We start from the raw sequence: 57,671 nt of genomic DNA on the forward strand, positions 1-57,671 counted from the left end.
TAATCACCTCGATGATCGCGCGGGTGTATTCACAACCGCTCACGCGGCTGATTAAATGGGCCGGCAAATTGCGAAGATGTTGACACCGTCGACGTGGAAAATGAATACTCGGATGAGCAAGCCTTGAACGAGCGACCCACGAGACCATGGCATTCATCACCCACATCGACAACCCGCTGCAGCCCGGACACCGCATGCCGCCACACCCAAGCTTCTTCCTCGGCGAAGGCATGACGCCGCCGCCCAGGGCATCCAATCAACCCCGATAGCGCATTCCGACATGATTCTACGCTTCTCCCTGCCGGCGCTGGCCGCCGCACTGCTTGCAACGGGCGCCAGCGCCGCCGAGCGCCTGACCATCACCGTCAGCCATTCCCTTGATATCGCCCGCCCGGCCGAGACCATCGCCATCCCCTGGACGCGCGTGAACGAGGCGCTGCCGCAGGCGTTGTCCCAGCAGCTGGTCATCAAGGACGGCGCTGGCCGCACCCTGCCCTACCAGGTGACCAACATTTCGCCCATGGCCAAGGATCCGGAGATGACCGGCGCCGCCTACGGCGAACTGCTGTTTCAGCACGACTTCGCGCCGGGCGAGAAGACCGCCACCTTTACCGTCGAGAAGGCCGGCGCCACCGTGCCGCCGTTCGCGCCCAAGACCTATGCGCGCTTCGTGCAGGAGCGCCTCGATGACTTCGGCTGGGAGAACGACAAGCTAGCCCACCGCACCTACGGCCCGGCCCTTGCCGTGCCGGCGCCGGCGGGCAGCAACAAGGAAGTGCTGGTCACGAGCGGCCTGGACATCTGGTTCAAGCGGGTGCCGTATCCGATCGTCGACCGCTGGTACAACATCGGCCACGACCACTACCACGTCGACCAGGGGGAAGGCATCGACATGTACAACGTCGGCCCGACCCGCGGCGCGGGCGGCACCGGCATCTGGGACGGCAAGGCACTCCACGTCGGCACCAACTACCGCCAGTGGAAGATCGTGGCCAACGGCCCGGTGCGCACCGTCTTTGAACTGAGCTACGATGCCTGGGACGCCGCCGGCACCAAGGTTTCGGAAGTCAAGCGCTTTACCGTGGATGCCGGCCGCTACTTCGACCGCATCGACAGCACCTTCACCTTCGCCGGCCCGTCCAAACTGACGGCGGCGGTAGGACTGAACAAGCGTCCGAGCGACAAGGGCCAGGAAGTGAAAGTCGATTTCAACGAGAACCGCACCGACGGCACGCTGGTGCAATGGATCACGCAGCGCAGCTTCGGCGACTTCGGCGTGGCCGTGATCGTGCCGCCCGCAGGCACCGTGGGCTTTGCCGCCGACGAGCGCAACGCCCTGGTGACGGCGCCCGTCGCCTCCGGCCAGCCACTGCGCTACCACGTGGGCGCGGCCTGGACCCGCGGCAGCCCGTTTGCCACGCAGCGCGACTGGCAGCGCCACGTCGCAGAGGAAGCGGCGCGCCTGCGCGCGCCGGTCAGCGTCAGCCTGTCCGCGGGGCGCTGAGCGATGGCGCCCCTGTCCCGACGCGGGTTCATCAAGACCGGCGCGCTGGCCGCCGCGCTGCCGCTGGCCGTGCGCGCCACGCCGGCGCGTGCGGCGGCCGCCGCGCCCCCTGCGGCCGACCTGGCCTGGCTCGAAGGCGCGCCGTCACTCATGACCGGCACCACCTTCGGCGTGCCATGGCCGCGCGGCGCGCTGCGCAAGGACCAGGCTTTCGCCCTGTCGGGCGCTGGCGGCGCACTGGCCTGCCAGAGTTGGCCGATCGCCTACTGGCCCGACGGTTCGCTCAAATGGACGGCGCACGCCCTGCCAGCCCAGGCAGCCATGCCCGAACGCCTGCAGCTGCGCCCCGGCGCCTCGCGGTCGGCAAGCGCCCATGCGCTGATGGTCAGCGAACGCGCCGATGCCATCGTGGTCGACACCGGGGTCATCGAATGCATCATCCCGCGCCAGGGCGGCGACATCATCCGCAGCATCCGGCGCGGCAAGCGCGAGACCGCCCGCGCGGGCAGGCTGGTCGCACTGAGTGACGACCGCCCTGACGGCAGCGACGGCACCACGCGCCAGACGGCCTTCGACAGCCAGCTCACGCGCGTCACGCTCGAGCAGCACGGTCCCGTCCGCAGCGTGGTCAAGGTCGAAGGCCATCACCGCGAAGCCGGTGGAACTGGCCGGTCCTGGCTGCCGTTCACGGTGCGCCTGTATTTCTACGCCGGCGCCGAATCGGTGCGCATCATGCACACCTTCGTCTTTGACGGCGACGAGCAAAAGGACTTCCTGCGTGGCCTCGGGCTGCGCTTCGACGTGCCGCTGGCCGACGTCCCGCATGAGCGCCACGTGCGCTTCGGCGGCGAATCCGGCGGCCTGTGGGCCGAAGGCGTCCGCAACCTCACCGGCCTGCGCCGCGACCCCGGCGAAGCGGTGCGCAAGGCGCAGCTGGCCGGGCTGGCCGTTCCGCCGATGACGGAGCGGGTCAGCAGGTCGCTGCACCTGATCCCAGCCTGGGGCGACTACAGCCTCTCGCAAATGTCCGCCGACAGCTTCCGCATCCGCAAGCGCACCAAGGCCGGCCATGGCTGGATCGACGCGGCTTGGGGCCGGCGCGCACCCGGCCTCGGCTACATCGGCGGCACCAGCGGTGGCGTTGCCTTCGGCCTGCGCGACTTCTGGCAGCGCCACCCGACCCAGCTCGACATCCGCAACGCCCACACGGACGCAGCCCAGGTTACGCTCTGGATGTGGTCACCCGACGCGCCGGCGATGGACCTGCGCTTCTACCACGACGGCATGGGCATGGACACCCATGCCGAAGAGCTGCAGGGCCTGGATATCACCTACGAGGACTATGAAGAAGGCTTCGGCACGCCGGTGGGCGTGGCGCGCAGCAGCGAACTGACGCTGTGGGCCCTGGATGCGACACCGGCGCGTGAGCGGCTGGTGCAGATGGCTGCCGCGGTGCAGACCCCGCCCCAGCTGGTGCCCGCGCCCGCCCATATCCTTGGTACACGCGTGTTCGGCAACCTGTGGTCGCTCCCCGACCGCTCCACGCCGGCGCGCGCACGCATCGAGGACCGGCTCGACGCCCACTTCGACTTCTACCGCAACGAAGTGGAACAGCGCCGCTGGTACGGCTTCTGGGACTACGGCGACGTGCGCCATACCTACGACGCCGACCGCCACGAGTGGCGCTACGATGTCGGCGGCTACGCGTGGGCCAACTCCGAACTCTCGCCCGACCTGTGGCTGTGGTATTCCTTCCTGCGCACCGGCCGCGCCGACATCTTCCGGATGGGCGAAGCCATGGTGCGCCACACCAGCGAGGTCGATACCTACCACCTGGGGCGCTTCGCGGGCCTGGGCACGCGCCACAACGTCCAGCACTGGGGATGCAGCGCCAAGCAGGTGCGCATCAGCACTGCGGTCTACCGGCGCATGTATTACTACTTCACGGCGGACGAACGCATCGGCGACGTCATGCGCGAGGTTCTCGACGCCGACCGCCGGCTCGACGCGGTCGACCCGGTGCGCAAAATAGCCGACCAGCCACCCAAGGGCCCGTATCCGGTGCGCGCGAGCTTCGGCACCGACTGGGCGTCGCTGGTGGCGAACTGGCTGACCGAATGGGAGCGCAGCGGCAGTACCCGCTACCGCGACCGGATCCTGACTGGCATGCGCGACATCGCGGCGATGCCGCACGGCTTCTTCAACGGCGACCGCATGGGCTACGAGCCCGACAGCGGGCGCCTGCACAACATGATCGGCACCGGCGCCAGCGCCTCGCACCTGAACGCCGTGTTCGGCGCCGTCGAGATCTTCGACGAACTGATCGCCCTGACCGGCGACCGCGACTTCGAGCGCGCCTGGCTCGACTACTGCGAGCTGTTCAACGCGCCCGCCGACGAGCAGCGCCGGCGCCTGGGCAAGCCGCACGGCGCCGGCAACGCCCTGTACCTGGGTCATTCGCGACTGACCGCCTACGCGGCCTGGAAGCGCAAGGACCCGGCGCTGGCGCGGCGTGCATGGAAGGAGTTCGCAGGTCCCGATGGGCGCACCCCGCCGTTTGTCCCGGCGCGCGTCGCCGGCGCTGCGGTGCTCAACCCGGTGACCGAGGTGCCGTCGGTGACCACCAACGACACGGCGCAGTGGGGACTGGCGGCGATCCAGAACCTCGCGCTCGTCGGCGACGCGCTGCCGCCTACCTGAGAGTCACAACATGACATCGAACCAATTAACCCTTGGCCGCGTGGCGGCTGCCGCACTGCTGGCGGCCCTTGCCACGCAGGCCCATGCAGCGGCGCCCTATCGTTTCTCCTTCGACCCATCCGCCGCGTCTGCGGGCTTTACCAGCGTGGCCCCTGGCACCGCCTACAGCGAGGCACGCGGCTACGGCTTCGAATCCCAGGAAAGTGGCGCCCGCGCCAGCCATTTTTCCGTCGGCCTCCCGGAAGGGAACTACGCCGTCACCGTCACGCTGGGCGACGACAAGGCGCCGTCCACCACCACGGTAAAGTCCGAACTGCGCCGCCTGATGCTCGAGAACGTCCCGGCCGCGGCCGGGCAGACCGTGACGCGCACCTTCACCGTCAACGTGCGTACGCCCCGGATCGCCGCAGTGCCGGGCGTCCCGGCGGGCGAGGTCAGACTCAAGGCGCCGCGCGAAGTAGAGCAGGAAGCGTGGAACTGGGACCAGCGCCTGACGCTCGAATTCAACGGCGATCCGGCCGCGGTGCGCCGCGTGGAGATCGTTCCGGCCGACGTGCCGACGCTCTTCCTGCTCGGCGACTCGACGGTGAGCGACCAGCCGGGTGAACCCTACAACAGCTGGGGCCAGATGCTGCCGCGCTTCTTCGGCCCCGGCGTGGCGGTGTCCAACCATGCCCAGTCCGGCGAAACCTACCGCGATTCGATCGCGCGCCGCCGCATCGACAAGATCCTGAGCATGATGAAGCCCGGCGACGCCCTGCTCATGCAGTTCGGGCACAACGACCAGAAGCAGATCAAGGATGGCCGCGGCGGACCGTTCACCACCTACAAGGCCGAGATCAAGACCCACGTGGAGGCGGTCCGCGCACGCGGCGGCCTGCCAGTGATCATTTCGCCGGTCGAGCGCCGCGCCTTCGACGAGGAAGGCCGGCTGAAGCCCTCGCTGCTCGACTACGCCGAGGCCGCACGCCAGTCCGCCCGCGAACTGGGCGTGCCCTTCATCGACCTGAACGTGATGAGCAGGACACTCTACGAAGCCCTTGGCCCCGAGGGCTCGAAGGCAGCTTTCGCCGCGCCCGCACCGGGCCGGCTGGACAACACCCATCACAACAGCTACGGCAGCTACCTGCTGGCCAAGACTGTCGCGCTGGGCATGCGCCAGGCAGGCATTCCGGTGTCCGCCCAGATCGTCCCCGACTTCCGCTTCGATCCGGCCCGGCCCGATCCTGTCGCCACCTTCGCGCTGCCAGCGAGCCCGCGCCGGACGCAGGAGCGCCCGCCTGGCGACGAAAGCAACAAGGAAGTGCGAACCGGAACCGCCCGGTGAAACGGCGCGCCGCCCTGTCCTTGCTGGCTGGCGGCCTGCTCGGCGGGTGCGCTGCGCTGACACGCCCGAACCGCGAGACCGAAGCGCAGGCCTACCTGTTCGCCTATTTCGTCGGCAACGGCGCGGACGGCCTGCACCTGGCGGCCAGCACCGACGGTTATCGATGGGACGCGCTGCGCGGCGGCTCGAGCTTCGTGGCTCCCGCGGTGGGCAAGGCGAAGTTGATGCGCGACCCGTGCATCACGCGCGGGCCGGACGGCCTCTATCACATGGTCTGGACAAGCGGCTGGAACGAGACCGGCATCGGTTACGCGTCGTCGCCCGACCTGGTCCAGTGGTCGGCGCAGCGCGAACTGCCCGTGATGGCGCACGAGCCGGATTCGCTCAATGCCTGGGCGCCCGAGATCGTCCATGACGCCCGGCGCGGTCATTACCTGATCCTGTGGTCGTCGACCATACCGGGCCGCTTCCCGCTCACGGACGGCGCCGGCGACGGCAAGTACAACCACCGCATCTACGCGACCACCACGACCGACTTCGTCCGCTTCACGCCGACGGCACTGTTCTACGACCCCGGCTTCTCGGTGATCGATGCGACCTTCGTGCGCGCACTGGGACGCGACTGGCTGCTGGTGAAGGACGAAACACGGCATCCGCCAAGGAAGCACCTGCGCGTGGCGGCGGCCGGCGGCCTGGACGGCCCTTTCGGGGCGCTCGGCGCGCCAATCACGCCGCCCGGGCTGTGGACCGAGGGACCGAGCGCGCTGCAGGCCGGCGACGAGGTGATCGTCTACTACGATGCCTATACGTCCGGCCACTACGGGGCGCTGCGCTCGCGCGACATGCTGCACTGGGAAGACGTCAGCCAGCGCACGCGCTTCCCGCAGCGCATGCGCCACGGGACTGCCTTCGCGGCCCCTGCCAGCCTGGTCGACCGGCTCAGGGCGCTGGCGCCCTGAACCTTCAGGATTACTGCCGGCCGCCCTGGAACATCAGGCCGCTGTCGTTCAGGCCGAACTTGTATTTGCGGTTCATCTCGATGATCTCGGCGCCGGCCAGCAGCGCCGGGCCGTAACCGTGCGCCGCCTTCACGCTGGTCGGGCGGTAGGCATAGAACGCCGGGTCGAAGGCCATGCCGGTACCGACGCAGATGCCTTCGATCTGGCCGTTCGGCAGCACCTTGCTGGCCACTGCGTTCCAGGCCAGGTTGGCCATCGGGCCGTACATCTCCGGCTCTACGTAGCCACGGTTGACAGCGCGCGCGATCGCGTAGGCGTAGATCGCGGTGGCCGAGGTCTCCTGGTAGGTATCGCTGCGGTCGATCAGCTGATGCCAGAAGCCTTCCTTGGCCTGGTAGGCGGCCAGGCCGCGGATATGCGCGCGCAGCTGTTCCAGCACCGCCTGGTAGCCCTTGTGGTCCTTCGGCAGCACTTCCAGCACCTCGACCATGGACATTACCGCCCAGCCGTTGGCGCGCGCCCAGTGGAATTCCGGATGGTCGCGCATGCCTTCGACGTAGCCGTGCATGTAGATGCCCAGCTTGGGGTTGAACATGCGCTTCGAGAACTGCTGCACCTGGCGCACCGCGTCGTCGTAGTGCTTGCGGTCACCCGTGGTCTTGCCGAGGTAGGCCATGGTCGGCACGCCCATGAACATATCGTCCAGCCACAGCGTGTTCTGGAGCGGGCGCATCTTCACTCCGCCCTTGCCGTCGGGGCCGCCGCGCGCCAGGGTACCGTCCTTCAGGCGGTATTCCTTCTTCGTGACAAAGTCGCCGCAGATGCCGATCATCTGGCCGTAGTCGACCTTCGAGCCGGCCAGCTTGGCCTTCATGAAGCTGTGGCATAGGGCGCCCGCGTCGTCCAGCGCATGCGGATTCAGGAAGCTCTTGATCGGCGCAGCCGAGCCTGCGGGATCGGCTTGCACCGCCGGCAGGTAGGCGCGGGTCAGCTGCGACAGCAGCTGGTGGCGCTTGCTGACGTAGCCGGCGTAGCGCTGGTCGCCAGTGGCCGAACCTGCGGCCAGCATGCCGAGGTAGGTGACGCCCCACTCGTAGCTGGTCAGGCGGAAGTCGCCCGGCTTGAGCACTGCTTCCGGGTCCGCGCGCGACAGGTCGGTGACCGCAGCGCCACTGGTCTTGTTGATGAGTTCTGCCGGCGTGGTGCGGTCCAGGTAAGTGAACACGCGGTCGAGCACGGCCTTCACCTCGGCTGCGTCCATGGCGCGGTACGGCGCCGGATACTTCACGTCCAGCGCATGCAGCATGGCGTCGGCGGCGGCCGGGCCCTTCTCCTGCGGTGGCGGGGCGTCCTGCGCCGAAGCGCTCATGGCCACTGGGAACAGGCCTGCGACCAGCAGGCCTGTCAGGGCACGGCGCGGCGTTGGGAATTTCATTAAAGTGTCTCCTTTATTTGAGCTGGTGGATTGCTAGATTGTCGATGGTGTGGCGGGACCAAGTGGTCCGGAAGCCGAAGTACCCGCGCGTGTATGGCTGCGGGTCGCGGTAGGTGAAGTAGTCCTTGCCGTCCACGCGCACGCGGGTGCAGCCGTTGTACACCGCGATCTCGACCTGGTAGTCGCGGTTCGGCGCGAGCAGGTGATCACGGTCGAGGTGTTCGCCGAGCAGCACGCGCTGCCCCGCACCGTAGCGCCGCAAGCGCGTCGACGTATTGCCGTTGCCGCCGATGCCAGCGTAGTACAGGTGCAGCCTGTCGTAGTCCTCGAACGTGCCGGAGCGGGTGAACAGGTCGGGGTTGGCCGGATCGTGGGCCATCCAGAAATGGTTCAGGTCCGACAGGCGGTCGTTGTTCCCGCCGTCGATCACGACCCGCCGCGTGTAGGTGATGACCAGGTTCCCGGACAGCGGCCGGTCCAGCCAGACAGTGCCCCCGGAATCGACGTCGATCAGCAGGCGCCCGTCGCGGTTGTCGACGACGTTGCCCGGCTTGCGCGCGTATTCCGCCACGTAGCCGGCCAGGGGACCATTGAAATCGTCCTCGTGCAGCAGCGCGCCGCGCTCGCCGAACGAGTCGCATGCGGCAGCTGGCAGCGCCAGCAGGCAGGCTGCGAAGGCGAGCGCCGGCTTCATTGCAGCGCCGCGCCCTTGTCGGAAAAGTAGGCGCCGAGCGGATTGCCGGGCAGCGCCTTGAGCCCCACGACCACGCGCGCGGCATTGAAGTCGGCGCCCGCAGCGTTCGTGTGGGTACGTGCATCCGAGAAGAAGGTATCGACCGTGGCCACACCGACAGTACGGTAGCCATCCGAGACCAGCATCGTCAAATCCATGAAGTGAGCGCCGCCGGCCTGTGCGACCTCCTTGCCCCATTGCGCGAAGTTGGCGAAGTCGCGCTGCTGCTGCCACGTGTCGCGGTGCGGGACCGACGAAGCGATGATCACGGTGGCGCCCTTCGCCCGCGCGTCGGCCACGTACTTCGCCAGGTACCAGCCGAAGCTGTGCACCTGCTCGCGCGTGCCGTCGGGACGCGTATCCTCGACCGTCTCCGGGCCGGTGCCGGGCGCCGACGCGCGGTTCTTCGACGCCGGGTCGCCGATCCGTCCGCCGTCGTTGTGGCCGAACTGGATCAGCACCGTATCGCCGCGCCGCAACTGGCCAAGCATCCGGTCCCAGCGTCCCTCGGTCAGGAAGGTCCGGCTGCTGCGTCCGCCGATGGCGGCGTTGACCAGATTAATCTTGCGCGTATCGAAGTAAGGTGCGATGCGCTCGCCCCAGCCGATGGCGCCGTTCTGGCCGCCGCTCTTCACGGTGGAGTCGCCCACCAGGAACAGTGTCGGCAGGCCAGGATCGCGCGGCGTCTCGTCGCGCACGGTGCGCGCATCGACCACGGGACGGGCGTCGTCGAGCTTCAAGAACGGCGCGGCGCGCTTCTGGTCCAGCGCCACCAGGCCGGCCAACGCCATGCGCGCATTCAGCTCGGCCCCGGCCCAGTTAGTGTGGATGCGTTCTTCGGGCGTCGTCATCGGGAACAGCTTCATCACCTGTTCACGACCCAGTTCGTCGTAGCGCTGCGCCACTGTTTCGTTCAGGTCGATGAAGCCGGCCTGCTCGCTGCGAGCCACCTGTTCGGCCCAGCCGGCGTAGTCGTCGCGGTTGCGGCGCACCTTGCCCGGGCCGGGGCCGGACTCATTCCATGCCTTGCGCGGCACCAGCGACGCGACGACCGGGGTGGCGCCCTTCGCACGGATGTCGGCAATGAACTTGCGGAGGTACCAGCCGTAGCTGCGCACCGTCTCGCGCTTCCCGGTCAGCAGGTTGTCGATCTCGCTGCTCTCGTCGCCCGTACCGCGGATCGTGCCGCGCGCACGCTTGTCGTCATTCAGCGGCGATGCGTCGTTGTGCCCGAACTGCATGATCACGATGTCGCCGCGCTTGACGAAGGCCAGCGTGCGCTCCCAATGGCCGCTGGTCAGGTAGGTGCGGCTCGACAGGCCGCCCACGGCGCGGTTCACGATATTGACCCGCGCCGGGTCGAACAATGCGGCGAAGGGATTGCCCCATCCCCACTGCCCTTCCGCGCCCTTGCCCTGCCCGTCGTCGCGGCCGTTGCGCACGGTGGAGTCGCCGATCAGGATGATCGAAGGCAGCGCGGGGTTGGCCGGCCCGGGCAGCACCACCTGGGCGCGCGCCGGATCGGTATTGACGGCCGGCGCCGGTGCCGGCTCCTGCGCGGCTGCCGCGCCGCATACTAGCGACAGGAACGCGCAAGCCCGCACAAGGGCGTTCAGGATGGTCATGGTCGGTCTCCGGTGATTCTTGTTCTGCCTCAATTCTATGCGGCGGCGCTGGGAACGACGAGCGCCCGCTCCAAAGAATCAGAAAAATGATTAGTTCCCGGCAACACATACGACGACAATGGTCAAACAATCATTCCTTCCGGAGACACGACCATGCGATTCCGTTTCACTGCCTTCCTGTGCCTGTGCGCGGCCCTGAGCCTGAGCCTGGACGCTTCGGCCCAGATCGGGCGCCGCTTTCCTTCCGAACGCAAGGTCGTCGAGGATCCCGTGACCGGGACCATGCTCACCTTCCTGACCAGCAAGCCGCATGGCGACTCCAAGATCTATCCGACCCACCCGCAGTGGACCGCCGACGGCAACTGGGTGGTGTTCCGTTCGCGCCTGGCCGGCAGCGAGGCGCTGGCGGTGAACGAGCAGACCGGCGACATCGTGCAGGTCACCGAAGGCGGCTACATCGGCATGCTGAACCTCGCGCGCAAGTCGATGAAGCTGTTCTACATGCGCCGCACGGACGCCGGCCTGCAGATCGTCGAGGCCGACCTGGGCCGTGTGCTGGCCGACAGCGCAAAGGGAACGATGCAGGCCGCTGCCAGCTACCAGCGCGTCGCCGCCACCCTGCCCGCCGAGCTGCAGGCCGGCGGCGACCTCGCGCTCGACGCCGGCGAGGAATGGGTCTATTTCGCGGTCGGCAAGGAGGAAGCAGCCCGGCACATGGCGCCGGGCGCGAAGATCGAACCGGCTTTCGGCCCGCGCCGCATGGGCGCAGGTCCGAACGGCATCGCTCGCCTGAACGTGCGCACCGGCGAGGTGCGGCACGTGGTGTCGGTGCCGTTCCAGGTCGGCCACATCCAGGCCAACCTGTGGAATCCGGGCGAAATCGTGTTCTGCTGGGAGACCGGCGGCAAGGCGCCGCAGCGCACCTGGACCGTCCGCGCCGACGGCAGCGGCCTGCGCCCGCTCTACCCGGAAGCGCCCTACGAATGGGTGACGCACGAAGCGGTCATTTCGAAGGACGAAGTGGCGATGGCCATCATGGGCCACCGCGCGATTCCCGGCGCCGCGGCGGCGGTCGATGGTCCCGCCACCGGCGTCGGCGGCGCCAATCCGGGCCAGGACGACGGCTGGGGCCAGACCGGTACCCGCGAGAAGCCGAGCGGCCTGGCGATCGTCAACCTGCGCACGCGCCAGATGCAGATCGTCGGACAGACCGATTCCGGCAGCGGCTTCTGGCACGTGCACGGCTCCAGCGACGGGCGCTTCGCGGTGGGCGACGATTTCAGCCGCAACCTGTACCTGATCGACCGCCGCAACCGCGAAATGATGCTGCTCACGACCGGCCACAAGACCACCGCTGCCGACCACCCGCACCCGACCTTCAACGCCGACGGCACCAGGATCCAGATCCAGTCGGCCATGCTGTCGGAGGACGGCCGCACGCTCAACATCGTCATCGTGCCGGTACCGGACGCCTGGCTCAAGCGCCCCGCCCGGCCGTAACCCGCTACCATCGGAGGATGTCCATGATCGACAGGAGACGATTGATGAAGGCGGTGGGCGCCAGCCTGCTCGCCGCAGCGGCGCCGTCGCTGTCCGCGGCCACGGCCCACGTCATCCCTCTCTGGCCCGAAGGGGTGCCCGGCGCACGGCCGGACCTGGGGCCGGAGCGCACGGACGACGACGGACGCACGACCAACATCACCGAACCTTCGCTCACCGTGTATCCGGCCGCGACCGACCGCGCCAACGGGACCGCCGTCATCGTTTGCCCCGGCGGTGGCTACACGCGCCTGGCGACGCGGCGCGAAGGCGAGCAGTACGCGCAATGGCTCGGCACCCTGGGCATTACCAGCTTCGTCCTGAAGTACCGGCAGAGCGAATTCGGCCACCCTGCGCCGCTGCGCGACGTGCTGCGCGCAGTGCGGCTGGTGCGATCGCAGGCGGCACGCTACGGCGTGCGGCCAGACCGGATCGGCGTGATGGGCAGCTCGGCTGGCGGACACCTTGCGGCGAGTGCCGGCATATTGTTCGGCCATCCGCTCGGGCGCACCGGTGTGGAGCTCGACACGGTGAGCGCGCGCCCGGACTTCGTGGTGCTGATGTACCCGGTGATCGCGATGGAAGGACCGGCGGTCCACGCCGGCTCGCGCAAGTCCCTGCTGGGCGCGTCGCCCGATGCGGCCGCGGTGCAGCTCATGTCGCTCGAGCGCCAGGTGACGAAGGCGATGCCGCCCACGCTGCTGATCCATACGCAGGCCGACCAGGCGGTGCCGGTCGAGAACAGCATCCTGTTCTACCAGGCGCTCACGCGCGCAGGCGTGCCTGCGGAGATGTACCTGTTCGAGCATGGCGCGCACGGCATGGGCATGCGCGACGGCCTGGGTACCGCGTCGAACTGGCCGCGCCGCGCCGAAGAATGGCTGCGCGGGCGCGGCCTGCTCGACCGGGCCAAATAGCCCGGCAACCGATCAGGCCAGGTGGAAAACCTGGGTGAGCGGCCATTCCTTCGGACGGTTGCCCGGTTCGACTTCCATCAGGTCGGCCATAAAGTCCCACCAGCGCCGCATCACTGGATGCTCCGGCAGCGGGCCGAGGTCATGCCCGGGATGCAGCTTCATCACGGCGAACAGGTCGAGCGTCGCCTCGTCCAGGAAGATTGAGTAATCGTGGATGCCCGCGCCGCGCAGCAGCGCGGCCAGTTCGGGCCAGATCTCGTCGTGCCGGCTCCGGTACTCGTCCTCGTTGCCAGGCTTGAGTTTCATGCGGAATGCGCGCGTGGCATGGATGGTCATGTCTTGTCCTGCTCCTCGTAGATTTTCGGGGGCGCAGCATCCCACCGCGCCCCGCTATGTGTAGTCGTAGCTTAACTTCGTAGTTTAACTTAGCGCGTGAACGCCGCGGCATTGCCGGCGTCGACATTCAGGACGTTGCCGGTGCTCTTGCCGGCCTTGTCGCTGGCGAAGAAGTACACGGCTTCGGCGATGTCCTCCGGCAGGACGCTCAGCTTGAGCATGCTGCGCTTGCGGTAGAACTCCTCGATGTCGTCGATGCCGATCTTGTTCGACGCGGCGCGCTCTTCCTTCCACTTGCCGTCCCAGATACGCGAGCCGCGGATGACCGCGTCCGGATTGACGACGTTGACGCGGATGCCGTGCTCGGCCCCTTCCAGGGCGATGCAGCGTGCCAGGTGGATCTCGGCGGCCTTGGCGGTGCAGTAGGCCGAGGCGCCGGCCGATGCCACGAGGCCGTTCTTGCTGCCCACGAAGACCATGCTGCCGCCCAGGCGCTGCTGCTTCATCATCTGGAAGGCGCTGCGGCTGGCCAGGAAGTAGCCGGTCACCAGGATGTCCTGGTTGCGCTTCCAGATCTCGAGCGTGGTGTCTTCCAGCGGCGCGGCCGAGGCGATGCCGGCGTTCGAGACCAGCAGGTCGATGCCGCCGAAGCGCAGCGCGGTATCGGCCAATACCTGCGCGACTTCTTCTTCGCTGGTGATGTTGCCGCGCACCGTGGCCAGGTTGTCCTTGCCGGCCACCTTGGCCAGTTCCTGCGCGGCGCCCTGCAGCGCCTCGGGGTCGATATCGGTCAGCATCACGCAGGCGCCTTCCTGCAGCAGCTGGCGGGCGACCGCCTGGCCGATGCCGCCGGCGCCGCCGGTGACCAGGGCGATGCGGCCCGCCAGGCCTTTCGGCTTGGGCATGCGCTGCAGCTTGGCTTCCTCGAGCAGCCAGTATTCGATGTCGAAGGCTTCCTGTTCCGGCAGGCCGACGTAGCTGTCGACGCCGTTCGCGCCGCGCATCACGTTGATCGCGTTGACGTAGAACTCGCCGGCGATGCGCGCCGTGGCCTTGTCCTTGGCGAACGACAGCATGCCGACGCCCGGGATCAGGTAGATGATCGGGTTGGCGTCGCGCACCTTCGGGCTGGTGGCGCGCTTGCAGCGATCGTAGTATGCGGTGTAGTCGGCCCGGTAGTCGGCCAGCGCCGGGTCCAGGCCGGCGACCAGGCGATCGAAGTCCGGCGCGGCCGGGTCGAAGTCGAGCACCAGCGGACGGATCTTGGTGCGCAGGAAGTGGTCAGGGCACGAGGTCCCGAGGGCCGCCAGCGGTTTCAGGTCGGCACTGCAGACGAATTCCAGCACGGCGCCGCTGTCGTCGAAGTGGCCGAGCTTGTACTCGTCCTGGCTGATCTTGCCGCGCAGGAGCGGCATCAGGCGCGATACCAGCGCCGCGCGCTCGGCGGCCGGCAGCGGGTCGGCGGCCCGGCCGCCGAACACCGGCTGCCGGATGTTCTGCGCCAGCCAGTCTTCGGCGCGCTTGATGATCGCCAGCGTGGTCTCGTAGCAGGATTTGGCGGTATCGCCCCAGCTGAACAGGCCGTGCCCCTCGAGGATGATGCCCTTGAGCTGCGGATTCTCGCGCGACACCGCTTCGAGCTTCAGGCCCAGGTCGTAGCCCGGGCGCTGCCACGGCAGCCAGCCCAGCTCGCCCTTGAAGATCCTGGCGGTCAGCGCCTTGCTGTTCTTGCAGGCGGCGATCGCGATCACCGAGTCCGGGTGCATGTGGTCGACGTGCTTGCGGTCGATGTACGCATGCAGCGGGGTATCGATGCTGGCCGCGCGCGGGTTCAGGTTGGCGGTGCAGTGCGGCAGGTAGCCAACCATCTCGTCCTCGAGCTCGAGGCCGCGGTAGCGTCCCTTCAGGGCATGCAGCTTGTCCATGTAGAGGGTCGAGAAGCCGTCCAGCTTGATGCTGCCCAGGTCGCCGCCCGAGCCCTTGACCCACAGCACCTCGACCTGCTCGCCGGAGAGCGGGTCGAGCATGTCGATCTTGGCCGACGTATTGCCGCCGCCGAAATTGGTAATCCGCAGGTCGGAACCCAGCAGGTTGGAACGGTACAGCAGCAGTTCCGGTTCGCTCAGGGTGGCCGCGGCCTGGTCATCCCAGCGCGAGATGATCGGTTCCCGTTGCTTTGTTTCGCTCATTGCGCCCATCAAATCCTCCAAGTTGATTGTTTTGTCATCGCCGATCAAAGCTCGCATTTTCAAGAAGCGGCGTCTTCTTTCCTACACCTCCAGCTTTAACCTCAGGAAATCAAGGCCGGGCATGGGCCGGGCTCTCCACCATCTCGAATTCCACCCCGCCGCGCGCCGAGCGCAGGTTCACGAGTTTGACCGGCTCGAGCGCGTTGTCTGCGCGGCCATCGCTCGTCACCGCCAGCGCAACCGTGTTCTCGCCGTGCGGATTCAGGATGCCCGGCGGGATCACGAAGGTGCGCTGCGGGCCGATATGGGCGATGAACTGGCCCATGTTCCAGCCGTTCACGAAGATCAGCACGCGGTTCTCGCGCTCCGAACGTGGCCTGGAGGTGTCGCCAAAGGCCAGTCCTAGCTGGATGTCGTGCCCGCGCGGCAGGTCGAGCCTGAAGCGTGTGCGCAGCCAGTAGGTGCCCGGCGCAGGAGGCGCGTCGGTGATCCGCGCTGCCTGCCAGCCGCGGTCCAGGGCCGAAGGCAGGTGCCATCCTTCGCGCTCGCCATACAACCCGCCGTTGTTCATCGGACCGCGCACCCGGTCAAGCAGCTCCTCGCCGCCCCGGCGGCCCTGGATGCGCCACGCGATCGGGACGGCGAAGCGCTGGCCGCCGCGCCCGGTGAGCGAGGCCGAGATCAGGCCGCGCGCCTCGCGGTGGAAGTCGTCGGCCATCAGGTTCCAGTTGTGCGAGTTGTTGCGCACCATGACCGCGATGACGTGCTCGCCGGGACGCAGGTCGCCCAGCGCAAACTTGACGCTGTCGGTGGTCTCGGGGAAGGAACGCCCGACGTCGAGCTCGTGCTGGCCGACGAAACGGCCGTCGATCCAGACCTGGATCATGCCCGCGCCGCCGGCGCCGTAGAACAGTTCGAGCTGGTTGGCCTTCGCATCGCTTGCGGTGAAACGTCCGCGGTACCACACGTCGCCATGATGGAAGCCGTAGTCGCTCATCGACAGCGTCGGCTGGCCCCGTTCCGGCATGCTCCAGGTCTGGGCGGCGGACGGGCGGCGGTCGGCCTGCGTCCATCCGCTGTCGTCGAAGCCTGGCGCGGCTTCAAGGCTGTCCATCCGCCGCTTCCATGCCAGCTTCCCGAAGTCGGGCAGGCGCACCGCATCCGGGCCCTTGACCGTGCCGGCGTGCACGCTGCCGTCCGGCTGGCGCGTCAGGGCCAGCTCCTGGCCGTTGAAACTGGCCGCATCGAAGGCCGGTCCCCAGATCTCGATGTCGCTGTCCTCGCCCGCATCACCGCGCAGGGCCAGCTTGCCGCCGGCCAGCGTCGCCGAACGCACCAGCGCGGGGGTGAGCTGCAGCGCCTTGCCGGCCCCCGTCTCCTGGGCCCAGAAGCGCAGGCTGGTTGTTTCGTCGGCCAGCAGGAGCAGCATCGGCGCGCGGCCGCCGCCGGTGATGCGCACCCGGGCCAGGCCGTCATGCATGTAGTTCAGGACCAGGTCGCCCCTGGCCGCGTCCCAGCGCGACGTCACCTGCCCTGCCAGCACTTCGACGGTGGGGGCGCCGGCGTAGCGCAGGACGGTCTCGCCTTCCATCAGGTCGGGCCCGTGCAGCAGGACGATGTCGCGCTCACCGTTGCGGAAATGGGTCTGCAGTTGCGAGGTCGAATACACGAGGTGCTGGCGTTCCATAGCGTAGGCGGCCAGCAGCATGCGGGCGTCCTGGCCGCGCAGGCGCGACGCGATGGTGTAGGTGCCGTCGCGGGTGGCCAGGTGGACGCTGAAGCGCTCCTCGCCCTGCCCGTCCGCTGGATTGTGGGCCGCGAACAGCACGTGGGTTCCAAGGCGACGGTTGACGTTGTGGTAGACCTTCACCTTGCCTCCGGCCGGCGCCAGCTCAGGGCCCTTGTCCATCTCGGCCAGCACCTGCTCCGCCGCCTGCACGAACATGCCCTGCTGCTTGAGCGCGTAGGCCTTGGGCCGCAGGCCGCGGTCCTCGGAGATGGCGGCGCCGTAGTCGTACGAGGTGTACACCACGGGCCCGGCCAGCCAGCCCCACGACGTGCCGCCGAAGGTCATGTAGATGTTGTGGATCGTGATGCGGTTGATCAGGTTGGTGCCGTAGAACACCCGCTGGTAGCCCTTGCCCTGGCGCTCGGCGGTGCAGCCATAGGTGCCGTTCGAGCCCCAGTAGTCGAACCAGCCACCGCCCAGCTCCGCCGCAAAGCCCGGCGTGCCGGGCGAGGACAGCGCCCCGGCCCTCGGGCCGGCGCTGCCGTAGATGCCCCAGTCCGGCGCCTTGTTGGCGCCAGAAGGGTTGGCATGCACATCGCAGCTGCCGCCGGGGTAGCCGTCGAAGGCGTACAGGTCGGTCGGGCCGGGATTGGCCCAGGGCGCGCTCGAACCCTTCGGTGTCCAGTCAGGCAGGCGGCCGGCAGCATTGTGGAAGAACGGCACCCGGATGCCGTCGGCCCGCGCCTTGCGCGCCAGGTGCTCCATCTGGCGCTCGTGCTTGGGCTCGACCTTGCCCAGTTCGTTCTCGAGCTGGTAGGCGATCACGGTACCTCCGCCATCGGTAACCTGGTGCCGCGCGATGATCGCGTTCACCTGGGTCATCCATTCGTCGACGGCCGCCAGGTAGACCGGGTCGTCGGTACGGGCCTCGGCGCGGTTGCGCAGCATCCAGCCCGGATAGCCGCCGCCGCTCAACTCCGCGTTCACGTAGGGGCCGGTGCGCGCGATCACGTACATGCCCTCTTCCTCGGCGATCTGCAGCGCGCGCTCGACGTTGCGCACGCCCGAAAAGTCGTACACCCCGGGCGCCGGCGAATGGTAGCCCCAGTCGAAATAGAAAGCCACGCCGTTGAAGCCGAGCGCCTTCATCTTCTGGATCACGTCGCGCCACAGCGATGGATTGGGCAGGCGGAAGGGATGGATCTCGCCCGACCAGACCACGACGCGCTTGCCGTCGATCTTGAGCGAATACTGGTCCCAGCTGACGGCCTGTGGGCGTCCCTTCGGCCCGATCGCCGTGGCCAGCGCCTGTGCGTCATCGGCCATCGCGCCAAAACGCGACGCCATGGCGGCGGTACCGCCCAGGGGACGCTTCTCGCTCCAGCTGCGCATGCCGTCGCGGCTGTCCGCATACCAGGCGCGCTCGCCGCCAGCGTATAACCGCCAGCCGCCGCTGGCCAGGCGCACCAGCGCCGACGGGCGCAGGCCCGTGCCCAGGACGGCCAGTCCTGCTTCGGTGTCGATGCGCCACGGTCCCGCCAGCGATGCGGCGCGGGCCAGCACCAGCCGACCGCTGCGGCCGTCACGCGCTACCGCCGCGTAGCCTTCGCCGTCCGCCACAACGGCGCTGTCGAGGTAGCCGTCGTCCAGGCCGCGCATCGGTGCCGCGGCCGACCAGCGCGAAAAGCCTTCGTCGGGCGTGATCACGCGGGCGCCGCCTGCCGGCAGCGTCACGACCACTTTCGGGCTGCCGTCGCGGTCGCGCACCCACCGGGCCGAGCGCACGGGTCCCGGCCCCAGCTGCACCTCGCGCACGAACTCCCAGCGCCGCAGGTCGGTCGAGCGTGCCAGGCCGAAGCCGCCGCCGGGCGTGCCGCTGGCATAGACCAGATAGTAGCGGCCGTCGCTGTGGCGCATGAGCGAAGGATCGCCGAGCGTGCCCGTGGGCGGCGACCAGGTTTCGGACGCCAGCGAGGTGAAAGCAATGCCGTCGTGCGAAGCGAGCACGCTGAGCGCATTGGCGGCGCCCGCCGTCTGCGCCGGCATCAGGATGACCTGCGCCCCACGCGTAGGTGCTTGCGTATCGGCGGCGCCGGCCCGCAGGCCGGAACCTTGCGGAATGCCGAGTTCCTGGGCCGGGGCTGCGCCCGCCAGAAGCGCGGCCAGCATGGCGACCGCGGCGCCGGCTGCGCGCACGCAGCGAGTCCGGCGAAGCATGCACAGGCGTGTCGTTGCTCGGTTCATCGTGTTGTCTCCTTGGGGCGGCTGTTATTGGTGTGACGGCGCATCGGCTACCGGCTCGCCGAAGTCCGGCAAGCCGTCGGGACGCCAGCGGATCGCCTGGGCGCGCGTGTGGCGGTTCGGGTCGCGCAACGGTTCGCCGGCGATGTCACGGTAATTGCGGGCATGGTAGACCAGGATGTCGGTCTTGCCGTCCGGGCTGGTGGTGAACCGGGACCATATTGGCCGGTCGCGGCGCTGCTGCGCAGTACCGGCGCCGCCGACTTGGTCCACGACGCCGGGTCGAGCAGGTCGGCGCCGGCCGGCGCGCTGAGCAGACCGAGCGCATAGCTGGCGTCGGTCGCGCTGGCCGAATACGTCAGCAGCACTCGGCCATTCCTGACCAGCACCGCGGGCGCTTCGTTAACCTCGTGGCCGATCTTCTCCCACGGATGTTCCGGACGCGTCAGCAGCACGGCCGGCGCGCGGATCGTCAAAGGCCCGTCCATTCCGGCAAGGTAGATGTTGGTGGCCTTGCCGCCGCCGGGCGCACGCTGGGTCCAGGCCAGGTAGCGCTGGCCGCGGTGCACGAAGGTGGTCGGGTCGAGCGCGAAGCTCTCCCATCCGGTCCGGAGCTGCCCGCGCTCCACCCACTGCCCTTCCATCGGATCGTCGGCGGCGTTCTCCAGCACGTACAGGCGGATGTCCCACACCCTGTCGGCGCGCCCCGCACTGAAGTACAGGTACCATTTTCCGTCGATGCGGTGCAGTTCCGGCGCCCAGATGTGCGCGCCCATCGCGCCGCTGGCGTGCTTGCGCCACACTGTCTTTGCCTCTGCCGCGCCCAACGCATCGAGCGTGCGCGCGCGGCGCAGCTCGATGCGGTCGTACTCGGGCACGGTGGCGGTGAAGTAGTACCAGCCGTCCGCGTGCAGGGTGACGTGGGGATCGGCGCGCTGGCGCACCAGCGGATTGGCGAACCCGGTGTCGCCGGCCGTGGCCGGCGGGTGGGCGGACAACGCGGCCAGCAAGGCGCCGGCGGCGGCCATCAGTTTGCCAGGCTTCATGGAAACCTCACGTAAGAAAGCCAGTCACCGCGAGATGACTGGCAATGGAGACGCCAGAAAAATCAGAGCTTGACCGACATGCTGAGGAAGTAACGGCGTCCCGACCAGGCCAGCTCGTTGACGCGGAACCGGTCGCCGGCGTCCGTCCTCTGCGACTCGTCGGTCAGGTTCTTCCCTTCCAGCGAGAAGGTGACATTGTCGCTGTAGCGCCACTGGACCTTCGCGTCGAGGAAGCCGGTCTTCTCTTGGAATACCGGGTTACCCGAGACGTCGTTCGAGCCGGTGAAGAAGCGGTCGCGATAGCTGTAGGCCAGGCGTGCGTTGATTGGCCCCTGGTCATACCACAGCGACAGGTTATAGGCGTTGCGCGACATGCCCGGGTAAGGCAGCACCGTGCCGTCCAGGATGTTCAGGCGCTCGGTACCCTTCGCATAGCTGAAGTCCATGCGAGTGTAGTTGGCGTCGATGCCGAAGCCGCCCAGCCACCCTGGCAGGAAAGTCAGCGCCGTGCGTCCGGCCAGTTCGACGCCCTTGGTCGTTGCGCCCTTGCCGTTGATGGCCTGGGTCACGTCGAAGCGCTGGCCGTCGTGGAACAGGTCCACGCCCCTGACCAGCACCCGCTCCATCACGTAGCTCGAGATGTCCTTCTTGAACAGGGCCAGCGACAGCTGGCTGTCCCGGCTCGGGTAGTACTCGAAGCTCAGGTCAGTGTTCGTCGAACGGTATGGCTTCAGGTCCGGATTGCCGGCGGTGCAGTCGTCGGTGCCGTCGCCGCCGAACTGCGGGTTGCCGCTGTTCAGGGTGCAGGTCGCGTTCGGGGCCAGCAGGTCGATGCGCGGACGCGCCATCGCCTTGGCCCAGCCGACGCGGGCGAGCAGCTTGTTGTCGATGAACCAGAACGCGCCGTTGAAGCTCGGGAGCACGTCGTTGTAGGTGTTCTCGACGGTGGACACCGCATTGCTCACGACCACGTCGGTGAAGGTCGACGCCCCCGGAGCGGTTTCGTTGCGCACCTGGTAGCGGGCCATGCCCGAGGAGCGGTCGCGGGTGCGGCTGTAGCGCACCCCGATGTTGCCGTCCACCTCGTAGCCGAACAGCTGGGTCGCATAGTCCAGGCGCAGGTAGGTCGACGCGATCCGTTCGTCCACCGCGAAAACCGGGATCTGCTGGTAGATCTTGCCATCGCTGCCCGGCGCGGAGAACAGATAGGCATGGTTGAAGTTCGAGGTATCGAAGAACGGCACGGCGTTCGCATACACCGGCGACATCCAGCCCGAGGGCATGCCCGAGACCTTGTCGTAGCCGTCGAAGAAAGTGCCCGGCGAGCGTCCCATTACCGCACTCACCAGGCCGGCCATCTGGGCCGCGTTCAGGTAGCGCGTGGCGAAGCTCGAGTTGATGAAGCTCTGGGGGTCGTTGGGGCGCTGGGCTGAGCCGGTGTAGAGCGGATCGTAGACCGCGGTCTGATTCACGTTGGCGCCGCGCACGTTGATGTCGTCCGCGGTCGAGCTGAGGTTGGCGCCGGTGCTTGCCAGGTAGCCGCCGGCCGCGTACTGCGAGGACTCGGCCTTGCGCCCCTGGGCGCCGAACAGGACCTTGGTGAAGAACGGCGTCTTCAGCCGATACTTGAGGTCGAGCTTGACCTGGTCTTCGGCATTTTTGGTTTCGCTCGGACGGTACTGCAGCTGGGCCTGGACGTACGAGTTCGGGCTGTCCGGGCTGTAGCCGGCCGGGAAGTCGAAGTGCGGCAGGCCCTGTTGGTCCAGCGTGACCTTCAGGCCGGGCGCGTTCTGGGTCAGCACGATGCTGTTGCTGTCGCTGTCATGGTGCGACTTGGAGGTGCCGAACAGGCCCTCGACCTCGAGGCGGTCGCGCTTGAAGTTGAAGCCCGAGGACGCGTAGCGCGAATCGATGTCGAGCTGGAAGTCGCGCGCGGAGCTGCTGAAGGCGCCCTGGCCGCCCTGTCCGGCCGCGAACAGGCACTGGCCTACGGTGTACGAGGTGACGTGGTGGTTCTGCACCACCATGCCTGCCGGCGCGGCCGTCGGCGCGGTACAGCGCCCGGCGGTGGACGGCACCCCGGTCGCCGCGTTGTACACCGGCGCCGTGCCGGTGTTGGCCAGGCGCGCCGTGTTGGCGAATTCGGTGCCGAAGTTGCGGTCGTTCAGGCGCTGGCGCTGCGTGTTGGCCTGATAGGTGGCCCAGACATTGAATTCCTTGCTGAACGCGTACTGGGCGGTGAGCTCGCCCGACGAGCGCTTGTGGTCGCGGGTCCAGATGCCGTAGCGGGCAATGCCCGGCGAATAGTCGAACCACTGCCTGCGGCAGGCGGTCTGCTGGGCCGCGCTCAGGCCAGGCGTAGCGCATCCGGCCACGCTGCCGATCGCCGCCAGCGTCGGGTCGGTGCTGGTCACGGTCTTCTCGGGCGAGAGGTCCCAGTCCTGCAGGAAGCGCCACGAGGTATTGCGCGCGTAGTCGTTGCGGGTCAGGACCTCGTCGTAGACGATGTTGGCCATCAGGCCCAGCTTGCCGTCGAAGTACTTGTCGGCCATGTAGAGATTGGCGCGCGGCTGCACGCCGCCGCGCGAGGTCGCATGCTCGGCCGAGACGGTGGTGCCGATGGTCGGCTTCTTGAAGTCGAGCGGCTTGCGCGTCTTGATGAGCACGGTGCCGCCCACGCCGCCTTCAGTCATGTCGGCCGTGATGCCTTTAAAGACGTCGATCGAACCGATCAGTTCGGACGCCAGTTCGCGCAGTTCCGCGCCGCGGCCGGCGCCGCCATTGGTGCCCAGCACCGACATCCCGTTGATCTCGATGCGGTTCAGGTCCGGCTCCACGCCGCGGATCGATACCTGCGAGCCCTCGCCGAAGTCGCGCGACAGCTGCACGCCGGTCACGCGCGCCAGGGCCTCGCCGACGTTCTTGTCGGGGAACTGGCCGATGTCCTCGGCCACGATCGAGTCGGATACCGTGCTGGCACGCAGCTTGCGGTCGATCGCCGACGCCACCGATCGGCGGGTGCCGAAAACCTGGACAACAATAGGTGCGGCCTGCTCGCCGCTGGTAGTGGCCGACGGGCTGTCGGAAGCGGCGGCCGCGGGCGCCGCCGCACCTTGCGCGGATTGCTGGGCCAGCGCGCCATGGGCGGCCAGCAGGGCGATTACTGCTGCTACTGCGCGCGCGCAGCGGGTTGGATAAAGCACATGCGTGCGTGTCGTTGTTCGGTTCATCGTGTTATCTCCTCGGGGGGGCGGCTTTTGTGGTGTGGTGCTGCTCTGCCGTGAAAGCATTCTATGTGCGCGAACTTCCGTCGTTACACCGTGCATCGAAAAAATCACGGCGCTGATCGAATCTGACGCAACAGCGCACGCAGGCGATCAACTGGATGAGAATTTCGAGCGCCTGCCTGCGGTTTGCGCGCGATCCGTGCAAAGATCGCGCGTGCATGACAAAAGGACGCCACTTCGCCATGACCACAAGAGCTTCACGGTTGGTCGGCGGCCGGCGGCGCAGGTACACGGCCATGGGAGCTCAGACGATTCTGCTGTCCCGGCCGGTGCAATCCTTAGTGGCCTTTAATTATTTGCTGCGATAGTAATCGGCCAGTACGCCGAATGCCTGCTTGGGCACACCTGTTTCGGACAGGAGCCCCTTGCGGTTCCAGCCGTTCTGAAAGACAGGGTGTTCGCGCCGCGGCGACCGGAAGTCCTTCAGGATCCAGGGCGACATGCCTCGCACGGTTGGGATCTTGTCCGCCATGGCCAGCGTCTTGCGATAATACTCAGCCTGGTATTCCTCGGTGAATTTCTTGTTGCCATCATCCCGGTAGCCCGCCAGCGCGTCTGCGCCGAATTCAGAAAGTATCAACGGCCTATTGCCAGGCACTTGCCACCTGAGGCCAGGTAGCGCATTCAAGGTATCGTTGCCGTACCAGCCGGCGTAAGTATTGACCGCAAGGACATCGAGCTTATCAACCAGCGGATCCTGAATCGCCATCACCTCATTGCCATCGACGGTGCGGCGCTCTACCAGTAGCGCAGCACTGATCAGCCGCGTAGGGTCGAGTGCGCGGACATTATCAGCCATCGCGCTATGAAAGCGCGTCCGCGGTTCCGACACTGGCGTCTCGTTGCCCACGCTCCACAGGATGACGGATGCCCGATTGCGATCGCGGTAGACGGCTTCAGCCTGCATCACCAAGGCCTTGCGCAGCACCGCAGGATTTTCCCAGTCTACCGTCCAGTACACCGGTATCTCGCTCCATACCAGCAAGCCTATTTCGTCCGCCAGGCGTAGCGTAACCTCCGAGTGCGGGTAGTGCGACAGACGTACATAGTTTCCATGCAAGCCATATTTGATTTGATGGAGAAGTGCCCGCGACGCCGGCTCCGTCATATTGCGCGCAGGATTGGGGCCGAACTCTTCCTCGTGCAGCGAGATCCCGCGTAAAAAGATCGGCTTACCGTTCAGCAGGATCTGGTTGCCCTGGACGGCAATCGTGCGGAAGCCGATGCGGTCGCGCAACGCATCGCCCGCTGCGCTGAACTGGACGTCGTACAAGCTTGGCTTCTCTGGTGTCCAGCGCTCGAGTGCAGCCGGGACCTTGATGTCGAAAACGGCCCGGCCCGCCCCATCGGTAACCGCGGCAGCGGTTGCGAGCGCACCGATCTTTACGCTGACGCGTTGACGTGCCGCCTGTGGTCCCTGCAGACGTACTTCGCCGGAAATGCGACCGTTCTTCTGCAGGCTGAGCGTCGCGTCATCAATAAAGGTCGCCGGTGTAATGATCAGGCGCACCGGGCGCGTGATGCCGCCATACAGGTCCCAGTCGGTGATGAAGGTTGGAATCGACTGGGCGTCATGTGTCGAATCGACGCCGACCGTCAGGCGGTTGTCACCGGCCCGCAACGCATCGGTGACTTCCAGGACGAAGGGCGTGAACCCACCTTCGTGCTTACCGATTTCCTTGCCGTTGAGATATACGTAAGCTCGGTAGTTGACAGCTTCGAAGCGCAGGAAGGCGCGGCTGCCTTGCAATGGCCGTGACTTGAACTTGCGCTGGAACCACATCAAGCCATCGTAATAGCGCAAGGTCGCATCGGCGGCGTTCCAGGCGCCCGGTACGTTGATGAGCGGTCCACGGTCCAGGTCGAACTCGAAAAAATCGCTGCCGCTGCGGGCCTCCTGGGCCGCGACATCGATATCACGGTAACGCTGCATGCGTGATTTGGCGACCCAGCCGTTGATATCGGTAAGGCCTGTACGATAAAGATCCTTGGAATACGTCCACTGCCCCGAGAGATCCTGGCTGTCGCGATGCTGTGCCGCCGTGAGAAGAAACGCAGGGCGTAGGTCTTGCGCGCCTGCTGGCATACTGGCGACAACCCAGGCAATGAGTAGGAATAACGCGGTAATAAAATTCTTCATGGATGGGTGATGAGGTAAAGTAACAGATCAACGATCAGGGCAAAATCCCGGCAGTACGCATTGCGTCATCCAGGCTGTCGCCCACTAGCGCCAGGTTTTGGATGGCTGCCAGGCTCCATTGGGCTGAAGTGTTGGTGCTGATGCCAGGCTGCTCGCTCAGCGGTCGCAGCACCTCCACGCCATCGATTCGCCAGGTGGTTTCTTGCGCTTTGATGAACCGGCCGTTACTGAACAGTTCGCGCCATGCGCGCAGTGCCAGCGCGCGATCGCGCTCATGGTAGGCAGCGTATGCGGTCAGGCGCGAATGGGAATCAACTTGCGATTGTCCGCCTGGGTCCTTGCCCAGCAGTGCTACAAGCTCGCCGCTGGGTGCGTTGTAATACCGGCAGTATTCGAGCCAGGCTGCACGGTAGGCCGGAGCATCTACCAGCTTGAGCAGCTCGGAACTCATTTCGACGACGCCGAAAACACCGTTCAGTTGAGAGATCGCGATGTGATCTCCGGGGCCGCTGAACCTGCCCGTACGAGGGTCATAAGGTGCTGACGCGGCAAACCAGCGGCGCTTGAGTGCGCCGATGCTTTGCATGCCATTGACGATTTTGTCACGCCAGCGCGTATCACCAGTGCGCTCCCACTCGGTGAGCCATGCGGCGACCAGGGACCCCCACATGGTGCCAAACGAGGCGTTGATCAGGCCGGACGGCGCCGCCCGCGCAGGCGACGGCGGCAACTTGCGCGAAATGTCGACCTTGTCCAGATCGGCATCGGAATCAAGCAGTTCGCGCATCAGATCGCCCACCCGCTCGTCGGCAGTCAGATAATAGTAGATGCGCCGGTAGGCTGCGTTCGACACCCGGGGCTGTTTCGAGGAATCGGACCAATGCTGTACGCCATGGCGCGTGCCAAATCCCTTGAAGCGGCCCAGGTGGTACACATCCACTTCACCAGTGTGACGGGTCATGGCCTCGGCAAACTTGAAGATATCCGCTCTGCCAGTGCGCAGATAGCTGTACCACAGCCATAGATCAGTGGAGAGCTCCGAATTGTCCCATGCGTAGCCACCGATGTCGTAGCGCCACATGTGGCGGTCCTGATCGTAAGTGTGCATGACGTCGCCGTATGACCAGAAGCCATACCAGCGATGCTGCTCGACCTCACGCAAATATTGCTCGAGCTGGGAAACCAGCCGGTCCTCGATCAGCTTGCGCGCGGGTGTGGCGGCATTCGCAACATCCCAGTCGCCAAAAACACCGCACTGGTGGATGCGCTGCGGCGTGAGCACCAGTCGTGCTGGATTGGCGACCTGCTCGGCCATGTCCGAGAATGACTGGTGCGAAGGCGTTGCCCCGAGCACCCACAGCTGCAGCTCCGATGTACGTGCGACGCCGACCGGCGTATCCCAGCCGTCCTCGTAGTCCTCGTAAGTAATGTTCAGGCCCGCGACCTGTTCCTCATAGGTGTCCATTCCATCGGCTGCGCGGTAGGAGCGCATGTCCATCGCAGCTGCCGAAGGCGACCATAACCAGGCCGTGATGTCCGCCAAGCCGGTAGCCGCCCCGCGCACATCGAGCTGGGTCGGGGCACGTTGCCAAAAGTCCTTGAAGCCCAGCGCGACCCCGCCGGCCGCACCGCCGGCGTATGCCAGGCCCTTGGTCCTGGTTCCGGCGTTGCAATCGATCCAGGCACGACCCGCCTGGGTGCGTTTGCGGATCGTGAAGCCATCAGGCGTTAGTTGCGACAGGGAGAAATCGCTCCATTCCGGCACCCACTGCAATCCGTCCCGGACCGCTTTTGCCATACCCTCCAGTGCAGGAAGCGCCGTGCCCGCCACCTGTGCCTCACGATACGCTTGACCGGGATCCCGGCGCAAGCCGGTCACAGGCCTGACCGCTTCGCCCCAGACACCAACTGCTTCCCCTGCAAAGCGGACATGCCGATCATGCGTCTTGTCGCTCATCGGCACCTTGGCGGTCACGCCCAGGCCCCGGATGAAATCCTTTTCTGGGTCACCATCGTAAATGAACGAATGGACGATACGGACGCTGTCCGACCCTGAGTAGAAATACAGGCGAAGCGAAAATGGCAGCCAGTCCCGGCCATCACCGGCGTGCGTCCCATCGACCTTCAAAACCGCCCGTACCGGGCCGTTCTGCTCGACCGTGACACGCGTGATCTTGCTCGAGAACTGCTGCCGGGATACGCTGCCGCTTCCTTCCAGGTCCGGGCCGTCCTGGCGTAGCGCAACGAGCTTGAGGTCCTGCATCGAGATGCGGCCCAACCGCGTCGCTGTGGCGATCAGATATTCGCCGCTGGTCGGAATCTCCCACTTGAGCTCGCCGCTGGTGACGATAATCCGGTCCGTACCCTGGCGGACGGAGACGCCATCCGAGACGGATGACGCACCGACCTCCAGTTGGAGGGTGGAATTCACAGGGTGGCCCCCAGCTATCGCGTGCGCCGTCCATTTGAGCGATCCGTCCGGCCAGTAAGCGAGCGGCCAGGATTGCACCGCCAGATGTGAACGTCCATTCGCCAGCCTGAACTGGAGCGCTTTGCCAGTACCCCGCTTGACCATCCCGCGTGGCCATGGCACACCGAAGGTCGCACCTTCGAATCTTGCGGGCGCCGGGCCGTCCAGCCAGCGCAGGACGGTATCACCGACGCTGCCAGCCCTCTTACTGTGAGTTGCCGTGGCAGCAGTGGCAACGACGGGAAAAGCCGACAAGACTGAAACTGTCGTGACGGTCTCGAGAAAGCGTCGACGAGAATGTGAACCTGGTGTCATCCACTACTCCGTAGTTGGCACGCCGGTGCCATGCACGACGTACTGAAATATTAGAATTCGAACGACAGTATAGGTTTGCTTACCGGTCTGATGCGCTCATGTTTGTGATTGCCAACGATCGCCTTTTCCAGCGAACCGCCAACAGGCGATGCGCGGTGACCGACCTGGCGTTGCAGGCGCGGCGCGAACGCACTGGCGCCGACCGGGGCCGCCATAACTGCCCTGCGCCGCGCCCCCGAACTTAGCGGCCTTAGCGCTTTTGTTCGCGCTTACCCGCGGCCAGTGTCCGCATTACGATTTTCGGGACCGGCGGCGATTTCATGCCGTCACCCAGATAGAAGCTCGGATGCGGCGGCTGGTTGTACGCGGTGTTTTGCCAGGCAATGGCGACGCGGTACTGGGCGTCGTGCATGAGTGTCACCAAGCGGCGTGCGGTGGGATATGGCGTCGTGTAAATGCGCAAGGATTTTTCGTCGGGCGTGGCCCAAACGACTTCCTCGCGCCAGTCACCGAGCAGGTCAGCCGAGACCACGGGCACGTTTTTTGTTCCGCTGGTTTGGACCGCGCCGGTAGCCTCCAGCAAGTTGCGCGACGTGCCGGCCATCCAGTCCCATTTGGTGATCCGGTTCTGGTCGAACATCTCCCGCAGGTCGTCGCCGTCCCACCATACCAGGAAGCTCAATTCCTTCGGACGCTTGACGCCCTCAATGGGTTTGCCCTGAGCCGTATAGAGAACATCCTGATTGGTCGCCCAGGATTCCGAGCCCGAAAATCTCGGATCGATGTCGGCCGTAACCCCGCGTCCCGTGTCCTTCTCTGCCGGCGTACTCCACAATACCTTGCCCGTGCGCGCATCGAGCATGGCTGCGCCGATGCCGCCATTGTGGCCCACCTCTTCATGGGCGCCGAACTTTTCAAGGCCCGGATGGGTGGGATCGAGGTCACTTACGTGCATTGCGTCGCCGTGCCGCAGACCCGAACTCCACAGGCCCTTGCCGTTGTCGTCAATGACCATCGAGCCGTAAACGATTTCGTCCTTGCCATCTTCGTCAACGTCGGCGACGCTGAGCTGGTGATTGCCCTGTCCGCCAAAAGTTTCATCGCCTGGCACCGCGCTATCGAACACCCATCGTTTTGTCAGTTTTCCGTCACGCCAGTCCCAGGCCGCGAGTGTCGTGCGCGTATAGTACCCGCGTGCCATGATGATGCTGGGACGCTGTCCGTCGAGATAAGCGGTGCCCGCAAGGAACCGGTCGGATCGGTTGGCGTAGCCGTCGCCCCAAGTCTCTTTCAATTGCGCCGCCGTCGGCGCATCCGTGCGCGGATCCCGCCCTGGCCAGTATGGTTCGCTAGCCAGCGCCTTGCCAGAGAGGCCGTCAAAAATCGTCAGGAATTCAGGGCCTTTCATGATACGTCCCTGCAAAGGGGCGACCATGCTGCCGTCGGCCTTTACCACGCCGCCGGTCTTGTCGGTCGACGCTCCCTCGCCACCGGTTTCCCGCCAGTCGGCGTCGGGGTCGCCAAGGACCTTGCCGGTACCGTCAATAGTCCCATCGCTTGTCCGCACGGCCATTTCCGCGCGTCCGTCTCCGTCGTAATCGAAAACCTGGAACTGCGTGTAGTGCGATCCGGCGCGGATATTGCGCCCCAGATTGATCCGCCACAGGCGCTTGCTGTCCAGTGTATAGGCGTCGATGTAGACCTCGCCGGTGTAGCCGCTGAACGCATTGTCCTTGTTATTGGATGGGTTCCATTTCAGGATGATTTCGTAGCGACCATCGCCGTCCAGATCGGCGACGCTGGCTTCGTGGGCGGTATATGCGTAGGCCTCGCCGGACGGCGTGACACCGCCTGCGGGCTGCTGAATGGGTATGTTGAGATAGCCCTCCGTCCAGACTCCGACGTGTTTGCTGGTCTCGACGTTCTTTCCCTTAACGCGGGTTCGGATCACATAAGTCGACTGCGGTGTTCCGGCCTTGTCGACGAAATTCGTTCCTCCGCTTGAGCGGCGGATGTTTATCTTTTTGCCGTCTCGGTAGACGTCGAATTCCGTTTTTGGCGCATCCGTCGCAAGCAGGCGCCAGCTCACCAGATTGCCCCCGCCGTTGGCCGGCACGGCCACCGCGCCTCGGTCTAAACCTTCCATCCAACGCGGAGCCGCTTCTGCGCCAAATCCCGCGAATAGCCCGAGTGTCGCCGCGCTCACGAGTAACCCTTGGCGCAGTCTGAACCTGCACATTGCAATCACAATTCCAAGCCCTTCATTTTTTTCTCCTTTCATCAGAATTGCTCCGAGAAACCCTGTCCTTCAGGGCAGGGAGTGAAAGGAGCCGGGCGCGAAGCGCGCGCAGCCGTCCAAGTGAAAAAATGTTTTGAACTTTGGTGTTGGTCCACGGTCAAACTCCTTAAGTGCTTCAGTATGCGATTACGCGCTGGGGCATGATTTACTAGTACCGCTTTTTCCAATCCGCAGTCGCCTTAGGCGAGGTCGAGAGATATCCTGCGGATTGAATAAGAAGCTGGGCTCTTTCAGTCCGGCTTCCGTCTGGGACATCAGACGCCAGCAGTGGGAATCCCCTTTCGTTCACGAAGGGGAGGATGTCAAAGGATCTGAGGATTACCCACAAACTTTGCATAGCGTTCTCGATGGTATGCAGAAAAGCTGGACGAATCGAGGCGCCATACCCTGCGCGCGTTGAGGTCGACCCAATACCAGTGTGACCGGCGCGAGCACCAAAGCGGACTTTCACCAACCGCACAGGTCAGGTTTCCAACAGGTTCGAGCGCATGGCAATCCTAATCATATTGGGGACCGTTGAGCAGGAACGGACCGCCCTGATAGGTGGAGCCGATATCGTCCGCCGGCGGATAGTTCCCGTCCGGCGGGAACATGCCGGCAAACCGAGTCGAACTGTCGCGAGCCACGAAGCCCAGGTGCGCTGCCTTGCGGTTGTCCCACCACTTGCCCGGGTTGTCCGACACCCCGAACAGGATTGCGTGCCCGACGCGCTGGGCCATCAACGAGCAGCGCAGCGCCTCGACCAGGTCGTCGTAGCTGAGGTAGGTGACCAGCATGCGCGCGCTCTGCGGTTCGGGAAACGACGAGCCGATGCGCAGGCACACCGTCTCGATGCCGAAGCGGTCGTAGTAATAGCGCGACAACGATTCTCCGAAACATTTGGACACGCCGTACATCGTGTCCGGCCGTGTCGGATCGTCCGCATCGATCATGTCGGTGGTCTTGTAAAAGCCGATCGCGTGGTTCGAGCTGGCGAATACCACGCGCCTCACGCCCGCCTTGTGCACCGCCTCGTAAAGGTTGGCGGTACCCAGGATATTCGCCTGCAGGATTGCGTCGAAAGGCGCTTCCACGGAGATGCCGCCGAAATGCAGGACGGCGTCGACGCCCTCCATTAATGCCAGCACGCCAGCCTTGTCGGCCAGGTCGCACTGGACCACTTCCTCCCCCTCCGCCGCCGGGCCCAGGTCGGCCAGATCGGACAGGCGCACGACGTCGGCCCACGGTTTGATACGTTCGCGGAGTACCTTGCCCAAGCCGCCCGCGGCGCCGGTGAGCAGGATACGTTTGAATGGTTTTGTCAAAGTGTACTTTCGTTGCGTAAGTGTGTAGCGAGGGTCCCCGAGGCGCAGGATAGCCGCGCCCCGCGGAGTGATTCACTCATTGGGTTTTCGGGGTGAGCGCGAGTCCGGCCACATCCGAATCTGGGCCGATCTCCCTGTGGGCGGGCACCAGTGCCTTCATGATGCACCATGCGACCAGATAGGCGACGGCGCAGCCAGCGAACATCAGTGTGTAGCCTGTCTGAATCCTGCCAAGTACACCGAAATGATCGAACACCCATCCACCGACCTTGGAAACCAGCACGCCGCCGATGCCGCCGGCCATGCCGCCGATGCCAACCACTGAAGCAACCGACCTCTTGGGGAACATGTCGGACACCGTGGTGAACAAGTTGGCAGACCAAGCCTGGTGGGCGGACGCCCCGATGCCGATCAGCACCACCGGCACCCACACGCTGATATACCCCAAGGGCTGCGCCAGCAGTACAACCAACGGACACAGTGCGATGATCAGCATGGCCCGCATCCGGCCCTGATACGGCGAAGCGCCGCGCCTGATGAAATAGCTGGGGAACCATCCGCCGCCAATGCTGCCGATCATGGTCATGCTGTACAAAACTGCCAGCGGCACCATGATGTCGGTACCCGTCATGCCGTATTGGGCCGACAGGTACTTCGGCAACCAGAACAGGAAAAACCACCAGACACCGTCGGTCAGGAATTTGCCCGACACAAAGGCCCAGGTCTGGCGATAGTTGAACAACTTGAACCAGGGTATGCCAGGTCCCGCATCTGCGGCGACGTTGCTTGGCTCCGCACTGTCGCTATTGATATACGCAAGTTCGGCCGCGCCGAGGCGCTTCTGGCGTTCGGGCGTTTCGTAGGCGATGTGCCACAGCGCCATCCAGACGAATCCCACCGCGCCAATGGCGATGAAGGCCATTTCCCACCCCCACTGCACGGCAATCCAGGGTACGCACAGCGGGGCGAGGATGGCGCCCACATTGGCACCCGAGTTGAAGATACCCGTGGCGAACGCCCGTTCCTTCTTGGGGAAATATTCGGCGGTGGCCTTGATTGCGGCGGGGAAGTTACCCGCCTCCCCGATCGCCAGAATGGCTCGCGAAATCATGAACCCGGCAATCGAGACGGGGACTACCGCCATCCCCAGCGCGCCCATGATCGAGGCCAGGCTCACTCCCATCGGAATGGCAAACGCGTGCAGGATCGCGCCGAAGGACCAGACTGAAATCGCCAGCATGAAGGCGTTCCTGGTCCCCAACCGATCGACGACGCGGCCGGCAAGCAACATCGAAATCGCGTAGACGAACTGGAACACAGCGGTGATATTGGCGTAATCGCTGTTCGACCAGTTGAACAGCTTCGACAACGTCGGTGCGAGCAGGCTGAGGACTTGGCGGTCAAGATAGTTGATGGTAGTGGCGAAGAATAACAGCGCACATACAGTCCAACGGTAGCGGCCGATAGCTTGATTGTTCATTGTGTCTCTCTGACTGTAGTATTGAACATACGACGCGCAGCAAGGAGGCGCTGTTGGTGCGAAACCTACCTTGAAGTTCTCAGATATTGAATCAGCCCTTGTCCTGTTCTTCGAAGCTCTTCTTGGATGGGTCGTCTTTCGGGCCGGCGGGTTTGATCATCACCTTCCCCGCGGGAAGGCCGCTCACGCCGGTGGCGTTTTCCAGCGCTACCGGAGCGCCCAGCTTGAGCCGTACGTCCGAGAACTGCCAGTCCACGGCGTCGTAGATATGGCCGCCTTTGCTCGCCTCGATGTCGATGTTCTCGAGGCGGAAGCGCTCGAGCGGCGCCTCTTTGAAACCGTCTACCTCAAAGGCCGTGGTGGCGCCGGTAGCCTTGATGTTCCAGATCCGGACGTCATGGAAACGGGCCATCCCCTGCTCTTTCGGAACTGGTGTGGCGAGAACCTTCCAGATTGGCGGAATGTCGCTGATTCCGGCTGGGATCTTGGCATAGCTGTAGCTCGGGTTCCAGTTCATCGTGATTCGCATGACCACCGGGATGCCGGTCATCTTGAAATCGTGCAGCCGCAGGTTGTCGCCGAAGCCGCCGCGCGTATGCGCAGACTTGAACAGGATCCCGACCGGTACACTGCCCTGGACCGTTATGTTGTAGGCTTCAATGTTGCGGAAGCCGCCCGAAGTTTCACTGCCAAAGGTCAGGCCGGCGGCAGCGGCACGCACGATCGAATCCCGGATAATGACGTCCTCGGTCGGGCGGTTCACACGCAGCCCATCGGAATCGCGCCCCGACTTCAGGCACAGGGCATCGTCGTTAACGTCGATGTCTGCGTTCTGCACGAGGATCTGGCGCGACGAGTCGATGTCGATGCCGTCGGTCGATGGCCCCAGTCCGCCTTCGTTGTTACGAATGATGACCCCGTCCACCGTGACATTCTCGGAAAAACAGACATGCAGGGTCCAAAACCCGGAACGCCTTAGAAGCAGACCGCCGCCGACCTTTACTTGCGACGATTTGTAGACCTGGATCAGGCGCGGACGCTGTGCGTCGTAGTCGGATGCCCAACGCAGTCCGCGCGGCTCGTACGCCTTGCGCAACGTCCAATAACTATCCCAGAACACCTTGCCGTCACCGTCGATGGTGCCGCCGCCGACGATCGCTGCATTCTTTTGCTCGTAAATGTTGACCAGCGCTGCAGGCCAGTGCGTCTCGATGCCGGCGATGCGGGTCTTCATGACGGGATAGTGCGCGATATCCTGCGAACCGAGGATCGTCACACCCTTGTCGACTTTGAGGGTAACCCCGCTCTTGACGAAAAGCGAGCCGCTCAGAAAGGTCCCTTTGGGGAACACGACCGTGCCGCCAGTCCTTGCTGCGGCATCGATGGCGCGCTGGATGGCGGCCGTGTTGAGCGTCGTGCCGTCGCCCTTGGCGCCAAAGCGCGCCACGTTGAAAGTGCCCTTGCCTTGGCGCTGCGCCCCTCCATGAACAAAACAGAGTGAGAAACGCAGCTGCCAGTGTACGGATCATTAATCGTGTCATTTGAGTTTCTCTTCCATCAGACGCACGGGACCCAGCAACCCAGCGGGTTGCTGCTGAACTCCAGCTGCGGCCGCACATGGCAGTGCAGCCGCCGCGCTGATTGCTCGGACGCCGAGTTTCATCGGCACCCCGGATCAGACGATGCCGCTGCTGCTGGCGCCGGCCCGGGCCGGGCGCAGTTCCGCCTGTGCCATGCGGTAGCCGCTGGCGCGGTAGCAAGCGACCGGGTCCGCCGCGGCGCCGCTGCGCAAACGTGCCATGGCCAGGATCGGGCTGACGTCGGTGCGGAACGCGTGCTTCAACGCTTGCGCCGCTTGCAATGCGTCGTTCTGGCCTTGATAGTGCGCCAGCGTGGCGCGGTCCACCAGTGCCGACTGAACGAAGGCCCGCTGCACTTCGACCGCGCTGTTCATAAGGCTTTCGATGGGATCGGTCACATTGTGTGACTGGTCCAGCATGTATGACGGTTTGAAGGCTGCATCCCGGCCACTGGCGTCGGCCAGCTCGTTGAAAATCAGGAACAGCTGGAATGGATTGATACTGCCCGAATCGAGGTCGTCATCGCCGTATTTGCTGTCGTTGAAGTGGAAGCCGCCCAGCTTGCCGAACTGCGCCAGGCGTGCCACGATCATTTCGATATTGGTATTGGGGGCGTGGTGGCCCAGGTCGACGAGGCACTTGGCTTTTGGGCCAAGTTCGGTCGCGCACGCGAAGCTGGTACCCCAGTCGGCGATCGTGGTCGCGTAGAACGCGGGCTCGAACAGCTTGTGTTCGATGTACATCAGCCAGTCCTCCGGCAGCGCCGCGTAGATGCCGCGCATGCTGTCCAGGTAGCGCTCCAGCGCGCCGCGCAGGTTCTGCTGGCCCGGGAAGTTCGATCCGTCGCCCACCCACACGGTGAGTCCCTTGGAGCCGAGCGCCTTGCCGATCTCGATGCATTCGATATTGTGCGCCACCGCCTGCGCGCGCGCCGCTGCATCCTGTGCCGTCAGGCTGCCGTACTTGTAGGTATGCGCCTGCCCTGCCTGGTCCTGGAAGGTGTTCGAGTTGACGCTGTCGAAACCCAGTCCGAGCTTAGCGGCGTACTCGCGCAGCTCGTTGGCATCGGTCGGCTTATCCCACGGGAAGTGCAGCGACACGGCAGGCGTGACGCCGGTCAGCCGGTGGATGACGGCGCAGTCGTCCAGCTTCTCAAAGACATTGCGCGGTTCGCCTTTGCCGGGGAAGCGTGCGAAACGGGTGCCACCAGTGCCCACGCCCCAGCTTGGCAGCGCAACGGCAAAGGTCTGTGCCAACGCTGTCAGCTTTTCGATGTCCTGGCCGCGGCGCGCGAGCATTCCGCCCAGGGCCTCGAAGTCGGCGTTGATATCGGCGCTGAGGGCCGCATTGTGTTGCTCGACCTGGCCGCGGTCGAAGAGCTTATTCATATGCTGTCTCCGTGTCTTGTTTTAGGCAGCCGGTGATGCGCCGGCCGCCAGTATCGATTAGCGAGTGAATGCTGCGGCGTTGCCGGCATCGACGTTGATGATGTTACCGGTGCTCTTGCCAGCCTTGCTGCTGGAAAGGAAGTAGACCGCTTCCGCGATATCTTCCGGCAGTACGCTCAGCTTGAGCATGCTGCGCTTGCGGTAGAAGTCTTCCACGTCGTCGGCCTCGATCTTGTTCGACGCCGCACGCTCTTCCTTCCATTTCCCGTCCCAGATTCGCGAGCCCTTGATCACCGCATCCGGATTGACGACATTGACACGGATGCCGTGCGGCGCCCCTTCGAGTGCGATACAGCGCGCCAGGTGGATTTCTGCCGCCTTGGCGGTGCAGTAAGCCGAGGCGCCGGCCGAGGCAACCAGGCCATTCTTGCTTGCCACGAACACCATGCTGCCTCCCAGCTGTTGCTGCTTCATGATGCGGAACGATGCGCGGCTGACCAGGAAGTAGCCGGTCGACAGGATTGCCTGGTTTCGCTCCCAGCTCTCGAGCGTGGTGTCCTCCAGCGCCGCGGACGAAGCGATGCCGGCATTCGACACCAGCAAATCGATCCCGCCGAAGCGCAGTGCCGCGGCTTCCAGGATGCCATCGACGCCCTTCTCGCTCGTGATGTTGGCGGCAATCGTCGCCACATTGTCCTTGCCCGCAACTTTGACCAGACTGGCGTGGGCCTCGGCCAGGGCCTCGGCATCGATATCGGTCAGCATGACGCAGGCGCCTTCCTGCAGCAGCTGGCGGGCCACTGCCTGGCCGATGCCGCCAGCTCCGCCGGTCACCAGCGCTATGCGCCCGGCCAGGCTTTTCGGCTTTGGCATGCGCTGCAGCTTGGCTTCCTCGAGCAACCAGTACTCGATGTCGAACGCTTCCTGTTCCGGGAGTCCAACATAGGTGTCGACGCCATTTGCGCCACGCATGACGTTGATCGCATTGACGTAGAACTCGCCGGCGATGCGTGCAGTCGCCTTGTCCTTGGCAAACGAGAGCATGCCCACGCCCGGGATCAGGTAGATGATCGGGTTGGCGTCGCGCACTGCCGGACTGTTATCGCGCTTGCATCGCTCGTGGTAGGCGGTGTAGTCGGCGCGGTAAGCCGCCAGCGCGTGATCCAGGCCGTTGACCAGGCGATCAAAATCAGGGTTGGCTGGATCGAAATCGATCAGGAAAGGACGGATCTTGGTGCGCAGGAAGTGATCAGGGCAGGAGGTGCCAAGCGCAGCCAGCGGCGCGAGGTCATTGCTGCATACAAATTCAAGCACCGCATCGCTGTCGTCGAAGTGACCCAGTTTGTATTCATCCTTGCTGATTTTCCCGCGCAACAGCGGCATCAGGCGTGTCGCCAGGGCTGCGCGCTCGTCCGCGGGGAGAGCAGTGAACCTGGCGCCGCCGAACGACGGCTGCTTGCTATTGGCCGCAAGCCAGCTCTCGGCGCGCTGAATGATCGCCAGCGTCGTTTCGTAGCACGATTTTGCCGTATCGCCCCAAGTGAACAAGCCGTGCCCCTCGAGAATGATACCTTTCAGCCCAGGTTGGGCTTTCGAGACCGCCTCCAGCTTGAGGCCCAGGTCGTAGCCTGGCCGTTGCCACGGCAGCCATCCCAGCTCGCCTTCGAAGATTGTTTCTGTCAGAGCCTTGCTGTTGGCACATGCGGCGATCGCGATCACGGAATCGGGATGCATGTGGTCAACGTGCTTGCGGTCGATGTATGCATGCAGCGGAGTATCGATACTGGCAGCGCGTGGGTTCAGGTTGAACGTGCAGTGTGGCAGGTAGGCGACCATCTCATCTTCGAGTTCCAGACCGCGGTAGCGCTGCTTGAGCGCGTTCAGCTTGTCCATGTAGAGTGTCGAGAAGCCATCCATCTTGATGCTGCCCAGGTCGCCCCCCGAGCCCTTGACCCACAGCACTTCCACCTGCCCACCCGTCAGGGGATCAGGCATACTGACCTTGGCCGACGTGTTGCCGCCGCCGAAATTCGTGATGCGCAGGTCCGAGCCCAGCAGGTTGGAGCGGTACAGCAGCAACTCCGGCTCGCTCATGGTGGCCGCTGCGCTGTCGTCCCACAGCGACGCAATCGCTGCCTTCTGCTTGCTTTCATTCACTACCGTCATGCTTTTCTCCGATGTCTTATGTAAATTCGTTCCGCCACAGGAGGGTCGGTGTTTCGTCGACCACAATCAAAACTCCTGGCAAGTTCGACCAGTAGAAATCAGCGAGCTGCGGGTGTCAATCCAGTGGCGCTCAAGATGATGATTGATCGGTGAATAATCATCGGAATGATTGGCTCAGGCGAAAGGCCGTGCCATCTATTTGAAATAATCAAGCAATTGATCGCAGGCTGATTGACGGGAATGGTCTATGTGATTAGTCTTCATGGCAGGCCAGAGCGTTTCATCTCGATACGACATACTGGCACAAGCCGCAAAGACGGCACTTTGGAGACAAACATGGTCAATCACAATCGCCGTAAACGTTTGCTGAAGCTGCTCGCCGAGCACACGAGTGCAACAGTTCCGCAACTGGTCGAGTGGCTCAACGCTTCCCCCGCCACCGTACGGCGCGATATCAGCTGGCTAGCCGCGCGCAACTTGCTCACGCGAACCCGCGGCGGCGCTGCCAACCTTGAACAGAAGAAACGCTGCTTCGCCCTGAGCAGCGAGACGTTCCAGAACAATATCCAGTGTTTCGCCGAGCGCAAGCGCGGCATAGCGCGCCATGCCAGTTCGCTGTGCGTTGACGGCGAGACTATCATTATCAACGGTGGCACGACCACCTTCATGATGGCGGAGTTCCTGGCCGACCGGCACATGAAGATCCTGACCAATTCGTTCCTCATGGCTGAACGCTTGCTGGTCTCGAGCGAGAACGAAATCATCCTGCCGGGCGGGACGGTGTACCGGGAACAGAACGTTATCCTCAGCCCGTTCGAGAACGACATCACCCAGCACCACTACGCTGCCAAAATGTTCATGAGCGTGCATGGGCTTTCCCTGCTGGGATTGATGGAAGCCGATCCGCTGCTGATCCAGGCCGAGAAGCGCCTGATCGGCCAGGCAGAGGAGCTGATCGTACTGGCCGACAGCTCGAAGTTCGCCAGAAAGGCCGGGCTGATCTTATGTGGACTGAACCGTGTGTCGACCGTGATTACCGACACCTACGCATCCGAATCCGCAGTGCAGTTACTTGAACAGGCAGGCGTCAAAGTGATCACTGTCGCGCCCGAATCCATTCCCGGGCAGTCCGCCGCCGGCAACTTCGCCCAATCATACGACGGCCGTTCAACTGCCCTCTTCCTGTCGGAGACATCCCATTGAAACTCAAACACTTGTTCGCGGCAGTCCTTGTTATCAGCCTGGCAACCCTGACAGCCGGATGCGCCGAAAGGAAGCCCCAAAAAATCCGGATCGCGATGGTGGTCAAGAATCTTGGTAACGGCTTTTTCGATGCCGCCCACCAGGGCGCCAAGGAAGCCGCGAACCAGCTGGGCGACGTCGACATCATCTATACCGGTCCCACCACGCCGAACGCAGAGGGCCAGATCGAAATCATCAACTCGCTGATCAGCCAGAAAGTCGATGCAATCGTCATTTCCGCCAACGATCCGAACGCCATCGTGCCCATCGCAAAAAAAGCTATGCAGCGTGGCATCAAGGTGCTGTCATTTGATAGCGGCCTGGCGCCTGAGGGCCGGCTGATGCAACTTAATCCATCGAACGCAGGATTAATCGGACTCAAGCAGCTGCAAATGGCCTCGGATGCGATCGGCGGGGCTGGCGAGATCGCCATCCTGTCGGCCTCGGCGCAGGCTACCAACCAGAACATCTGGATCGGCGTCATGAAGGACGAACTGGCGAAACGGCCGGAGTTCGCCCAGCTCAAACTCGTGTCCACCGTGTACGGCGACGATCAGTCAGACAAGAGCTACCGCGAGGCTGTTGGACTGCTGCGCAGCAACCCCAACCTGAAAGTGATCATTTCGCCGAGCACGGTGGGCATCAACGCGGCCGCCAAGGCCGTGGTCGACGAGCACCTGGTCGGCAAGGTCTATGTGACCGGGCTCGGCCTGCCGTCCGAAATGGCGGGTCACGTGCAGTCCGGCGCAGTCAAGGAGTTCGCCATCTGGAATCCTATCGATCTGGGCTACGCGGTTACTTACGCTGCCTACGCTTTTGTCAAGGAAAACCCGTCCGCCAAGCCCGGCGGCACGCTGGAGCTTGGCCGCATGGGCCCCGTGGTGATCGACGCGAACGGCGAAGCCGCACTCGCGCCTCCGTTCGTGTATCACAAGGAGAACGTCGTGAAGTTCTCCAAAATTTTCTGAGTGCCATGTCAATACTTGCAATGGAAAGACCTGCTCCCATGCTTCAATTGTCCGGCATCTGCAAACGCTTCGCGGGCGTAATCGCCCTCAACGACGTGTCGCTCTCCGTTCGCGCCGGCGAAGTCATGGCACTGATCGGCGAGAATGGCGCCGGCAAGTCGACCTTGGTGAAGACGCTGACGGGAATTTATCAACCGGATGCGGGCACGATCCGTCTCGGCGGCGCAGAAGTGCGCTTCGCCAGTGCCCAGCAGGCGATGCGTGCCGGAATCACGGCGGTACACCAGGAGACCGTCATGTTCGACGAGCTCACGGTCGCCGAAAATATCTATGTTGGCCGTCAGCCCACCCGCGGATTTCCGCCACGCATAGACTGGCCCCGGATCGAAGCCGAAGCAGAGAAACTGTTTGCCCGGCTTGAAGTGAGTTTGCCGGTTCGTGCGCGCGTTAAGGATCTGAGCGTCGCGCAGCGGCATTTCGTCGAAATCGCGCGCGCCCTGTCGCAGGAAGCGCGCGTGGTGATCATGGACGAACCGACAGCATCGCTTTCCCAACGCGAAATCCATGAACTGTATCGCATCGTCAATCAGCTCAAAACCGCAGGTACGGCGGTGATATTCATCACCCACAAGTTCGACGAAATCTTTGCACTCGCCGATCGCTATACCGTACTGCGTGACGGGCACTTTGTGGCAGAAGGCGCAATTGCGGACACTACCGAGCCTGAACTGGTATCGCTGATGGTCGGTCGTACGATCCATCAGGCCTTCCCGAAGCTTGACGTCAAGCTCGGGGAAACTGTCCTGGAAGTGAAGAGCCTGTGTCACCCCACGGAGTTCGACCAGGTCAGCTTTGCGCTTCGCAAGGGCGAGATCCTGGGATTTTACGGCTTGGTCGGCGCCGGCCGCTCGGAAGTGATGCAAGCCCTGTTCGGACTTTCAACAGGGGTAAGCGGCACGATCAATATGGATGGTCAGCAAGTTTCCATCGCCTGCCCTGCCGACGCCATCAAGCATGGCATTGCCTATGTACCGGAGGACCGCCAGCATCAGGGTGCGCACTTGTCGATGCCCATCGTCCAGAACATTACACTGCCGCTCCTGTCCAAGATTGGATTCTTTCTGCGTCCGCGGCGCGCAGTGGAAACTGCGATCGCCCGCCATTTCAGCGCAGAGTTGGAACTGAAGGCCAACAATCTCCAGCAACAAGTCTCGGAATTGTCAGGTGGAAACCAGCAAAAGGTAGTTCTCGGCAAGTGGCTGGCCACGAACCCGAAAGTCATCATCCTGGACGAACCGACCAAGGGTATCGACATCGGGTCGAAGGCGGCGGTGCACCGCTTCATTAGCGAACTGGTGACGCGCGGGCTATCGGTGATCCTGGTGTCGTCCGAGTTGCCGGAAGTGTTGGGAATGGCAGACCGTGTGGTGGTGATGCACCAGGGCCATATCAAGACGATCTTTACCCGCGCGCAGGCCACGCCGGAACAAGTCGTGGCAGCCGCGTCGGGCAGCGAACTGAAAACGAAGGAAGTCGCTTGACGTCCTCCCCGACCTAAAGGTCGAGGATTCCTACAGCTAGCGTCGCACGTCCGCGACGGAGAATGTTTAACGCAGCATTGAGATCACGATCATGTACCGCTCCGCAATCACAGCAACGCCATTCTCTTATTCCAAGGTCTGCGATACCTTTCGGCCTCGAATCGGGAACAGCGCCGCAATTCGAGCAGATCTGGGTGGTAAAGCCTTCGTTCACTTCTTCAAACCAGGCGCCATGCTTAACAGCCTTGTACGCCAGTTGTGCTCGGAAGGACGACCAGCCGACATCGTAGACGGACTTCGCCATGCTGGTCTTGGCGAGCGCGGATGCATTGATATTACCGACCACAATGTAGTCGAACGCGCCGACGATGGCGCTGGTGCAGGTGTGCAGGTAATGGCGGCGGCGATTGGCAATCTGTGCGTGGAGCGCCGCGACCCGCTTCTTTTTACGGGCGCGCTGGGCCACCGCCAGCGCCGCCTCGCTGGCACGGTAGATGTGCGTCGCCGCGATGCGGCTGCCGTCGCTCAGCGTGGCCAGGTCTTTCAGGCCAAGGTCGATTCCCACACCGCGCACCGGCAAGCGGGCGGGCGCCGCCGGTACTTCAAGGACGATATTGAGGAACCAGTTGCCGCGCCGGTCGCGCGAGAAGTTGGTCCCGTCGGTGATTTTTCCCTCGGGCAGCGGGCGCGAATAAAACACGCGGAAGGTATTGCCGGCGAAGCGGAAGGCATTGCCTTCGCGTTTCAGTTCACGTCCTTTCAACGGCACCCAACCCAGCGACTTCCTGCCGCGATAGCGAAGGTAGGGCCGGCGCGCCTGGAAGCGCGACCTTGCGTACTGCTGGCATACGTCGTTTACCGTACCCGAGTGAAGGCCAAGCTCCTTGCTGCACCCGGTGGTGAGCTTGATCAGATCAAAACCGGTATGCCAGCGGCGACCGAAACGCAGCGCGTCCTTTTGCCTGTCGTTGCAGTAGTTCCAGACGAAGTTGATTGTCCGGGCTTGCTTGTTCAGCAAGCCGGTCAGCGACTTGACGCGGTAGCGGTAGACCAGTTTCATCCAGGTTCGACAACGATTGTCGACCATGGTTCCACTCTTACAACCAAGGCATCGACTGCTGCGCAGTCGGTTCCTTTCACTCCCCGTCCTGAAGGACGAGGTTTCTCGGAGCAAATCTGATGAAGCTGTTAAACCAACGCGAAGTGCTATTAGCCGCCCTCATCGTCGGGCTGATCCTGGTGGTGGGTATGCGCGCCCCCGTATTCCTCACCACGGCCAGCATGGGAAACCTGCTCACTGACGGCACTTTGCTGGTCATGCTGGCGCTGACTCAGATGTTTGTGATCATCACGCGCGGGATCGATCTGTCGGTTGCCTCCAATTTGGCGCTATCGGGAATGATGTCGGCGCTGCTGGCGTCGCGGCACCCCGAATTGCCCCTCGTGGCGGTGATCGCCGTTGCCGTGGCAATCGGACTGGCGCTCGGCCTGATCAACGGCTGGCTGATCGGCATGTTGGGACTGCCGCCAATTGTGGTGACGCTCGGTACCATGAGCGTGTACCGCGGTCTCGTGTTTGTTCTCTCGGGTGGTGCGTGGGTTTCTTCACACCAGATGCCTTCCGACTTTGTTGCCTTCCCGTTGGCGAAGTTCCTTGGCGTGACCCATCTGGTCTGGATTGCGGCAACCGTTGTGCTGCTGACCTGGTTCATCGCGCGCTATTCGCGCTTTGGCCGCGACCTGTATGCAATCGGCAACGAGCCGCATTCTGCGCGCTATATCGGCATCCCCACGGCGCGCCGGCTGCTGTGGACGTACGGCCTTAGCGGCGCAATGGCCGGCTTGTGCGGCTACCTTTGGGTGGCGCGCTATGCCGTGGCCTATACTGAAATCGCATACGGCTTTGAATTTACCGTCATTGCAGCGTGTGTGATTGGTGGAATCAACATCGCCGGCGGGGTGGGTACCGTCGCTGGCGCGATGCTCGGCGCAATGTTCCTTGCCGTCATAAATAACGCCTTGCCTATCGTAAAAATCTCACCGTTCTGGCAAAGCGCCTTGACCGGTATCGTCATCCTTACCGCCGTGCTGATCAATGCCCGCGGAGATAAGAAACGCAGTCGCCAGATCCTGCCGCTGCATCTGCTCAACCCAGCCACGAACAGGAGTGCTGCGTGATCGCCCATAACGCCGTACCAGCCGCGAACACATCGCGCTATACCATTCACGACCGTCCGGCATTCAATTGGAAGAATTTCCTGCTGCGCTGGGAGACCGTGCTGGGACTGTTGTTCATCCTCGCGTTCGCGACCAATGGCGCGCTGCTGCCCAACTTTCTCGATATTTACAACCTGGCCGACTCGACATTTAGCTTCAGTGAAAAGGCGCTGATTGCGTTACCGATGGCGCTGCTGATCATTTGCCGAGAGATCGATATCTCGGTGTCGGGCACGCTGGCACTCAGTTCGGTAGCAATGGGCCTGGCGCACGCTCATGGCATGCCGCCGCATGGACTGATCGTTGTTGCGCTGGCCACCGGCGTCTTGTGTGGCAGCCTGAACGGCATTCTGGTAACGCGGTTCGCCCTTCCCTCGATCGTAGTAACGATCGGCACCGTTTCCCTGTTCCGAGGGCTCGCCAGCGTGGTGCTGGGCGACCAGGCCTTCACAGGCTATCCGCAACTGATGAGCGATTGGGGACAAGGCTATTTCTTCGACCTGATTCCGCGCGCGTTCGTGGTACTGCTGGCGTTCGTAGTACTGTTCGCGGTGCTGTTACACACAACCAGCTGGGGCCGGCGGATTTTCGCGATTGGAAACAATCCCGTCGCAGCTCGCTTTTCCGGAATTGCTGTCGACCGTTATCGCCTGATGCTGTTCATCCTTACCGGGGCCATGGCAGGCCTAGCCGCGTGGCTGCTCACCGGCCGCATTGGCAGTACCCGGCCGAACATTGCGATGGGCTGGGAACTGGAAATCATCACCATGGTGATCCTGGGGGGCGTACGCATCGAGGGCGGCGCGGGCAGTATCGGCGGCGTCCTGCTGGCGGTGCTCACCCTGGGTATAGTTACCTATGGCCTGTCTCTGGCAAATATCCCAGGCATCATCATGACCATCGTCGTCGGCATTCTGCTGCTGGTTACCATCGCGCTGCCACGCCTGCTGCGTGCGAGGAAGACCGACAAATGATCGAACGTACCGCAACGATCGTCCTCGATATCGGCAAGACCAACGCTAAGCTGAACTTGCTTGATGCTGACGGCTCAACCCTCGCCGAACGGCGTTGTGCGAACACGATCATTGAAACGGGCCGCTATCCTCATCACGATACAGAACGCCTCTGGGAATGGATGCTGGCTACATTCCGGCAGTTCGGCAGCATGGCGAAGGTCGGCGCAATTGTCCCGGTGACCCACGGCGCTACAGCGGCGCTCGTGGACCACCAAGGCCTGGTGTTGCCCATATTGGACTACGAAAGCGAGCTGCCCGAGCAGATCAATGAGACATATGCACGTGTCAGGCCGTCGTATTGCGTGACATATTCTCCGGACCTTCCGGCCGGCTTGAACCTGGGGCGGCAACTGGCCTGGCTTGCATCCAGGTTTCCAGTCGAGTTCACCAAGGCGCGCCATATCCTGATGTATCCGCAGTACTGGGCCTGGCGCTTGTCGGGCGTGGCGGCAAGTGAAGTTACATCGCTGGGCTGCCATACGGACCTGTGGGATACGTCTGCGCAGAAGTACACCGACCTGGTCGCGCGCAAGGGTTGGCAAGCCAAGTTTCCGCCAATTCAGGCGGCATCACAGGTTCTTGGCACCTTGCTACCCGAGCTGGCGCAGCTCACCGGTTTGCCGGCCGACTGCAACATCATATGCGGCATTCACGACAGCAATGCGTCACTGCTGCGCTATCTGGGCGGCGATATCGGCACTGTCTTGTCCAGTGGCACCTGGCTGATTGCCGCTTCCTTCAACACCCCGTTGGCGCAGCTGGAAGAGCGTTCCGACATGCTCGCCAATACCAGTGCGCTAGGTCAGCCGATAGCATGCATGCGGTTCATGGGAGGCCGGGAATTCGAGGAACTGGCAGGGCCTCACCCGCAAGTGTGCCAGGTCGCGGACATCCAATACATCATTGATGAGGGCATTCTCGCGCTGCCCTGCTTCGCGCCTTCTGGCGGACCATTCTCCGGGCAGGACGGCAGCGTCGTCGGAACTCCCCCCCGTACGGCCGAGGAATGGTATGCGCTTGCCACATTGTATTGCGCGCTGATGAGCGACTATTGCCTGGACAAGCTCCAAGCCACCGGGCGAGTGGCGGTCGAAGGTAGTTTTACGGGTAACCCCCACTTTGCCCCGCTTCTGGCCGCGTTGCGAAGCGACCAGCAGGTCATCGTTTCAGACGACGCCAGTGGCACGACGATCGGCGGCTGGATCCTCCATCGGGGAGCAACGGACCAACCATCGGGGCAGTGCAATGTTTCAGCTCTGCAGGTGGCAGGACTGTTTAACTACCGGCAACGCTGGCGTTCGGCTGTCACTTAAGCCCGCGCGGGCCGCCAAAAAGGAACGATTGCCCGGATCGATCCCGCGCCACCACGACACAAATCTGTTCGTCTGAAATCCCACTTTTTGTCGCGGCCCCGCCCCTGTGTCTTGCTGGTCGGGTCAAATTTCGCGTTTTTCAGACTCCAGTAAATATATTTCGTCGGCCTCGGCTATCCCGTGTAAACAATATGGCCTATCGGTGTTTGAAACGGGCAGGAAGCGATGCCGCCAGCGGAAACTCGTGTTCTTATTCATGTAGCCGCCTCGTGCAGGCACCGCTGACTCTGCGAGACAGCATGGTGTAGCCGAGCGCAGGATCAAAAGATCAAAAGGAGTCTCCTCTTTAACGGCCCTGAGACGGGCCGTCTTTTTTCTAAAACAGTTCCCACAGATTGACAGTTGGCGCAGTCAAACGAGCGGTTCCCGATGACGAATGAACAATGACTCGGACGGCTAAGCTCGAAGTGCACTGATCATTCTAATGATTATTTCAATGTTGCCGCCCCTCGCTCCTAGGAAACCTGAGTTCCACCCCTCAGTATTAACAATGGGACATTCAAATAACCAGCGGTCTGGGCGCCCATGCCAGCCGCACGAGACATCTGAACAGCACTTATGACCGCCTTTTCCAGCCTAGACTCGTTTGTCTTCCTCGTCTATTTTCTCGTCATTTCCGGCTACGGCTTGTGGGTGTACCGGCGCAGGAAAGGCACGTCCGGCAGCGCATCCCAGGACTATTTCCTCGCTGAAGGCTCGCTCACGTGGTGGGCGATCGGCGCCTCCTTGATCGCATCCAACATCTCAGCCGAACAATTTATTGGGATGAGCGGGTCCGGTTTCCGGATCGGCATGGCCATTGCCGTCTATGAGCTGATGGGGGCCGCAACCCTGGTCATCGTGGCAGTGTTCTTCATGCCGGTGTACCTGAAGAACCGCATCTACACGATGCCGCAGTTCCTCGAGCAGCGCTACGGCAAGACGGTAGCCACGACGATGGCCCTGTTCTGGCTGGGTCTATATGTCGTCGTCAACCTCACGTCCATCCTCTACCTCGGCGCACTGGCAATCAGCAGTATCGCCGGGCTGAACGTATTCGCCTGCATGCTGTTCCTGGCGGTGTTCGCCACGATCATCACGCTCGGCGGCATGAAGGTCATCGGCTACACGGACGTCATCCAGGTGCTGTGCCTCGTGATCGGGGGTCTGGCGACGACCTGGATTGCCCTGGACCTGGTGGCGGCGCTGGGGGGCGGCAACGGCGCGATCCACGGTACGAGCGAGCTGTTCAAACGCGCCGGCGAGCATTTCGACATGGTGCTCACGCGCGACAATCCGAATTACATGGACCTGCCGGGCCTGTCCACGATCATTGGCGGCATGTGGATCGTCAACCTGAACTACTGGGGCTGCAATCAGTACATCACGCAGCGCGCCTTGGGCGCCGACCTGCACACCGCCCGCAAGGGCCTGCTGTTCGCCGCGTTCCTGAAGCTCCTGATGCCGGTGATCGTGGTCCTGCCGGGTATCGCGGCCTATGCGCTGGACAAGTCCGGCACACTGGGCGACGCCATGCGCCAGGGTGGCGAACTCAATCCCGACCGTGCTTACCCTACCCTGCTGGCACTGCTTCCGTCCGGCCTGAAAGGTGTTGCGTTCGCGGCGCTGACTGCGGCGGTTGTTGCATCGCTGGCCGGCAAGGCCAACAGCATCGCGACGATCTTCACGCTCGATGTCTACCGCAAGCACTTCGACCGTGACGTCACCGAAAAAGGCATGGTCTGGATTGGCCGCGTCACCGTGGTCGTGGCGATGGCGATCGCCGTATTGATAGCACCGCTTTTGGGCATCGACAAAAAAGGCGGCTTCCAGTACATCCAGGAGTACACCGGTTTCGTTTCGCCCGGTATCCTTGCCATGTTCCTGCTGGGCTTCTTCTGGCGTAAGACCACTGCGAGCGCAGCGATGTTCGCCACCGTGGGCGGCCTGGTGTTCTCGGTTATCCTGAAGTTTCTGCCGGATGTGATGGACCTGAGCTTCCTTGCGCCGATCGGATTCTCCGCCGACAACGGCACCGGTGTGTATGAGATCCCGTTCCTGGACCGCATGTTGATCGTATTCCTCCTGGTCGTCGCTGGCATGGCCCTGATCAGCACCATCGGGCAGCGCGACGGCGCGATGAAGAAGATGCACCTTGACCGCAAGTTGTTCCGCGTCGAAGGATCATTCGCCTGTGGCTCGGCGGCCGTGTGCGTCATGCTCGTGACCATCTACGGCGCGTGGTGGTAAGCACCTGCAAGCCCTGAGATCAGTCTTCCCCCGAATGACAACCTTAAACTTCGGGCAGAAGATCGCATGACCAATGCCGCAGGGCGCCATCAGTGCAAATGCGCAGGTGGTTGCCGGCGAGCGTCACCCTACCGACCTATTTACCTGGAGCAGACAAGGAACATGTTCAATCCCTCAGATCATCCTCACCGCCGCTATAACCCGCTCATGGGCGAATGGGTCTTGGTTTCACCGCATCGCGCCAAACGCCCGTGGCAGGGCCGGCAGGAAGCCGTCGACCGCTCAGTCAAGCCCGCACACGACCCGGATTGCTATCTTTGCGCCGGCAACACGCGCGTCAACGGCGAGAAGAATCCGCCGTATGAGGGCACCTACGTGTTCACGAACGACTTCGCCGCCTTGATGGCCGACACGCCCGAGGCGACGCCAAGCGGCGATCCGCTGTTCCAGACCATGAGCGTGCGCGGCACCAGCCGCGTCATCTGCTTCTCGCAGGATCACAGCAAGTCGCTTCCGCTCTTGAGCCGACCGGCCATCGAACAGGTGATCGATACCTGGTGCGCGCAATCCGCCGAACTCGGCGCCACCCACCGCTGGGTCCAAGTGTTCGAGAACAAGGGCGCCGTCATGGGCTGCTCCAACCCGCACCCCCACGGACAGATCTGGGCAACCAGCTTCCTGCCCGACCTGCCGGCGGCTGAAGACGACCAGCAGCGCGACTATTTCGCCCGGCACGGAAAGCCGCTCCTCCTCGATTATGTCGAGCGCGAAGCGGCCTCGGAAGAGCGCGTCGTCGTCAGCACCGAGTACTGGCTTGCGGTGGTTCCATACTGGGCGGGCTGGCCTTTCGAGACCCTGCTGTTGCCGAGGTTCCCGGTCCAGCGCCTGGAAGACCTGAGCGCGGCGCAGCGAACTGACCTGGCGCTTGCTCTGCAACGCCTGACCACCCGTTACGACAACGTTTTCCAGTGCTCCTTCCCGTACTCGATGGGTTGGCACGGCGCTCCGTATGGATTGGATGACGCCACCGGGTGGCAGTTGCACGCCCACTTCTATCCTCCCCTGCTGCGCTCGGCCTCGGTGCGCAAATTCATGGTCGGGTTCGAGATGCTGGCCGAAACCCAGCGCGACCTGACGCCGGAACAGGCGGCTGCACAGCTGCGCGCGGTCTCCGACGTGCACTACCTTCACACTCTTGAATCCGACAGTCCGGAAGCCTGAGAGCACGATGAACAACTCCCCGATGGCCCGTGCGGTCACTATTTTCCAGACCGCTTTCGGTAAAGTGGCATCCATCCATGTCCAGGCTCCGGGCCGGGTCAACCTGATCGGCGAGCATACCGACTACAACGATGGCCTGGTGCTGCCGTGCGCCATCGACTACCGCACCGTGATCGTGGCGCGCCAGCGCGATGACCGTTTGGTGCGCGTGGTGGCTGCCGACTATGAGGACGCCGCTGATGAATATTCGCTCGACGCGCCGATCGAGCGGCGGGCGGCGCCCATGTGGGCGAACTACGTTCGTGGCGTGGTCCAGGAACTGGTGCAGCGCGGCCTGCCAGTGCGCGGCATGGAAATGGTCATCGCCGGCGACGTCCCGCAAGGCGCCGGCCTGTCGTCTTCCGCTTCGCTGTCGGTCGCGGTGTGCCGGCTGTTCGCGACCCTGCCGGGCTTCGAGGACGTCTCCCCGATCGACATGGCGCTCATCGCTCAGCGCGCGGAAAACGACTTTGTCGGCTGCAAGTGCGGCAACATGGACCAGATCAGTTCCGCCTCCGGCATCCAAGACCACGCGCTGATGATCGACTGCCGCTCGCTGAAAGTCGATCCGGTGCCGATACCAAGGGGTGCGGCCATCATGATCTTCAATTCGCACGTCTCGCGCGGTCTGGTCGACAGCGCCTACAACGCGCGGCGCCTGCAGTGCGAAGAGGCAGCCCGGTATTTCGGCGTGCCTGCCCTGCGCGACGTCGACCCGGCCATGTTGGACGCACGCGGCGCCGAACTGGCTCCCGTGGTACTGCGGCGCGCCCGCCACGTCGTCACCGAGAATGAGCGGGTAGCGGCAGCGGCGAAGGCACTGGCTGCCGGAAACCTCGAACGCATGGGCGAACTGATGGAAGCCTCGCATGCGTCGATGCGCGACGACTTCGAGATCACCATGCCGGCTATTGATCATCTGGTTAGCATCGTCAAGGCGGCGATCGGCACGGCCGGCGGCGTTCGCATGACCGGCGGCGGGTTCGGTGGGTGCGTGGTGGCGCTCATGCCGCGTGACCTCGTCAATGCAGCCCGCACGGCGGTCGAGAAGGATTACCGTGGCCCGAACGGCGAGAACGCGACCATCTATCTGTGCCGCGCCGCTGAAGGTGCAGGCATGGCCGCGACGTGATCGGACGGACGAAAAAAAAGCTCCACATGGGAGCTGATTTTTCTGCAACTTGGCGGAAAGGGTGAGATTCGAACTCACGGTACGCCTAAACGTACGCCAGATTTCGAGTCTGGTGCATTCGACCACTCTGCCACCTTTCCGGTTACTGGTCTGACTACTTCTCGCTTGCTGCCGCGAGAGACAAGATTATAGCAAAGCTTCAGAAAAACGGAAGGGCAAAATTCGAACTTTTTGAAAGATTTTGCTCTCCGCACACATTTATTGCACTGCTGCCGAGGCCAGGCGCTTCAGCCCGCCCATGTACGGCCGCAGTACTTCAGGCACGATCACGCTGCCGTCGGCCTGCTGGAAGTTCTCCAGCACTGCGACGAGCGTACGGCCAACCGCAAGGCCGGAACCGTTCAGCGTGTGCAGCAGCTCTGGCTTGCCTTGGGCGTTGCGGAAGCGCGCCTGCATACGGCGTGCCTGGAATGCCTCGCAGTTCGACAGCGACGAAATCTCGCGGTAGGTGTTCTGCGCAGGCAGCCACACTTCCAGGTCGTAGGTCTTGGTCGCGCCGAAGCCCATGTCGCCGGTGCACAGCGACACGACGCGGTACGGCAGGCCGAGCGTCTTGAGGATGGTCTCGGCGTGGCCGACCATTTCTTCCAGCGCGTCGTACGACGTTTCCGGATGCACGACCTGCACCATCTCAACCTTGTCGAACTGGTGCTGGCGGATCATGCCGCGGGTGTCGCGGCCGTAGCTGCCCGCTTCCGAACGGAAGCATGGAGTATGCGCGGTCATCTTGATCGGCAGCTGGTCGGCGGCCACGATCTCGTCGCGGACGATGTTGGTCAGCGATACTTCGGATGTCGGGATCAGGTAGAAGGTTTCGCCCTCGCCTTCGGCGCCGCCCTTCTTCACCGAGAACAGGTCGGCTTCGAATTTCGGCAACTGGCCGGTGCCGCGCAGCGAGTCGGCGTTGACCATGTATGGGGTATAGCATTCGGTGTAGCCGTGCTGGCCGGTGTGCGTGTCCAGCATGTACTGGGCCAGCGCGCGGTGCAGGCGGGCGATGCCGCCTTTCATGACCGAGAAGCGCGAGCCGGTCAGCTTGGTCGCTACGTCGAAATCGAGGCCGAGCGCGGCGCCGACGTCAACGTGGTCCTTTACTTCAAAGTCGAAGCTCGGTGGCGTTCCCACCTTGCGCACTTCGACGTTGCCACTTTCGTCGGTACCGACCGGCACCGATGCGTGCGGCAGGTTCGGTACGGCTTCCATGAATGTAGCCAGCTTGGCTTGCACATCGGCCAGCGACGTTGCATTGGCTTTGAGCTCGTCACCCAGGCCGCCGACTTCCGCCATCAGGGCGGTGGTATCTTCGCCTTTGCCCTTCATCATGCCAATCTGCTTGGACAGCGAATTGCGCTTGCCTTGCAGTTCTTCAGTACGCGTCTGGATCGCTTTGCGTTCCGCTTCGAGGGCGTTGAAACCTGCCACGTCGAGCTGGAACTTGCGGGTCGCGAGGCGCGCTGCGACGTTGTCGATGTCTTTGCGGAGCAGTTGGATGTCTATCATTTGGTAGCGATCGGCGGTATGTCGAAACCGCAATTGTACCAAGCCGATTGACATTGCTCGCGGGTTTCATGCTGCCAGTTGCAGCGATGCCTATAGTGGATCCACAATTTGAGACAGTGACTACGGGGTAGTTTAAGCTGTCGTCCTCGAAAGGATGGCAGCAAATGGGTGAAGCAAAGAAACGCAAGGTGCATACGGCCGAATTCAAGGCGAAGGTAGGCCTGGAGGCGGTGCGCGGGGTGAAGACGATCACGGAAATCGCACAGACGTACGGTGTGCATCCGCAACTGGTCGGACAGTGGAAGAAGGAGATTTTGGAATCTGCCGGCGCTCTGTTCGAGACCAAGCGGGGCCCCAAACCGACCGAGGTCAAGAGCGGCGAGGATCGGCTGTACGGCGAGATCGGCCGGCTGAAGATGGAGAATGACTGGCTTAAAAAAAAGTTGGGGGAGTGAGCCTTGATGCCAGGATGGGCTGGGTCGACGGTGCCGATGAGCTGCCCCTGAGCCGGCAATGCGAACTGGCGGAAGTGCCGCGCGCGACGGTGTACCGGCGGCTCGCCGCCAAGGTGCCGGAGGATGCAGGTGCGGAGGACTTGCTGCTGTGCCGGCTGATCGATGAGGAATACACGAACAGGCCGTTCTATGGCAGCCGGCGCATGGTGGTGTTTTTGCGCGCAGCGGGCCGCGTTGTCAACCGCAAGCGGGTACAGCGCCTGATGCGCAGCATGGGACTGGCGGGCATGGCGCCCGGACCGAACACCAGCAAGGCACATCCTCGGCACAAGGTCTACCCGTACCTGCTGCGGGGTGTACCGGTCACGCGGCCGAACCAGGTGTGGAGCACGGACATAACCTATCTAAGGCTGGCGCGCGGCTTCGCCTACCTGGTGGCCGTGATTGACTGGTACAGCCGCAAGGTGCTGTCCTGGCGGCTCAGCAACAGCATGGATGCTTCGTTCTGCGTGGACTGCCTGGAGGACGCCCTGCGCGAGCATGGCAGGCCCGAGGTGTTCAATAGCGACCAGGGCTCGCAGTTCACGAGCGCGGCCTTCACGGACGTTCTCAAGCGCGAAGGCGTGGCCATCAGCATGGATGGACGCGGACGGGCCTTGGACAACATTTTCGTCGAGCGATTGTGGCGCAACGTGAAGCACGAGGATGTGTACTTGAAGGGCTATGCCAACATGGCGGAGCTGATGGTGGGACTGGCGCAATACTTCGCGTTCTACAACGCCGAGCGACCGCACCAGTCCCTTGGCTACAAGACGCCGGCCAGCGTCTATCGCAGTGGAATCGGCGGCGGAGCGTTGATCGTCGACAAGTACGGCAGCGCTGAAGTGGCGGCGCCCGAAACCGCGTGACCGCAGCAGGCCCTGCCGGCGGCGGCCCCTGGAGGATGAAGCCCTCCAGCGGCAAGGAAGTAGGATCACGGGGCAGCGCCGACCAGCTGCAGCGGTGGAAACGGACACAGCTTAAACTCGCTGAAAGATTGTCTTGACCGATGGGTCCACTTTAGCCCGCACCTCCGCGAATCGATCAGTTCAGCTCTGCTTTTTCAGCTGCGGTCAGGCGCTTGCCGGTGATGACGACAACCTGCATCTTGCTGTCGGCGGCGGAGGCGAGCTGCGCTGCCTTGGCGGCGCGTACCTTCGGCACTTCAGCCGTTGCGTATGCTGCGAAAGTGCCCATCACTGCGGCTGCGAGGAAGATGGCTTCGGCGTTTTTACGGATGTTCATGGTCAGCTCCTTTGGGTTAAGTACGTTTGGTATGGTGGTACTTTATCCATCGGGGCTTCGCGCTTCCACCAGCTTGCGATGAAGCGCCCAAAACGCGGAACAGGATGCAGGATTTGTGGACGAACCGCGAACGAACGCGTATTGCGCTCGTCGTGCGCGATATGCATGGAAACGCCATACAGCCTTTAGGAACAGGCTTTCCGGCCCGTTCCATGCAGTGCTTACCTTGGAAGTATTGGATACAGCCTTGAAGGGATGGTGTTGGTGCCTGGTGTCAGCGGCGGCTGGCACCAGCCGCGACTGCGTCGCCCGATGCCGCGGCAATCGCCGCCAGCCGCGTGTCGGCATGCAGGGGAAGAAGGAGTGGCTCATCCATGATTTGAGCTCGGCTGACCGCGCCGGCATTGAGTGCCTGGATCACATAGCCGAGCGCCCTGTCGTGCCCGCCCGATTGCGCGCACGCCTTGGCCAGCATCCACGCCAGCTGGCCGCTCCTGTCGCTGCTGCCGTTGAGGAAAGCTTCGCCCTCTTGCCTGGCTTTCGCATACTCGCCGCTGGCTATTTTCGTCGCGACGCTGGTCCGCACATCCTGGACGCTTTGTATGCCAATGGCCGCGGCGATTTGCTCCTTCTCATCCTTGCCGCATCCCGACTGTGTGGCGAGCAGCGCGCCGGCCACTACCAATAAAAGTGCGCGCAACAGTTTTCGTTGAGACTTCATGCAACGCTCCGCATAGTTCCAATAATTAGAACATCACTCTACACAGGGATTGACTCTCTGTAAAGATGTTGAAAATACCTGGAGTTGCGCCAGCCGGACGGGCCGGTGGCTCAGCGGCGCCGTGCGGGATGGGGAGCGAGCAGCATCACGAGTCCCTTGGCGGTATACAGCACGATCAAGGTGCCGGCCAGGTCGCCTGCCGCCATGACGCCAAAGCCGGACAGCAGATTGTCCTGGCCTTGCACCGCAAACCAGAGATGGTGCAGCAAGGGACTTGCGATGGAGAATACCACCGCATAGGCCAGCAACTTGCCAGGCGTCAGGTCCGACAGCGATGTGCGCGCACCGTGGGGCGATTGGACAAGGCGGTACGCCATATAAGGAGCGGCAGCGGCGACGATGCCGCCCACGAACGCGCGCATGAAGTCATCGGGGAAGAAATAAAGGAAACATACCGCCCAGGAAACCAGCAGCAATCCGACGGCGCCAGCCTCGGCGAACAAAAGAATGCACAGCAGCCGCATCCCGGCAGGCAAGTAGATCCAGTTGATACCGTGCGCAAACTCCAGCCGGGCGAACAACAATTCGTTGACGGCCAGTGCGGAACAGAACAGCACTATCGTCACGAGCACCATCGAGCAGTAAAGCAGGGCTTGCGGCATTGATCGGCTACTCAATAGAATGGGGCTTGAAGTTGAAGAGTGCGACGAGACGATCTTACGTGAGTCCCAAGTAAGTTGCAATTATTCAAGGATTCATGATACAACTGCCAGTACGACCATGAGCAAGCCTACCCGCCCAGCAGACCTCTACCTGCGCTTCCTGAACCTGACCGAAGCGCTGCGGGGCTTGCCTTCCCTGCCCGAACTCGATCCCCTCGAAGAACGCATCCTCGAACTGATTGCCCGCGCCGGCCAGTCGCAGTCGCGGCTGTGCGTGCGCGACGTCATGGCGCGCGATGAATTGGGCGCTCCGGCCACGCTGCATACCCGCTTGAAGTCGATGCGCGAAAAAGGCTGGATCACACTGTCCGACACCGAGGACAGCCGGCGCAAGCAGGTGGAACTCACCCAGGCGGCCCTGTCCTATTTCGACCAGCTGTCCGGCGCCATGCTCAAGGCCGCCAAAGGCGCCTAGCCAGCATACCCATCGATTCGTGCGGCGGCGTTTGCCGTTCTGCGTCCAGAATGTGAGCAATCATATTTCGCGGAGAAATCATGCGCATCGCCACCTTCAACGTCAACGGCATCACCAGCCGCTTGCCCGCCCTGCTCCAATGGCTCGAAGAAACGCAGCCGGATGTCGCCTGCTTGCAGGAGCTGAAAGCGCCGCAGGAAAGGTTTCCGGAGGCTGCGCTCAACGAGGCCGGCTACCAGGCGATCTGGCACGGGCAGAAAAGCTGGAACGGCGTGGCGATCCTGGGAAAGGGCGTGGCGCCGCAGGAGGTGGGACGGGGCCTGGCGGGCGACCCGGAGGATTTGCAGAGCCGGTATATCGAAGCGGTGGTCAACGGCGTGATGGTGGTTTGCCTCTACCTGCCGAACGGGAACCCGGCGCCGGGGCCGAAGTTCGATTACAAGCTGAAGTGGTTCGAACGGCTGATTGCGCGCGCGGCCGAACTGCTCGAGACCGGCGTGCCGGCGGTACTGGCGGGCGACTTCAATGTGATGCCGACCGAACTGGACGTGTACAAGCCGGAGCGCTGGGTGAACGACGCGCTGTTCAGGCCCGAGACGCGCGAAGCCTTTCACCGGCTGGTGGCGCAGGGGTGGACGGATTCGCTAAGGACCATGCATCCGGATGAACGCATCTATACGTTCTGGGATTACTTCAGGAATGCGTTTGGGCGGGATGCGGGGCTGCGGATCGATCACCTGCTGCTCAGCCCGTCGCTTGCCGGTGCGTTGAAGGCGTCGGACGTGGACCGCGAGGTGCGCGGGAGGGAGAAACCGAGCGATCATGCG

At 63.6% G+C, this 57,671-nt stretch carries 39 protein-coding genes, 1 tRNA gene and 2 pseudogenes (1 of these 42 running past the window's edge); 19 read left to right on the forward strand and 23 right to left on the reverse strand.

Features of this window, described 5'->3' with window-relative positions:
* Positions 1-146 precede the first annotated feature (146 nt).
* The 5 genes from D3872_RS26970 to D3872_RS06920 are packed head-to-tail and all read left to right on the forward strand — an operon-like array spanning position 147 to position 6,490.
* On the forward strand, positions 147-269 hold the full coding sequence (locus tag D3872_RS26970) for a hypothetical protein (RefSeq protein ID WP_274381698.1): 123 nt from the start codon (positions 147-149) through the stop codon (positions 267-269).
* 11 nt (positions 270-280) lie between these two features.
* Positions 281-1,504 carry a DUF4861 family protein gene (locus D3872_RS06905; RefSeq protein WP_119810089.1) on the forward strand — a complete coding sequence of 408 codons (1,224 nt, stop codon included), beginning with the start codon at positions 281-283 and terminating at the stop codon, positions 1,502-1,504.
* Positions 1,505-1,507: 3 nt separating this feature from the next.
* Positions 1,508-4,204 (forward strand): exo-rhamnogalacturonan lyase family protein, encoded by a 2,697-nt coding sequence (locus tag D3872_RS06910; RefSeq protein WP_119810090.1) that lies wholly within the window; start codon positions 1,508-1,510, stop codon positions 4,202-4,204.
* Positions 4,205-4,214: 10 nt separating this feature from the next.
* On the forward strand, positions 4,215-5,531 hold the full coding sequence (locus D3872_RS06915) for a rhamnogalacturonan acetylesterase (RefSeq protein WP_119810091.1): 1,317 nt from the start codon (positions 4,215-4,217) through the stop codon (positions 5,529-5,531).
* Positions 5,528-6,490 (forward strand): glycoside hydrolase family 43 protein, encoded by a 963-nt coding sequence (locus tag D3872_RS06920; RefSeq protein ID WP_119810092.1) that lies wholly within the window; start codon positions 5,528-5,530, stop codon positions 6,488-6,490. The genes D3872_RS06915 and D3872_RS06920 overlap by 4 nt, the downstream gene beginning before the upstream one ends.
* A gap of 10 nt (positions 6,491-6,500) precedes the next feature.
* On the opposite strand, the gene D3872_RS06925 is transcribed toward D3872_RS06920, so the two are convergent.
* The 3 genes from D3872_RS06925 to D3872_RS06935 are packed head-to-tail and all read right to left on the reverse strand — an operon-like array spanning position 6,501 to position 10,283.
* Positions 6,501-7,925: a glycoside hydrolase family 88/105 protein gene (locus D3872_RS06925; protein ID WP_119810093.1), complete on the reverse strand. Its 1,425-nt coding sequence runs from the start codon at positions 7,923-7,925 to the stop codon at positions 6,501-6,503.
* A 13-nt stretch (positions 7,926-7,938) separates the two neighbouring features.
* Positions 7,939-8,619 carry a DUF6250 domain-containing protein gene (locus D3872_RS06930; RefSeq protein WP_119810094.1) on the reverse strand — a complete coding sequence of 227 codons (681 nt, stop codon included), beginning with the start codon at positions 8,617-8,619 and terminating at the stop codon, positions 7,939-7,941.
* On the reverse strand, positions 8,616-10,283 hold the full coding sequence (locus D3872_RS06935) for a rhamnogalacturonan acetylesterase (RefSeq protein ID WP_119810095.1): 1,668 nt from the start codon (positions 10,281-10,283) through the stop codon (positions 8,616-8,618). The genes D3872_RS06930 and D3872_RS06935 overlap by 4 nt, the downstream gene beginning before the upstream one ends.
* A 153-nt stretch (positions 10,284-10,436) precedes the next feature.
* On the opposite strand from D3872_RS06935, the gene D3872_RS06940 reads away from it, so the two are divergent.
* Positions 10,437-11,783 carry a TolB-like translocation protein gene (locus D3872_RS06940; RefSeq protein WP_119810096.1) on the forward strand — a complete coding sequence of 449 codons (1,347 nt, stop codon included), beginning with the start codon at positions 10,437-10,439 and terminating at the stop codon, positions 11,781-11,783.
* 23 nt (positions 11,784-11,806) lie between these two features.
* A complete protein-coding gene (locus D3872_RS06945; RefSeq protein WP_119810097.1) occupies positions 11,807-12,739 on the forward strand; it encodes an alpha/beta hydrolase in 933 nt (310 codons plus the stop codon).
* A gap of 12 nt (positions 12,740-12,751) precedes the next feature.
* On the opposite strand, the gene D3872_RS06950 is transcribed toward D3872_RS06945, so the two are convergent.
* From D3872_RS06950 to D3872_RS07010, 13 genes and pseudogenes are all read right to left on the reverse strand, one after another.
* Complete coding sequence (locus D3872_RS06950) at positions 12,752-13,075, reverse strand: L-rhamnose mutarotase (protein ID WP_119810098.1); 324 nt, start codon at positions 13,073-13,075, stop codon at positions 12,752-12,754.
* An 89-nt stretch (positions 13,076-13,164) separates the two neighbouring features.
* The gene (locus D3872_RS06955) at positions 13,165-15,273 is read right to left on the reverse strand and encodes a bifunctional rhamnulose-1-phosphate aldolase/short-chain dehydrogenase (RefSeq protein ID WP_119810132.1); all 2,109 of its coding nucleotides are present in this window, start codon (positions 15,271-15,273) and stop codon (positions 13,165-13,167) included.
* 100 nt (positions 15,274-15,373) lie between these two features.
* Positions 15,374-19,237 (reverse strand): beta-galactosidase, encoded by a 3,864-nt coding sequence (locus tag D3872_RS06960; protein ID WP_229459205.1) that lies wholly within the window; start codon positions 19,235-19,237, stop codon positions 15,374-15,376.
* 24 nt (positions 19,238-19,261) lie between these two features.
* Positions 19,262-20,280, reverse strand: a pseudogene (locus D3872_RS06965) (glycoside hydrolase family 43 protein).
* 62 nt (positions 20,281-20,342) lie between these two features.
* Complete coding sequence (locus D3872_RS06970; RefSeq protein WP_119810099.1) at positions 20,343-23,510, reverse strand: TonB-dependent receptor; 3,168 nt, start codon at positions 23,508-23,510, stop codon at positions 20,343-20,345.
* Between the two features lie 349 nt (positions 23,511-23,859).
* The gene (locus D3872_RS06975) at positions 23,860-25,707 is read right to left on the reverse strand and encodes a glycoside hydrolase family 2 protein (RefSeq protein WP_119810100.1); all 1,848 of its coding nucleotides are present in this window, start codon (positions 25,705-25,707) and stop codon (positions 23,860-23,862) included.
* A 34-nt stretch (positions 25,708-25,741) separates the two neighbouring features.
* Positions 25,742-28,492: an exo-rhamnogalacturonan lyase family protein gene (locus D3872_RS06980; RefSeq protein ID WP_119810101.1), complete on the reverse strand. Its 2,751-nt coding sequence runs from the start codon at positions 28,490-28,492 to the stop codon at positions 25,742-25,744.
* A 250-nt stretch (positions 28,493-28,742) separates the two neighbouring features.
* Positions 28,743-30,773 (reverse strand): rhamnogalacturonan lyase, encoded by a 2,031-nt coding sequence (locus tag D3872_RS06985; protein WP_229459207.1) that lies wholly within the window; start codon positions 30,771-30,773, stop codon positions 28,743-28,745.
* A 515-nt stretch (positions 30,774-31,288) separates the two neighbouring features.
* A complete protein-coding gene (locus D3872_RS06990; RefSeq protein ID WP_229459208.1) occupies positions 31,289-32,095 on the reverse strand; it encodes an NAD-dependent epimerase/dehydratase family protein in 807 nt (268 codons plus the stop codon).
* A 76-nt stretch (positions 32,096-32,171) separates the two neighbouring features.
* Positions 32,172-33,575, reverse strand: coding sequence for an MFS transporter (locus tag D3872_RS06995; protein WP_119810102.1), 1,404 nt, complete (start codon positions 33,573-33,575; stop codon positions 32,172-32,174).
* Positions 33,576-33,666: 91 nt separating this feature from the next.
* Positions 33,667-35,022: a glycoside hydrolase family 28 protein gene (locus D3872_RS07000; RefSeq protein ID WP_229459209.1), complete on the reverse strand. Its 1,356-nt coding sequence runs from the start codon at positions 35,020-35,022 to the stop codon at positions 33,667-33,669.
* Positions 35,023-35,250: 228 nt separating this feature from the next.
* Complete coding sequence (gene rhaI / locus D3872_RS07005; RefSeq protein WP_119810104.1) at positions 35,251-36,543, reverse strand: L-rhamnose catabolism isomerase; 1,293 nt, start codon at positions 36,541-36,543, stop codon at positions 35,251-35,253.
* Between the two features lie 57 nt (positions 36,544-36,600).
* Positions 36,601-38,709 (reverse strand): bifunctional rhamnulose-1-phosphate aldolase/short-chain dehydrogenase, encoded by a 2,109-nt coding sequence (locus D3872_RS07010; protein ID WP_119810105.1) that lies wholly within the window; start codon positions 38,707-38,709, stop codon positions 36,601-36,603.
* 336 nt (positions 38,710-39,045) lie between these two features.
* On the opposite strand from D3872_RS07010, the gene D3872_RS07015 reads away from it, so the two are divergent.
* The 3 genes from D3872_RS07015 to D3872_RS07025 are packed head-to-tail and all read left to right on the forward strand — an operon-like array spanning position 39,046 to position 42,460.
* Entirely contained in the window at positions 39,046-39,912 is an 867-nt protein-coding gene (locus D3872_RS07015) for a DeoR/GlpR family DNA-binding transcription regulator (RefSeq protein ID WP_119810106.1), read from the forward strand.
* Entirely contained in the window at positions 39,909-40,919 is a 1,011-nt protein-coding gene (gene rhaS, locus D3872_RS07020) for a rhamnose ABC transporter substrate-binding protein (RefSeq protein WP_370660952.1), read from the forward strand. The genes D3872_RS07015 and rhaS overlap by 4 nt, the downstream gene beginning before the upstream one ends.
* Positions 40,920-40,957: 38 nt before the next feature.
* On the forward strand, positions 40,958-42,460 hold the full coding sequence (locus tag D3872_RS07025; RefSeq protein WP_229459210.1) for a sugar ABC transporter ATP-binding protein: 1,503 nt from the start codon (positions 40,958-40,960) through the stop codon (positions 42,458-42,460).
* Between the two features lie 13 nt (positions 42,461-42,473).
* Here D3872_RS07025 and D3872_RS07030 read toward each other — a convergent pair whose 3' ends face one another.
* Entirely contained in the window at positions 42,474-43,520 is a 1,047-nt protein-coding gene (locus D3872_RS07030; RefSeq protein WP_119810108.1) for an RNA-guided endonuclease InsQ/TnpB family protein, read from the reverse strand.
* 119 nt (positions 43,521-43,639) lie between these two features.
* Here D3872_RS07030 and D3872_RS07035 point away from each other — a divergent pair, with 119 nt between their 5' ends.
* Genes D3872_RS07035 through D3872_RS07045 form a run of 3 tightly spaced genes read left to right on the forward strand, consistent with a single transcriptional unit; the run spans position 43,640 to position 47,006 of the window.
* The gene (locus D3872_RS07035; RefSeq protein WP_119810109.1) at positions 43,640-44,638 is read left to right on the forward strand and encodes an ABC transporter permease; all 999 of its coding nucleotides are present in this window, start codon (positions 43,640-43,642) and stop codon (positions 44,636-44,638) included.
* The gene (locus D3872_RS07040) at positions 44,635-45,651 is read left to right on the forward strand and encodes an ABC transporter permease (protein WP_119810110.1); all 1,017 of its coding nucleotides are present in this window, start codon (positions 44,635-44,637) and stop codon (positions 45,649-45,651) included. The genes D3872_RS07035 and D3872_RS07040 overlap by 4 nt, the downstream gene beginning before the upstream one ends.
* A complete protein-coding gene (locus D3872_RS07045; RefSeq protein WP_119810111.1) occupies positions 45,648-47,006 on the forward strand; it encodes an FGGY-family carbohydrate kinase in 1,359 nt (452 codons plus the stop codon). The genes D3872_RS07040 and D3872_RS07045 overlap by 4 nt, the downstream gene beginning before the upstream one ends.
* Positions 47,007-47,022: 16 nt before the next feature.
* Here D3872_RS07045 and D3872_RS07050 read toward each other — a convergent pair.
* Positions 47,023-47,264 (reverse strand): annotated as a pseudogene (locus D3872_RS07050) (hypothetical protein); the annotation flags it as partial.
* Positions 47,265-47,624: 360 nt separating this feature from the next.
* Here D3872_RS07050 and D3872_RS07055 point away from each other — a divergent pair.
* From D3872_RS07055 to galK, 3 genes are all read left to right on the forward strand, one after another.
* Positions 47,625-49,295, forward strand: coding sequence for a sodium:solute symporter family transporter (locus D3872_RS07055; protein ID WP_119810112.1), 1,671 nt, complete (start codon positions 47,625-47,627; stop codon positions 49,293-49,295).
* Between the two features lie 162 nt (positions 49,296-49,457).
* The gene (locus tag D3872_RS07060; protein ID WP_119810113.1) at positions 49,458-50,516 is read left to right on the forward strand and encodes a UDP-glucose--hexose-1-phosphate uridylyltransferase; all 1,059 of its coding nucleotides are present in this window, start codon (positions 49,458-49,460) and stop codon (positions 50,514-50,516) included.
* A gap of 7 nt (positions 50,517-50,523) precedes the next feature.
* On the forward strand, positions 50,524-51,687 hold the full coding sequence (galK, locus tag D3872_RS07065) for a galactokinase (protein ID WP_119810114.1): 1,164 nt from the start codon (positions 50,524-50,526) through the stop codon (positions 51,685-51,687).
* Positions 51,688-51,737: 50 nt separating this feature from the next.
* On the opposite strand, the gene D3872_RS07070 is transcribed toward galK, so the two are convergent.
* Positions 51,738-51,827 (reverse strand) — tRNA-Ser (locus D3872_RS07070).
* A 118-nt stretch (positions 51,828-51,945) separates the two neighbouring features.
* Positions 51,946-53,247 carry a serine--tRNA ligase gene (serS, locus tag D3872_RS07075; RefSeq protein ID WP_119810115.1) on the reverse strand — a complete coding sequence of 434 codons (1,302 nt, stop codon included), beginning with the start codon at positions 53,245-53,247 and terminating at the stop codon, positions 51,946-51,948.
* A gap of 164 nt (positions 53,248-53,411) precedes the next feature.
* Here serS and D3872_RS07080 point away from each other — a divergent pair.
* Positions 53,412-54,610 (forward strand): IS3 family transposase gene (locus tag D3872_RS07080; protein WP_119810116.1). Its coding sequence is split into 2 segments (ribosomal slippage): positions 53,412-53,697 and positions 53,697-54,610, totalling 1,200 coding nucleotides; the frame shifts between segments, so codons are not numbered across the junction.
* 175 nt (positions 54,611-54,785) lie between these two features.
* Here the strand turns inward: D3872_RS07080 and D3872_RS07085 are convergent.
* The 3 genes from D3872_RS07085 to D3872_RS07095 form a co-directional block, all read right to left on the reverse strand.
* Complete coding sequence (locus tag D3872_RS07085) at positions 54,786-54,986, reverse strand: hypothetical protein (RefSeq protein ID WP_119810117.1); 201 nt, start codon at positions 54,984-54,986, stop codon at positions 54,786-54,788.
* Positions 54,987-55,260: 274 nt separating this feature from the next.
* Positions 55,261-55,707, reverse strand: coding sequence for a hypothetical protein (locus D3872_RS07090; protein WP_119810118.1), 447 nt, complete (start codon positions 55,705-55,707; stop codon positions 55,261-55,263).
* Positions 55,708-55,817: 110 nt separating this feature from the next.
* Positions 55,818-56,369, reverse strand: coding sequence for a hypothetical protein (locus D3872_RS07095; RefSeq protein ID WP_119810119.1), 552 nt, complete (start codon positions 56,367-56,369; stop codon positions 55,818-55,820).
* Between the two features lie 118 nt (positions 56,370-56,487).
* Here D3872_RS07095 and D3872_RS07100 point away from each other — a divergent pair, with 118 nt between their 5' ends.
* Both D3872_RS07100 and xth read left to right on the forward strand, forming a co-directional pair.
* A complete protein-coding gene (locus D3872_RS07100; protein ID WP_119810120.1) occupies positions 56,488-56,844 on the forward strand; it encodes a winged helix-turn-helix domain-containing protein in 357 nt (118 codons plus the stop codon).
* 80 nt (positions 56,845-56,924) lie between these two features.
* Positions 56,925-57,671: the 5' portion of an exodeoxyribonuclease III gene (gene xth / locus D3872_RS07105; RefSeq protein ID WP_119810121.1), read on the forward strand. 75 nt of this gene lie beyond the right edge of the window; the window shows 747 of its 822 coding nt (coding positions 1-747); the start codon lies at positions 56,925-56,927; its stop codon lies off the right edge, out of view.

The sequence above is a fragment of the Massilia cavernae genome, assembly GCF_003590855.1.
GTDB lineage: Bacteria > Pseudomonadota > Gammaproteobacteria > Burkholderiales > Burkholderiaceae_D > Telluria_A > Telluria_A cavernae.

What these genes read in the sequence shown, in the direction of transcription:
- D3872_RS07095 (WP_119810119.1), bottom strand. Translation starts at nt 56,369, where the DNA reads ATGCCGCAAGCCCTGCTTTACTGCTCGATGGTGCTCGTGACGATAGTG.
- D3872_RS07025 (WP_229459210.1), top strand. Translation starts at nt 40,958, where the DNA reads ATGCTTCAATTGTCCGGCATCTGCAAACGCTTCGCGGGCGTAATCGCC.
- D3872_RS06970 (WP_119810099.1), bottom strand. Translation starts at nt 23,510, where the DNA reads ATGAACCGAACAACGACACGCACGCATGTGCTTTATCCAACCCGCTGC.
- D3872_RS06980 (WP_119810101.1), bottom strand. Translation starts at nt 28,492, where the DNA reads ATGACACCAGGTTCACATTCTCGTCGACGCTTTCTCGAGACCGTCACG.
- D3872_RS07060 (WP_119810113.1), top strand. Translation starts at nt 49,458, where the DNA reads ATGTTCAATCCCTCAGATCATCCTCACCGCCGCTATAACCCGCTCATG.
- D3872_RS06960 (WP_229459205.1), bottom strand. Translation starts at nt 19,237, where the DNA reads ATGAACCGAGCAACGACACGCCTGTGCATGCTTCGCCGGACTCGCTGC.
- D3872_RS07045 (WP_119810111.1), top strand. Translation starts at nt 45,648, where the DNA reads ATGATCGAACGTACCGCAACGATCGTCCTCGATATCGGCAAGACCAAC.
- D3872_RS07035 (WP_119810109.1), top strand. Translation starts at nt 43,640, where the DNA reads ATGAAGCTGTTAAACCAACGCGAAGTGCTATTAGCCGCCCTCATCGTC.
- D3872_RS07010 (WP_119810105.1), bottom strand. Translation starts at nt 38,709, where the DNA reads ATGACGGTAGTGAATGAAAGCAAGCAGAAGGCAGCGATTGCGTCGCTG.
- D3872_RS06915 (WP_119810091.1), top strand. Translation starts at nt 4,215, where the DNA reads ATGACATCGAACCAATTAACCCTTGGCCGCGTGGCGGCTGCCGCACTG.
- D3872_RS07030 (WP_119810108.1), bottom strand. Translation starts at nt 43,520, where the DNA reads ATGAAACTGGTCTACCGCTACCGCGTCAAGTCGCTGACCGGCTTGCTG.
- D3872_RS06925 (WP_119810093.1), bottom strand. Translation starts at nt 7,925, where the DNA reads ATGAAATTCCCAACGCCGCGCCGTGCCCTGACAGGCCTGCTGGTCGCA.
- D3872_RS07090 (WP_119810118.1), bottom strand. Translation starts at nt 55,707, where the DNA reads ATGAAGTCTCAACGAAAACTGTTGCGCGCACTTTTATTGGTAGTGGCC.
- D3872_RS06985 (WP_229459207.1), bottom strand. Translation starts at nt 30,773, where the DNA reads ATGAAAGGAGAAAAAAATGAAGGGCTTGGAATTGTGATTGCAATGTGC.
- D3872_RS06950 (WP_119810098.1), bottom strand. Translation starts at nt 13,075, where the DNA reads ATGACCATCCATGCCACGCGCGCATTCCGCATGAAACTCAAGCCTGGC.
- D3872_RS06945 (WP_119810097.1), top strand. Translation starts at nt 11,807, where the DNA reads ATGATCGACAGGAGACGATTGATGAAGGCGGTGGGCGCCAGCCTGCTC.
- D3872_RS06910 (WP_119810090.1), top strand. Translation starts at nt 1,508, where the DNA reads ATGGCGCCCCTGTCCCGACGCGGGTTCATCAAGACCGGCGCGCTGGCC.
- rhaI (WP_119810104.1), bottom strand. Translation starts at nt 36,543, where the DNA reads ATGAATAAGCTCTTCGACCGCGGCCAGGTCGAGCAACACAATGCGGCC.
- D3872_RS06905 (WP_119810089.1), top strand. Translation starts at nt 281, where the DNA reads ATGATTCTACGCTTCTCCCTGCCGGCGCTGGCCGCCGCACTGCTTGCA.
- D3872_RS06975 (WP_119810100.1), bottom strand. Translation starts at nt 25,707, where the DNA reads ATGAAGAATTTTATTACCGCGTTATTCCTACTCATTGCCTGGGTTGTC.
- D3872_RS06995 (WP_119810102.1), bottom strand. Translation starts at nt 33,575, where the DNA reads ATGAACAATCAAGCTATCGGCCGCTACCGTTGGACTGTATGTGCGCTG.
- D3872_RS07100 (WP_119810120.1), top strand. Translation starts at nt 56,488, where the DNA reads ATGAGCAAGCCTACCCGCCCAGCAGACCTCTACCTGCGCTTCCTGAAC.
- D3872_RS06930 (WP_119810094.1), bottom strand. Translation starts at nt 8,619, where the DNA reads ATGAAGCCGGCGCTCGCCTTCGCAGCCTGCCTGCTGGCGCTGCCAGCT.
- galK (WP_119810114.1), top strand. Translation starts at nt 50,524, where the DNA reads ATGAACAACTCCCCGATGGCCCGTGCGGTCACTATTTTCCAGACCGCT.
- D3872_RS07015 (WP_119810106.1), top strand. Translation starts at nt 39,046, where the DNA reads ATGGTCAATCACAATCGCCGTAAACGTTTGCTGAAGCTGCTCGCCGAG.
- D3872_RS06935 (WP_119810095.1), bottom strand. Translation starts at nt 10,283, where the DNA reads ATGACCATCCTGAACGCCCTTGTGCGGGCTTGCGCGTTCCTGTCGCTA.
- D3872_RS26970 (WP_274381698.1), top strand. Translation starts at nt 147, where the DNA reads ATGGCATTCATCACCCACATCGACAACCCGCTGCAGCCCGGACACCGC.
- D3872_RS06955 (WP_119810132.1), bottom strand. Translation starts at nt 15,273, where the DNA reads ATGGGCGCAATGAGCGAAACAAAGCAACGGGAACCGATCATCTCGCGC.
- D3872_RS07085 (WP_119810117.1), bottom strand. Translation starts at nt 54,986, where the DNA reads ATGAACATCCGTAAAAACGCCGAAGCCATCTTCCTCGCAGCCGCAGTG.
- D3872_RS06940 (WP_119810096.1), top strand. Translation starts at nt 10,437, where the DNA reads ATGCGATTCCGTTTCACTGCCTTCCTGTGCCTGTGCGCGGCCCTGAGC.
- serS (WP_119810115.1), bottom strand. Translation starts at nt 53,247, where the DNA reads ATGATAGACATCCAACTGCTCCGCAAAGACATCGACAACGTCGCAGCG.
- D3872_RS07055 (WP_119810112.1), top strand. Translation starts at nt 47,625, where the DNA reads ATGACCGCCTTTTCCAGCCTAGACTCGTTTGTCTTCCTCGTCTATTTT.